Annotated in this window: 45 protein-coding genes and 1 riboswitch (2 of these 46 running past the window's edge); of the genes, 29 read left to right on the top strand and 16 right to left on the bottom strand. The window is 47.4% G+C overall.

Annotated features, from left to right (window positions below):
* Both queC and queE read left to right on the top strand, forming a co-directional pair.
* Positions 1–146, top strand: the end of a protein-coding gene (queC, locus tag KFF03_RS03870; protein WP_255859017.1) for a 7-cyano-7-deazaguanine synthase QueC. 529 nt of this gene lie to the left of the window's left edge; the window shows 146 of its 675 coding nt (coding positions 530–675); the start codon falls outside the window, past its left edge; the stop codon is at positions 144–146.
* Positions 146–859, top strand: a complete 714-nt coding sequence (gene queE / locus KFF03_RS03865) for a 7-carboxy-7-deazaguanine synthase (RefSeq protein WP_255859016.1) — start codon at positions 146–148, stop codon at positions 857–859. Before queC ends, queE begins: the two co-directional genes overlap by 1 nt.
* 261 nt (positions 860–1,120) lie before the next feature.
* Here the strand turns inward: queE and KFF03_RS03860 are convergent, their stop codons facing one another.
* The 3 genes from KFF03_RS03860 to KFF03_RS03850 are packed head-to-tail and all read right to left on the bottom strand — an operon-like array spanning position 1,121 to position 4,007.
* Positions 1,121–2,101, bottom strand: coding sequence for a zinc-binding dehydrogenase (locus tag KFF03_RS03860; protein WP_255859014.1), 981 nt, complete (start codon positions 2,099–2,101; stop codon positions 1,121–1,123).
* Positions 2,098–3,522 carry an AmpG family muropeptide MFS transporter gene (locus tag KFF03_RS03855; RefSeq protein ID WP_255859013.1) on the bottom strand — a complete coding sequence of 475 codons (1,425 nt, stop codon included), beginning with the start codon at positions 3,520–3,522 and terminating at the stop codon, positions 2,098–2,100. Before KFF03_RS03855 ends, KFF03_RS03860 begins: the two co-directional genes overlap by 4 nt.
* Complete coding sequence (locus tag KFF03_RS03850; protein WP_255859012.1) at positions 3,522–4,007, bottom strand: YajQ family cyclic di-GMP-binding protein; 486 nt, start codon at positions 4,005–4,007, stop codon at positions 3,522–3,524. Before KFF03_RS03850 ends, KFF03_RS03855 begins: the two co-directional genes overlap by 1 nt.
* Positions 4,008–4,157: 150 nt before the next feature.
* Here KFF03_RS03850 and KFF03_RS03845 point away from each other — a divergent pair, with 150 nt between their 5' ends.
* Both KFF03_RS03845 and KFF03_RS03840 read left to right on the top strand, forming a co-directional pair.
* Positions 4,158–5,210: a hypothetical protein gene (locus tag KFF03_RS03845; RefSeq protein WP_255859010.1), complete on the top strand. Its 1,053-nt coding sequence runs from the start codon at positions 4,158–4,160 to the stop codon at positions 5,208–5,210.
* Positions 5,211–5,257: 47 nt separating this feature from the next.
* The gene (locus tag KFF03_RS03840; protein ID WP_255859008.1) at positions 5,258–6,178 is read left to right on the top strand and encodes a ketopantoate reductase family protein; all 921 of its coding nucleotides are present in this window, start codon (positions 5,258–5,260) and stop codon (positions 6,176–6,178) included.
* A gap of 18 nt (positions 6,179–6,196) precedes the next feature.
* Here the strand turns inward: KFF03_RS03840 and KFF03_RS03835 are convergent, their stop codons facing one another.
* The gene (locus KFF03_RS03835; protein WP_255859006.1) at positions 6,197–7,894 is read right to left on the bottom strand and encodes a mechanosensitive ion channel family protein; all 1,698 of its coding nucleotides are present in this window, start codon (positions 7,892–7,894) and stop codon (positions 6,197–6,199) included.
* A gap of 150 nt (positions 7,895–8,044) precedes the next feature.
* Positions 8,045–8,297: riboswitch (cobalamin riboswitch) on the top strand.
* 97 nt (positions 8,298–8,394) lie between these two features.
* Here KFF03_RS03835 and KFF03_RS03830 point away from each other — a divergent pair.
* From KFF03_RS03830 to KFF03_RS03815, 4 genes are all read left to right on the top strand, one after another.
* On the top strand, positions 8,395–10,347 hold the full coding sequence (locus KFF03_RS03830) for a TonB-dependent receptor (protein ID WP_255859005.1): 1,953 nt from the start codon (positions 8,395–8,397) through the stop codon (positions 10,345–10,347).
* A gap of 10 nt (positions 10,348–10,357) precedes the next feature.
* A complete protein-coding gene (locus KFF03_RS03825) occupies positions 10,358–11,590 on the top strand; it encodes a hypothetical protein (protein ID WP_255859004.1) in 1,233 nt (410 codons plus the stop codon).
* A 15-nt stretch (positions 11,591–11,605) separates the two neighbouring features.
* Positions 11,606–12,163: a cob(I)yrinic acid a,c-diamide adenosyltransferase gene (locus KFF03_RS03820; protein WP_255859003.1), complete on the top strand. Its 558-nt coding sequence runs from the start codon at positions 11,606–11,608 to the stop codon at positions 12,161–12,163.
* A gap of 74 nt (positions 12,164–12,237) precedes the next feature.
* Positions 12,238–13,554: a cobyrinate a,c-diamide synthase gene (locus KFF03_RS03815; RefSeq protein ID WP_255859002.1), complete on the top strand. Its 1,317-nt coding sequence runs from the start codon at positions 12,238–12,240 to the stop codon at positions 13,552–13,554.
* Here KFF03_RS03815 and KFF03_RS03810 read toward each other — a convergent pair.
* Genes KFF03_RS03810 through aceE form a run of 3 tightly spaced genes read right to left on the bottom strand, consistent with a single transcriptional unit; the run spans position 13,541 to position 19,963 of the window.
* Positions 13,541–15,562, bottom strand: a complete 2,022-nt coding sequence (locus tag KFF03_RS03810) for a methyl-accepting chemotaxis protein (protein ID WP_255859001.1) — start codon at positions 15,560–15,562, stop codon at positions 13,541–13,543. The genes KFF03_RS03815 and KFF03_RS03810 overlap by 14 nt on opposite strands.
* A gap of 59 nt (positions 15,563–15,621) precedes the next feature.
* The gene (locus KFF03_RS03805; RefSeq protein ID WP_255859000.1) at positions 15,622–17,244 is read right to left on the bottom strand and encodes a dihydrolipoyllysine-residue acetyltransferase; all 1,623 of its coding nucleotides are present in this window, start codon (positions 17,242–17,244) and stop codon (positions 15,622–15,624) included.
* Positions 17,245–17,272: 28 nt separating this feature from the next.
* Complete coding sequence (gene aceE, locus KFF03_RS03800) at positions 17,273–19,963, bottom strand: pyruvate dehydrogenase (acetyl-transferring), homodimeric type (protein ID WP_255858999.1); 2,691 nt, start codon at positions 19,961–19,963, stop codon at positions 17,273–17,275.
* 145 nt (positions 19,964–20,108) lie between these two features.
* Here aceE and cobO point away from each other — a divergent pair, with 145 nt between their 5' ends.
* Positions 20,109–20,756: a cob(I)yrinic acid a,c-diamide adenosyltransferase gene (cobO, locus tag KFF03_RS03795; protein ID WP_255858998.1), complete on the top strand. Its 648-nt coding sequence runs from the start codon at positions 20,109–20,111 to the stop codon at positions 20,754–20,756.
* Here cobO and KFF03_RS03790 read toward each other — a convergent pair.
* The 3 genes from KFF03_RS03790 to KFF03_RS03780 all read right to left on the bottom strand — a co-directional run bounded on the left by KFF03_RS03790 (position 20,728) and on the right by KFF03_RS03780 (position 26,977).
* Positions 20,728–22,731, bottom strand: a complete 2,004-nt coding sequence (locus KFF03_RS03790; RefSeq protein WP_255858997.1) for a bifunctional diguanylate cyclase/phosphodiesterase — start codon at positions 22,729–22,731, stop codon at positions 20,728–20,730. The genes cobO and KFF03_RS03790 overlap by 29 nt on opposite strands.
* 220 nt (positions 22,732–22,951) lie before the next feature.
* Positions 22,952–25,213 carry a bifunctional diguanylate cyclase/phosphodiesterase gene (locus KFF03_RS03785; RefSeq protein ID WP_255858996.1) on the bottom strand — a complete coding sequence of 754 codons (2,262 nt, stop codon included), beginning with the start codon at positions 25,211–25,213 and terminating at the stop codon, positions 22,952–22,954.
* Between the two features lie 243 nt (positions 25,214–25,456).
* Positions 25,457–26,977, bottom strand: a complete 1,521-nt coding sequence (locus KFF03_RS03780) for an FMN-binding glutamate synthase family protein (RefSeq protein WP_255858994.1) — start codon at positions 26,975–26,977, stop codon at positions 25,457–25,459.
* Between the two features lie 239 nt (positions 26,978–27,216).
* Between KFF03_RS03780 and KFF03_RS03775 the strand changes: the two genes are divergently transcribed.
* The 4 genes from KFF03_RS03775 to KFF03_RS03760 all read left to right on the top strand — a co-directional run bounded on the left by KFF03_RS03775 (position 27,217) and on the right by KFF03_RS03760 (position 32,142).
* On the top strand, positions 27,217–28,761 hold the full coding sequence (locus KFF03_RS03775; protein ID WP_255858992.1) for a cryptochrome/photolyase family protein: 1,545 nt from the start codon (positions 27,217–27,219) through the stop codon (positions 28,759–28,761).
* A gap of 68 nt (positions 28,762–28,829) precedes the next feature.
* Complete coding sequence (locus KFF03_RS03770) at positions 28,830–29,033, top strand: DUF2256 domain-containing protein (RefSeq protein ID WP_255858991.1); 204 nt, start codon at positions 28,830–28,832, stop codon at positions 29,031–29,033.
* The gene (locus tag KFF03_RS03765; RefSeq protein WP_255858989.1) at positions 29,033–30,565 is read left to right on the top strand and encodes a DASH family cryptochrome; all 1,533 of its coding nucleotides are present in this window, start codon (positions 29,033–29,035) and stop codon (positions 30,563–30,565) included. The genes KFF03_RS03770 and KFF03_RS03765 overlap by 1 nt, the downstream gene beginning before the upstream one ends.
* 14 nt (positions 30,566–30,579) lie before the next feature.
* On the top strand, positions 30,580–32,142 hold the full coding sequence (locus KFF03_RS03760; protein ID WP_255858988.1) for a cryptochrome/deoxyribodipyrimidine photo-lyase family protein: 1,563 nt from the start codon (positions 30,580–30,582) through the stop codon (positions 32,140–32,142).
* A 59-nt stretch (positions 32,143–32,201) separates the two neighbouring features.
* Here the strand turns inward: KFF03_RS03760 and KFF03_RS03755 are convergent, their stop codons facing one another.
* The 4 genes from KFF03_RS03755 to KFF03_RS03740 all read right to left on the bottom strand — a co-directional run bounded on the left by KFF03_RS03755 (position 32,202) and on the right by KFF03_RS03740 (position 36,209).
* Positions 32,202–32,537 (bottom strand): DUF6482 family protein, encoded by a 336-nt coding sequence (locus KFF03_RS03755; RefSeq protein ID WP_255858986.1) that lies wholly within the window; start codon positions 32,535–32,537, stop codon positions 32,202–32,204.
* A 179-nt stretch (positions 32,538–32,716) separates the two neighbouring features.
* Complete coding sequence (locus KFF03_RS03750) at positions 32,717–33,046, bottom strand: hypothetical protein (RefSeq protein ID WP_255858984.1); 330 nt, start codon at positions 33,044–33,046, stop codon at positions 32,717–32,719.
* Between the two features lie 283 nt (positions 33,047–33,329).
* On the bottom strand, positions 33,330–34,244 hold the full coding sequence (locus KFF03_RS03745) for a TIGR01777 family oxidoreductase (protein WP_255858982.1): 915 nt from the start codon (positions 34,242–34,244) through the stop codon (positions 33,330–33,332).
* A 195-nt stretch (positions 34,245–34,439) separates the two neighbouring features.
* Complete coding sequence (locus KFF03_RS03740; RefSeq protein WP_255858981.1) at positions 34,440–36,209, bottom strand: acyl-CoA dehydrogenase C-terminal domain-containing protein; 1,770 nt, start codon at positions 36,207–36,209, stop codon at positions 34,440–34,442.
* A gap of 280 nt (positions 36,210–36,489) precedes the next feature.
* On the opposite strand from KFF03_RS03740, the gene KFF03_RS03735 reads away from it, so the two are divergent.
* From KFF03_RS03735 to KFF03_RS03660, 16 genes are all read left to right on the top strand, one after another.
* Positions 36,490–37,512, top strand: coding sequence for an NAD(P)/FAD-dependent oxidoreductase (locus KFF03_RS03735; RefSeq protein WP_255860826.1), 1,023 nt, complete (start codon positions 36,490–36,492; stop codon positions 37,510–37,512).
* The gene (locus KFF03_RS03730; RefSeq protein WP_255858980.1) at positions 37,472–37,966 is read left to right on the top strand and encodes a sirohydrochlorin chelatase; all 495 of its coding nucleotides are present in this window, start codon (positions 37,472–37,474) and stop codon (positions 37,964–37,966) included. Before KFF03_RS03735 ends, KFF03_RS03730 begins: the two co-directional genes overlap by 41 nt.
* A 218-nt stretch (positions 37,967–38,184) precedes the next feature.
* Positions 38,185–39,198 carry a DUF523 and DUF1722 domain-containing protein gene (locus tag KFF03_RS03725; protein WP_255858979.1) on the top strand — a complete coding sequence of 338 codons (1,014 nt, stop codon included), beginning with the start codon at positions 38,185–38,187 and terminating at the stop codon, positions 39,196–39,198.
* Positions 39,188–40,084 carry a MerR family transcriptional regulator gene (locus tag KFF03_RS03720; protein ID WP_255858977.1) on the top strand — a complete coding sequence of 299 codons (897 nt, stop codon included), beginning with the start codon at positions 39,188–39,190 and terminating at the stop codon, positions 40,082–40,084. Before KFF03_RS03725 ends, KFF03_RS03720 begins: the two co-directional genes overlap by 11 nt.
* Positions 40,081–41,619: a deoxyribodipyrimidine photo-lyase gene (phrB, locus tag KFF03_RS03715; RefSeq protein WP_255858976.1), complete on the top strand. Its 1,539-nt coding sequence runs from the start codon at positions 40,081–40,083 to the stop codon at positions 41,617–41,619. Before KFF03_RS03720 ends, phrB begins: the two co-directional genes overlap by 4 nt.
* Positions 41,619–42,575, top strand: coding sequence for an acyl-CoA desaturase (locus tag KFF03_RS03710; RefSeq protein WP_255858975.1), 957 nt, complete (start codon positions 41,619–41,621; stop codon positions 42,573–42,575). Before phrB ends, KFF03_RS03710 begins: the two co-directional genes overlap by 1 nt.
* Positions 42,568–43,029 (top strand): nuclear transport factor 2 family protein, encoded by a 462-nt coding sequence (locus tag KFF03_RS03705; RefSeq protein ID WP_255858973.1) that lies wholly within the window; start codon positions 42,568–42,570, stop codon positions 43,027–43,029. Before KFF03_RS03710 ends, KFF03_RS03705 begins: the two co-directional genes overlap by 8 nt.
* Positions 43,026–43,829, top strand: coding sequence for an SDR family oxidoreductase (locus KFF03_RS03700; protein ID WP_255858972.1), 804 nt, complete (start codon positions 43,026–43,028; stop codon positions 43,827–43,829). The genes KFF03_RS03705 and KFF03_RS03700 overlap by 4 nt, the downstream gene beginning before the upstream one ends.
* A 19-nt stretch (positions 43,830–43,848) precedes the next feature.
* The gene (locus KFF03_RS03695) at positions 43,849–45,222 is read left to right on the top strand and encodes an NAD(P)/FAD-dependent oxidoreductase (protein WP_255858971.1); all 1,374 of its coding nucleotides are present in this window, start codon (positions 43,849–43,851) and stop codon (positions 45,220–45,222) included.
* Entirely contained in the window at positions 45,222–46,142 is a 921-nt protein-coding gene (locus tag KFF03_RS03690; protein WP_255858970.1) for a DUF1365 domain-containing protein, read from the top strand. Before KFF03_RS03695 ends, KFF03_RS03690 begins: the two co-directional genes overlap by 1 nt.
* A complete protein-coding gene (locus tag KFF03_RS03685; protein ID WP_255858969.1) occupies positions 46,139–47,467 on the top strand; it encodes a cyclopropane-fatty-acyl-phospholipid synthase family protein in 1,329 nt (442 codons plus the stop codon). The genes KFF03_RS03690 and KFF03_RS03685 overlap by 4 nt, the downstream gene beginning before the upstream one ends.
* Before the next feature lie 37 nt (positions 47,468–47,504).
* The gene (locus KFF03_RS03680) at positions 47,505–48,050 is read left to right on the top strand and encodes a DUF2878 domain-containing protein (protein ID WP_255858967.1); all 546 of its coding nucleotides are present in this window, start codon (positions 47,505–47,507) and stop codon (positions 48,048–48,050) included.
* The gene (locus tag KFF03_RS03675; RefSeq protein ID WP_255858966.1) at positions 48,037–48,888 is read left to right on the top strand and encodes a hypothetical protein; all 852 of its coding nucleotides are present in this window, start codon (positions 48,037–48,039) and stop codon (positions 48,886–48,888) included. The genes KFF03_RS03680 and KFF03_RS03675 overlap by 14 nt, the downstream gene beginning before the upstream one ends.
* 40 nt (positions 48,889–48,928) lie before the next feature.
* Positions 48,929–51,040, top strand: coding sequence for a TonB-dependent siderophore receptor (locus KFF03_RS03670; RefSeq protein WP_255858965.1), 2,112 nt, complete (start codon positions 48,929–48,931; stop codon positions 51,038–51,040).
* A gap of 164 nt (positions 51,041–51,204) precedes the next feature.
* A complete protein-coding gene (locus KFF03_RS03665) occupies positions 51,205–52,182 on the top strand; it encodes a LysR family transcriptional regulator (protein ID WP_255858963.1) in 978 nt (325 codons plus the stop codon).
* A 21-nt stretch (positions 52,183–52,203) separates the two neighbouring features.
* Positions 52,204–53,004, top strand: coding sequence for a class I SAM-dependent methyltransferase (locus KFF03_RS03660; protein WP_255858962.1), 801 nt, complete (start codon positions 52,204–52,206; stop codon positions 53,002–53,004).
* A 13-nt stretch (positions 53,005–53,017) separates the two neighbouring features.
* On the opposite strand, the gene KFF03_RS03655 is transcribed toward KFF03_RS03660, so the two are convergent.
* Together KFF03_RS03655 and KFF03_RS03650 are read right to left on the bottom strand one after the other, a co-directional pair.
* Complete coding sequence (locus KFF03_RS03655) at positions 53,018–53,641, bottom strand: hypothetical protein (protein WP_255858961.1); 624 nt, start codon at positions 53,639–53,641, stop codon at positions 53,018–53,020.
* Positions 53,619–53,971, bottom strand: partial view of a polysaccharide biosynthesis tyrosine autokinase gene (locus KFF03_RS03650; RefSeq protein WP_255858959.1) — the end only. 1,837 nt of this gene lie beyond the right edge of the window; only the last 353 of its 2,190 coding nucleotides appear in the window; its start codon lies beyond the right edge, outside the window — the gene reads right to left on this strand; the stop codon is at positions 53,619–53,621. Before KFF03_RS03650 ends, KFF03_RS03655 begins: the two co-directional genes overlap by 23 nt.

The following is a 53,971-nucleotide window of genomic DNA, read 5'->3' as shown; positions in this document are numbered from 1 at the left end:
TAGCGATGGGCTTGGATTATGGTAAATCCTGGACCTGCTACAACGGTCGTGAAAAAGCCTGTGGTAAGTGCGGCTCCTGTGTTGAGCGTTTAGAAGCGTTCGAGAAGAATCAGGCAACGGATCCACTGACTTACGAGACGGCTTGATGAAAGCAAAACAGTATCGCGTCAAAGAGATCTTCTACACCTTACAGGGGGAAGGCGCCCAGGCTGGCCGCCCTTCCGTGTTTTGTCGCTTCAGTAAATGCAATTTATGGAATGGTCGAGAAGAGAGTCGCAAAGATTCGATCTGTGATTTCTGCGACACCGACTTTATTGGAACCGATGGGCATTTGGGGGGCAAGTACAGCGCCGAAGCACTAGCACAACAAATCGCTGACTTATGGCCCGGTGCATCTGGCAATAAAGTTGGTAAGCCTTATGTGGTTTGTACCGGCGGCGAACCGTTGTTGCAATTAGATGAAGCATTAATCGCGGAGCTGCATAAGCAAGGATTTGAAGTTGCGGTAGAAACCAACGGTACCTTGCCTGCTCCGGAAGGCATCGATTGGATTTGTTTAAGCCCTAAGGGTAAATCTGAAATAGATCTGATTCGTTGCGATGAGCTTAAACTGGTATATCCACAGCCAGATGCCATGCCAGAACGCTTCGACTATATCGAAGCAGATCATCGTTATTTACAACCCATGGCAGATTATCAGCCCGTGGTGTTGGCCAGTGATAAAAATCTGGATGCACAGTTAGCCGGTGCCAAAGAAGGTCTGTCTAACACCAATACACAAAAAGCGGTGGATTTTTGTTTAAAGCATCCGAGCTGGAAGCTGAGTTTGCAAACCCACAAAATGCTGGGAATTGAGTAAACTCTTTTGCGTTATTCAAAATAAAGAGTCCATTAACTTTCAAAACAGCAGCATGGAGCTGCGTACACATCACCGAAGCCATGGATGGCGATTGTGATGTGTGTGACTGAAAATTAATGGGCTTTTTATTTGGCCAGCATCAAATTCAACTCGATTATCTTTTTGCCACCGCACAGAAGGTACATCCATGTACCTGCTGCGCTACCGCAACATCCTGTTGCTGCTCTCAAAAGACAATAGAGTTAAATTTTATAGCTTCGATTAGAAATTCGCTTTCATCACCACTTTATTCATTAATTCACCGGCCTCGTAAGCGCGGTGAATATCAGCGACGTCCGACATCTGCTTTTCTGCCGCTTCAGGCACCTGAATTAACCCGGCATCAACTTTGTTACTCAGCTCAGCTAAAAACTCACCATGCGCTTTGCGACCATTCCCTGTTAAAAGTGGCAACAACATAAATACCGCGTGCAACGTTAGAGACTTTGCATGCGCCTGAGTCAGATCGTAGGTATTGCGGGCATTGATGGTGGCTACCTGAGCATACGGGGCAGCGACTTCCAGCGCTTTTTGCAAACTCTCCCCACCAAAGGTGTCGAGTACATTATCAAAACCCGACTGCGCAAGAGAGCCAGACAGCTCAGCGGCGTTGGCGTGTAAGTCAGCATGAACACCACTTTGCTTTAACTGCTCCACCCGCTCCGGACTGCCTGCCGTACCGAATACCTCGATGTTGGCTTCCTGTGCCAAACGAATGGCCCACTGGCCCACACCGCCGGAAGCGCCCATCACCAGCAATTTTTCATCAGCTTGTGGCGCTAAGCGCTTCAAAGCTTCAAAAGCAGTAATGGCAACAAGAGGAATCGACGCCGCCTGAGCCAGAGAAACAGCTGTTGGGGCTTTCGCTAACAGGTCGGCATCACAAATCATCTCAGCCGCCAGCGCACCACCACTCCCTTTTACGCCACCAGCACAACCATAAACTGAATCACCAACAGCCAAATGAGTAACACCTTCACCCACGGCAATCACTTCGCCACTGACATCGCAGCCCAAAACACCTGACTCATTCAGAATCGGCGCCAGACCAGCGCGAATCTTGGTATCAATCGGATTAAAACCTGCCGCACAGACACGAACTTTCACTTCGCCCGTTTGCGGTTCCGGTAATTCGATCTCTCCTTTCTCTAAAACATCCGCTGTACCGGTTTGTTTCACAATCCACGCAGGAACAGTATTCATACTTTAACCCCATCTTTATCTGACACTGACTCTCGGTCATGCCACATTAATACCAATACTAATGCAATTGCCGGAATACCCAATGCTGACGCAAGCACAAAAAATTCAGTATAACCGGCGCTATCCACCACCCAACCGGAGAAACCACTGATGAATTTACCCGGTAACGTCATGAGTGAACTGAACAACGCATATTGAGTCGCGGTGTAGCTGCGATTGGTTAAACTGGACAGATAGGCCACAAATGCGGTGCTGGCGATGCCTCCTGATAAATTATCGGCGCTGATGACTAACGCCAGCCAGCTCAGCGAAGGCGTTATCATGGCATCTCCCATGTCAGACTGAAGCGACAATAAAGCGAACAACAGATTGGTTACTGACACCAAAACGGCGCCAATAAACAGTGGCTTATAAATTCCCCATCGCACCACTAACACACCACACAAGGCTGAACCGGCGATAGTCATAAAAAAGCCAAAGAGCTTGGCGACATTCGCGATATCCGTTTTGCTGTAACCCAGATCGATGTAAAACGGATTCGCCATCACCCCCATGGTGATATCACTCAGGCGAAACACCGCAATAAAGATGAGAATTAATAACGCAAATAATCCATTACGCTGAAAAAATTCTAAAAACGGGCAAATAACAGCACCGAGAAGCCAGCGTTGCCATCCTGGGCGTTGCTGCAAATTCATCGCATGCCCCATCACCTGGTCCACCATGGCCGATTCCTCTTCGGCACGCTGCTCAGCATTTTGCCTGGCCGGAGCATTCGCCCACAGAGTCGCTAAAATCGCCATTCCCATCAAACCAGCCATCGCGGTATAAGCCATCGACCAGCTTGCCCACTCGGCAATGTATAAAGCACCGGCACCGGCTACCAACAAGGCTAAGCGATAACCAAAAATATACGCTGCCGACATCGCTCCCTGAAGCTTGTCATCAACAATCTCGATACGATAAGCATCCAGTGCGACATCCTGAGTTGCCGACGAAAAAGCCACTAATAACGCAGCAACAGCAATCCACCATAAAGAATGAGCCGGATCGAGTGCGCTCATCCACAACAAACCGGCCGCAATGCCGGCCTGCCCCACTAAAATCCAGCTGCGCCGCAGCCCCAACCAACGTGAGAGCAACGGTATTTTGAGCCGGTCAATAATCGGTGCCCAAAACACCTTGATGGAATACGTGAGGCCAACCCAGGCAAAAAAGCCAATGGCCGTTTTTTCAACGCCAACATCAGCCAACCAGGCAGTTAAGGTGGAAAACACCAATAAAAAAGGCAGCCCGGCAGAAAAGCCGAGCAAAGCAATCACCATCACCGGCTTTTTGGTGTAAACCAGTAAGGCTTCACGCCAGCTTTTGGCTTCAGGCGTTGTTTCCTGCAAAGTCGGCGTGTTTGAGGATTTACTCATCAGTCTTTAAAGTTTTTAAAGGCCAATGGCATCTTAATGCTCTCATCCGAGCGGTATAGCGCCATCACTTCCTGCAGTTCATCACGCTTTTTGCCAGTAACACGAACCATTTCTCCCTGGATCGCCGCCTGAACTTTCAGCTTGCTCTCTTTAACAATCTTCACCATCTTTTTCGCCAGTTCTTTATCAATGCCCTGACGCATGGTGGCATTCACTTTCACCTGCTTGCCTGCACCAACGCAATCGCTGTATTCCAGGCAGCTGACCTTAATTTTGCGCTTGATCATGGCGCTTTCCAGCATCGGCTTCATTTGCTCAATCTGAAACTCTTCATTCGCCGTCATGGTGACAATAAAGTCTTTTAACTCAAAACTGGCATTCACACCTTTAAAATCAAAGCGTGTGGATAATTCACGATTCGCCTGATCCACGGCATTTTGTGCTTCATGCTTATCCACTTCTGATACCACATCAAATGAAGGCATGCTGAGTTCTCCTGTGTGCTGCATTCTGTCAGTTCAAATCATTAGCCGACCTGTATACCGTGAGTATCATCGAATTGCAAAAACCGGCACCTGTGGACAACACTGGAAAATACACAAAAGTCAGCTACCTTTTGTGCTATGGAAACCAAAATGACCCTGCACGGTGCCGGAACCTATTATTTCTCGGTACACGGAGCAAAAGACCAACCCATCTTTAACTCGGTATTTGAATTTGAATACGGAGTGCAGATACTTGGCCACATCAAACAAACACGTTTGCTGGCATTCGTGCTGGATGAACATCAAATGCAGTTTGTACTGCAAAGTGAACGCGATTGGACAGAAGTGATGGACGATGTGCAGATCGCTTTTGACGATATGCACGAACGCTGTTGGCACAAACGTAAACAGGTGCTTTCTGATCAGGGCATTGTGATGCTGGTTGATGAACAAGCTTACCTGGCCGACCTCATTATTCAGCTACACCGCTGGCCAGAAACAATGCGCAAAGTAGCGGATGCCAGTTTGTATCCATGGAGCAGCGATCAGGGTTATCGGGCGTTAACGCCGCCGCACTGGTTGCATGTTGAGCCAATGCTGAACCTGCTATGCAATACCCGTCATAACCGCGCCCAACGTTATGAAACCGTGATGCAACAATCGCAACAGCAGGTTCAGGCACAACGTCAGGCGCTGGATTTACAACATGGCAGCCACCCGACCTATCAGGCATTAGCTCGTGATGGATTCATTAATCAGCACCTGAAAAGACAAGCATTGGCTCAGGCCGCGCGCAGTGACGAAGACTTGCGGCATATGTATAACGATGCCTGCCAACTGGTTGCTGAGCGGTTTAATCTCAACGTGGAACAGTTAATTGATTCCCGTAATCGCCGCCAGTTTAATCGTTTGATGCCGATTGTGGTTTGGCTGTTGCAAGAACGGGGCGCTCATCTCGATGACATCACGAAACTCGTCGGTGAAGATGAAGATCGTCTGAAGTTGTGGTTAAGGAATTTGCCCGCCGATCATTCACAAACGTTGTTGAATAAAATTGCTGCGCTATGGTCTCCGAATTCTCTGTCGGCTTTGGGAATTGGCAATGAACCCGATACAGTTCAGGAAACTGAATCTCAGCCAGCAGCTGTTGAAGCAGAGTCTGTGGATAATACCGTTATTTCTGAACCTTCCTCTCAGACGTAAAGCCCTTCTATAATTGCCGGATTCTTCATCACCGTTGTGATCCGGCAATGCCCTATTCCTCTTCACCACCACAAATACCAACAGCATCACGAACACCAGCACCGTCAACAGACGAGGCCACTCAAAGCATCGCTATTTTAGGCTTAGGTGCGATTGGTACACTCATGGCCTGGCACTGGCGTGAACACGTCCTTTATGGCATCACTCGAGATAACAGTCGTTGTCAGCGGACCCTCATTGATCAACAACAAACTGCTCACAGCCTGACTCTTCCAACCTGGCAGCATGAAGCCATTGATTGGCTGGTCATTACCACCAAAGCCTCAGCCACCCTAGAAGCTCTGCAGTCCGTCGCAAATCAATTACCCCAGGTACAGAATATCCTGTTATTACAGAACGGTATGGGCCAACAACAACAGGTATCAGACTGGCTGAGCCAGCAGCAGTGCTCTGCCAACTTATGGGCTGGTATTTCCACCGAAGGTGCGTATCGCCAAAACACGGAGCAGGTGGTTTATGCCGGCAGCGGAGACACCCATATTGGCCTGTGGCAAGCTCAACACCCTACAGCCTCCATCCCCAACGGTTTAACGGTTGTTGATGATATTCAACAGCGAATCCGCGCCAAGTTGGCTATTAATGCAGTGATTAACCCGTTAACGGCGGTTTTCCGCTGCCGTAATGGCGAACTGGTCAGTCATGATGAATATCGCCAGGCACTGAAAGAATTAGCTACCGAAGTACAGCAATGCTTTGAGACATTACAGCAACCGCTTAATTTTGATCTGACAGAGCGAAGCTTGGCAGTAGCTGAAGCGACAGCCGCCAATCAGTCATCAACGCTGCAGGATGTATTACATCAGCGTCCGACCGAGCTGGATTATATTAATGGCTATTTGATCCGGCAGGCACAGCAGCTCAATATTGAGCTGCCGCTTAATCGCCGCTTGCTTGCACAGTTGAGTTAAACCTGAGCTGCGCCAGCGTTAATTCGCGCTTGGGGCAATCGTTGGCGCAACCGGTACCAGGCGCGCGCCGTGTTTTTGCACGGTTTCCATAATGTCGAAGTTAATTTCTTCGGCAATGCCCTGATATTCCGGGAAGCTTTTGGTGGTGATATAGGCCAGCACATTAATTTCCAGACCATGCTCACCAAAACCCTTAAAGCGCACACGTAATGGGCTTTCAGCCACCATTTCATGTTTTTCTAAGGATTCCAGTATTTCCGCATTAATCGCTTTTAGCTGTGCGGGTGTCGTCGAGTAATGCAGGCGAATATCCGTTTGCAGACGAATTTTCTCGCGCTCAGAAATATTCTCCAACTCCATTTCAGCAAACCGAGCATTTGGAATATAAATCACTGAGCGATCCAGCGTACGAATACGGGTGCTGCGTAAGCCAATCTCTTCAACTGTGCCACGGCGACCGCCAAAGCTACAAACATCACCAACCTTTACCGGAGCCGCTGAGTACAAAGTAATCGTGCCAATAAAGTTCTCAATCGACTGCTTCGCCGCCAGCGCAATGGCGATACCACCAATCCCCAAGCCAGCGAGAATGGTCGACGGGTCGAATCCCAGATGTTTAAACCACATCAGGATACCGATACCAATGATCAGTACACGAATCATGTTCGACAGCGGGCGCAGCAAATGAGTGGACTGCGTATTACCATTTTCCAGCCAGCGTTTTTGCAAGCTCAGCTGCACCATGCTGGTAACCCCCAGCGCCAGCCAGACGGTTGCCAGAATCAACAAGCCTGCACTGCTGATTAACGCCAGCGCCAGTGCCGATAAGGTGGCATAAGGTACAAACACCTTCATCAGCAGCAGGGCCATCATAAAACGGACAGGGCCGGACAAAACAACCAACAGCTCTTCTGATAAGTGATAAGAAGAACGAACCACCAATTTCTTCGCCAACCAAATCAGTGGAATGACAATCGAAAACGCCACCACAAAATAACCGACGATAAGCACCCACTCCCAGATATAAATGCCAAGCACACGTACATTCGGGGTTTTCGGGATCAACCACTCAGCTAAAGGGCTGTAGCCAAAGTGCTCATATAGCTTAGGGATCTGTGCAACCGTGGCGTTGGAAACTTTCCAGACCTTGCCGATTTTTTTATCAGGCACACGCTGCAGATACAGGTTAATCTTCTCTTCGTGAAGCTGAAGTTGACCTAACAAATCACGGTAACTGCTCAGGCCATCATCCAGAATACCTGCCGGATCATTGCTCAGTTCCTGGAAGTTGATCCATAAGTGACGCTGAATAATAGAACTGAGCTTTACCGCGTATTCCGGGCCGTTGTCTGCCGACATGCCTCTTGGCAGATAACGTAAATCCAGAAATTCAGCGGCTTTATCAAAATCTTCTTCTTTCAGCGCCTCAACAAATCCGATCATAGCGCCACGTGGCGTATCCCGGTGTAATGAGTCCTGAAACTCATCCTCCTCCTGTGCCAGCACAGCATCTTCATAGCTGGCTGCAGCCTTGATCACTTCCAGTTCTTTGCTTTTGGGTTTTTCACTGGGCTTTTCGGCATCGGCTTCCGGACTATCGGCCTCACTGGTATCCGCAGATTGAACCGCAGCACCCGTTAAGGTTGCAGGCTGTGCCAGCAGTGATTGAGAAATAAACAGTAAGAAAATAAGAGGTAACAGGCGGAATTGCCCCATTGCCAATGCTCCTGAAAATATGAATCCATGGCCGCGATGCTACCATTGATAAGTTACGTATCGCTAGCAATCCGCAATAGTATGAGGGTTTTTCATCCCCGTATGTAAAGAATTCAACCTTGGTCGCCTTGACCCCCCTATAGCCAAACTATATTCTCTCGCGACTCAGGTGCTCTGATCTCTGATCAAGTTAAACGGGAAATTGGTGTTGTTCAGCGCCTGCTGAATTATTCCAATGCTGCCCCCGCAACGGTGATCGGCTTATCTGACTGACTCAAAGCCACTGTAACTCAATCGTGTTATGGGAAGGTGTCAGTTGGAGTTGTGTGTGCCATGACTAGTCGTCATGGATAACAGCAACAAGCCGTCAGCCCGGATACCGGCCTGAAAGCGCTGAATAATATCAGCAATAAACCAATAGTTGCGGTGGGCGACGATGGAAGTATTTTTGATGCAATTACTCCATCTGTTTCTCGCTGTGCACAAATTCGGATCATGAATTGAAAGCACTGCTACTTATACTGCCAATGCTGTTACCCGTAACCATGATTTCATTCACGGTTGCTGAAGAGACAACAGAGCTGCCACTGCAAATAGTTAAACCTGCTGCAGAGAGTGTACCCGTTGGTGGCTATCGTGTTTTCGATCAGTCTTATTTCTCCGGAAAATACACAACTCTGGCAGACTTCATGCAGTCTGTTAATGGTATCCAGGTTAATCAAAGTGGCGCTATTGGAGACCCAGTATTGGTCAGTGTGCAAGGTGCATCTTCGGGCCAAACAAAACTTTATATCGACGGCGTGTTGGCAAATACAGGTCAGTTTGGTAACTACGACCTTAATAGCATCCCTATTGAACAAATTAAGCAAGTCGAAGTATACACCGACCAGGCCGACCTGGAGCTCGGTAGCGCGATTGGCGGTGTTATTAACATCATCACACAGGGCCACGACAACCAGCAAAATAAAGTGTCAGCCAGTGTTGGCTCCTACGAAACCTATACAGCTAACCTATCTATAGCAGCAGGAAAAGACTCAACGGTCGAACTATCTCATGAGCAAAGCGCCAATAATTATGAGGTAGAAGTTCCATCACCAGCCGGTAATAGTCAGAACCGCAACGACAAACAGAATTTAAATAATGCTGAATACCAAAAGACAACGCTGTCTGTTATCCAGGGATTCCGTTGGGCTACATTAGTTGCACGTTACCAAGATGAGAGAAAGAATTTTCCAGACTACCAAAGAAATAGTGAGCAACAAAAAGCATCTCTCGAAACTCAGACATCGTCACTGAACCTTAAGGGTAACTTTTCAACCACGCCATTAGGCAGCTATGAAGTCAATCATAAATGGAAAATGGCTTACCGCTATGTTGATGAGACTTATATTGATGAATCCAGCATTATTGGTTTAGGCATCGATAACAATCGTTATTATACGGATAAATATCAATTAGATTGGTCATCCCGATTATCCAATCATTCTATAAAATCCGGTGTATATATCAGTCACTCGGAAGAAAACTATCGCAGCCGCTATCTTGATGACCCTGATTCCAGGCAGTGCATAACCCCTGGGGGAGATTGCGATCAATACGCCAATCAAAAAAATCTTGCTCTCAAATTGAGTGCGGGCTGGACAAGTGAAAATTACGATACATCTGCGAATATTATTACCGGGTTAGATCAGGTAAAGAATCTTAATAGAGCCCAAACAGACCAGTTTGATCGCAGTACATCCAGTGACACCTATGATAATTATTTAATCAATTTATCTCACTCAACATTATGGGGCGATTTCTCACTTTCTTACAAAGATGCCGTTCGAGTGCCAACATTATATGAATTATTTGGTGATCGTGGATTATTACTAAACAATGTGGATCTGAACCCCGAAAAAGCAAAAACAATATCAGCGGCATATAGAAATCAAACACCTTATGGAAACTTTCACTTCACCATTTTCCATAGAAACCTGAATAACGCTATCGTTCCAGTATATGATTCTCGCGGCATCGGACGTTATGAAAACACCTCAAAAGCAGAGTTAGATGGTATTGAATGGCACTGGTCGAAACAGCATGAAGTGGCCCACATTCATTTTTCAGGCAGCCACTATGATAGTCAAACATTCAGTGATAATGTCAAATCCTTCGATAATAAGAAACTATCGGGTATTTACCATAATAACTTCCTGGCCGCTATTTCCAAAAGATGGGATAAACATAACCTTAGATTAAGTTATCAGCTTGCTGATGATCTCTATATCGATCGCAGCAATTTAGTTGAGGCTGACACTAAATCATCCATTGATATTATTTATCAATTTACTTTCAACCAAGGTAGCATCGCGGCTTCTGTCCGAAACATTACCAATAACCAGTATCAGGATTTCTCCAACCGTCCGGCAAGAGGGCGCTGGATTACCCTATACGCAAATTATTCTTTTTGAGGGATAAATCATGTTTAAAAAAGTACTATTATTTACTGCTATTGCAGGCTTAGTTGGTTGTGGATCTGACGATAACGACAACGATGTCGTCGCAACAGAATCACTATATGTTACTCAGTTAGTTGCCGCAGATTATTCAAGCAGCCAATTAGCAACTGGTAAGGTTTCCGGCGATCGTACAGCAACACAAAACATTCAATCTGTTGATAAGTCTGATTACAGTATTGATACTTATGAAAATATTCTGTATCACATCGGTCGTTTTGGCATTGACGAAATCAGTCGTTTTGATGCAGAAACCAGCCTGGCTAATGCAGAGTACACATACTCGGTAAATGATAATGAACCAGATGCAGGCTCATCAAACCCTCATCATATTATCCAGAATGCCGATGATAATGCATATGTAGTTCGCTATGGCAGCACCTCAATACTACAAGTGAATCCTCAAGCCGATTCTGCAGATTCATATGTGAAAGCCCGTATTGATTTATCCGATTATACCGTTGAAGGCGCAGCCTTCCCTCGTATGCAAGATGCTGTTATTTATGACAATAAGCTATTTGTTGGTTTGCAACGTCTGGACGCCAGCTTTCAGCCGAAACAAGCGTATGTGGCAGTCATCGACTTAAGCAACAATGAAGAGATTGATACAAACCCGCAAACTGATGGCCTAAAAGGTATCCCAGTTAATGCCCCTAATATCTCTAATCTAGAAATTTACAACGATACTATTTATGTTGCCGGACGTGGGAACTATGGTAGTAGCCGCGATCCACAGCGCGTGATTAGCTCTGGCGGCCTGGTGAGCATCAACGCAAGCAGCTATCAAACAACAAATCTCATTGATGCTGATACTTTTTCTTCATTTAATGTTATTACAGATGATAATAACACCAGTAACGACACTTATTTCCACGTAACGGATGTTACAGTATCTCAGGCAGGTGTTCCTTATGTTGCGATTGGTATAGAGCAAGGCTTTACTACTCTTGAAACCAAAATCATAAAGATGAACGACTCTGTTAATACAACCATCACGGATGCTGCCGTAACTGGTAAAGAAATCAGCGATATTACTTTTGGCCCAGAAGGTTACTTATGGACTGCTATTGCTGATTCTTCGGAACCTCAAATTGTTGTAATCGACAGCGCCAGCGACTCGCAACACGGCGATTCAATTGAATTGGATATGCCTCCAACTCAAATTGAGTTTTTGATTGTGGAAAAAGTCGAAGAGTAACAAAAGGTAAACATCATGGGCAACCGACTCTCTAAAATTGCCACTAAAACCGGCGACAAAGGTGAAACAGGATTAGGCGATGGTTCTCGCATCAGCAAAAGCAGTGAGCGCATGCACGCCATTGGTGATGTGGATGAGCTGAATTCCTGGATCGGTATGCTCAGAGCTGAGCTAGATGCAGCAGATGATTTAATTCCTCTGCTGCATCAGATCCAGCATGATTTATTTGATTTAGGCGGCGAATTATCGGTACCTGGCTTTAATGCCTTACAAGAGGTATTAATCGCTGATCTGGAAGATAATTTAGAAGCGTTAAACGATACACTACCGCCACTGAAGGATTTTATTCTTCCTGGTGGCAGCAAAGCAGCAGCACTGTGTCATATGGCACGTACGGTATGTCGTCGTGCAGAACGGTCACTGGTTCAGCTCAACAGTGTTGATGACCTCAACCCGCTGGCATTGCGTTATGTGAATCGTTTATCGGATTTATTATTCGTCGCGGCGCGGGTGCTCGCTCGTCGGGAAAACGGCTCTGAAATTCTTTGGAAAAGCCGCCACCAGCGCGATTGAATCTTATATGTTAAACGGGCTTCGGCCCGTTTTTTATTTCACGCGAATTCTAATTCCCAGTGTGACGCTCTTTTATGAAACAAACCAGCTGCCCCGCTCTGCTATTAACGGCTCCAGCATCCGGACAAGGTAAAACCACACTAACGGCCGCCTTAGCACGCCATTTAACACAACGTGGAAAAAAGGTTCGGGTATTTAAAACCGGACCGGATTATCTTGATCCTCAGATTTTACAGCAAGCCAGTGGTTATCCGGTTGAACAACTGGATCTTTGGATGTGTGGTGAAGCTTATTGTCGCCAACGTTTATGGTTAGCCGCACAGGACGCAGATCTGATTTTAATTGAAGGCGTGATGGGCATGTTTGATGGTGATCCATCGAGTGCCGACCTGGCCGCTTTATTTAATATTCCGGTCGGCATCATTATGGATGTGTCGGCAATGGCACAGACGGCAGCCGCATTGGCTTGTGGTTTAGCTAACTTTCGTCAGGATATTACAGTAGCAGGGCTTATTGCGAATCACTGCGCCAGCCCACGTCACCGCGAATTAATTGAAAACGCGTTGCCAGAAAACCTACCCTTGTTATTCAGTGTTGCTAAACAACCAGAGATTGCTCTGCCGCAACGGCATCTGGGCCTGATACAGGCCAGCGAAATAACCGATGAACTAGAGCTACGCCTGAATAAAGCGGCTCAACTATTCAATAGCACCGAGATTGATCGGTTATTAGACTCTATCCCAGCAGCCTTGTTTCATCATCAGGAAATTCCTGAATTTCCTGCAAGTTTGGTAGGATTAAGTATTGCCATTGCACGTGACCCGGCATTCAGTTTTATTTATCAAGCCAATATCGATTTATTGCAGCAGCAAGGAGCAGAGGTCGTTTTCTTTTCACCACTCTCCGACCAACAAATGCCTGAAGCGGACGCATTATGGTTACCGGGAGGTTACCCTGAACTTTATGCACAAGAATTGGCTGCTAACACCTCAATGCTGACTTCGATACAGCGCTTTAAGGCCGGTAACAAGCCTATCCTGGCGGAGTGTGGTGGCTTTTTATATTGTCTGGAAAATATAAAACTACTGAGTGGCGAACAACATTCAATGACGGCTTTACTGCCAGGGCACGCTGAAATGCGCGAACGAGGCGGATGTCAGGGTATGCAGTCTGCCCCCCTTCCGGAAGGAGAAATCCGAGGCCACTCACACCATCGCTCTCAGTCAGACTGCTCTGCTAATATTATTGATTATGGGAAACGTGCAAAGCACCCGGCTCCTGGCGAAGCCATTTACCGGGAAGGATCACTAACAGCCAGCTATTTGCACTTGTTTTTTCCATCTAATCCAGAGGCTATCAGCCAACTGTTTTCTGGCATTAATGCACTTTAAACTGATCCACCCGCTGGGCCAGTGAATCGGTAATGGCTTGTGTTTTACGAACGGCCTCCACAGTGCCTTCGGCATTGTGGGAAGTTTCTTCGCCGCTTAAACGAATAGAATCCAGATTAGTCTCTAATGCAGTGGCGTTATTTTTTTGCTCACCGGCACTCACAACAATATCGTTCGTTTTGCTCTGAATATCGCCCATACTGGCTTGGATCTCGGTGAGTGTTGTACCAACCTGCTCCGAGTTCGCGACGGTTTTTTCAACCATATCGCGGTTTACTTTCATGGTATCAACCGCACTGACGATGTTTTGCTGAACATCACCAATCAGCTCTTCAATTTCCTGAGCTGAACCCTGAGTACGGCTGGCTAAGGTACGAACCTCATCGGCAACCACCGCAAAGCCACGGCCTTGTTCGCCCGCTCGCGCCGCTTCAATAGCAGCATTCAATGCTAACAAGTTGGTTTGTTCAGCAATGCCTTTAATGGTTTCAAGAATACTGGAAATACTACTGGAATTTTCGGCTAATCGATTCACCGCTTCCATCGAGTTTTCCATTTCGCCTGACAAGCGCTGAACTTCGCCCATTACATTGCTCACCACCTGACCGGCCTGGTCTGACTTCTGTTGGCCCGTCTTAGCCGCAACTTCGGCTGCTTCAGCCAATTGAGTAACCACCACCGCGCGATCGACCATAGAACTCAATACTTCGGAAACCTGATGCGTTTGTTCCAGCTGTGCCTGCACAGCCTGACGACTGCGGTTGGCAATACCTTCGACTTCATTAACATTATCGGTTACCGAAGTTGCTGATTCTTTAACTGCCGCTAACGTCGTACGGATATTTGCAACCATGCTGTTGAATGCATCGCGTAAGTGCCCCATCTCATCCTGCCCCTGAAACTTAATTTCCCGGGTCAGATCACCATTGGCAATATCTCCTGCGGTTTTTGAAAAACGCTTAATGGTGTAACGAATGGACATAAAAAAGGCGATATATAAATACGCAATGACGGACAATACCACCGCGATGACAATAACAAAGTTACGAACTTTATTTTGCTGAGTTTCAAGTCGTTGCTGTAATTTGGTTTTGATAAGTGGCATCACCTGCTGTTCAATTGCTTGCAGCTTTTTCCATTCCTCGTCAACAAAGGTCGAGAAATCCTGCCAGGTCATTGTCACTTCTAATGCCGAAATCAATTCATCATCCAGTTTAAAACGAATGGCTTCGAGAGACTGAATGGCTGTTTGTGTCGTGTCACCTAACGAGGCCACACCCGATTCATTTGCCGCGGCCAACACAACACCCATCACAGATTCCGCTGCAATCAGTTCATCGTAAGCGGAGTTCAGCACATCAAATGTATTAGATTTCAGGTATTGCTCTAAAGAACCATACACACCCAAAGAACGAGCACTACCAGCCGCATCAAATACTTTTGGCATATCCGATAATAAGACGGAGACCAATGCCTGTACCGATGGGTCAGCATCCAGTGATAAGCCACTGGTTTGGCTGTATTGGCGAATCAACGAACGTAACTTATCCAGAGCAGCCTGATAGTGTTGGCGTTGTTCTGCAAAACCATTTTGTCTGTTTTCACCATCCACACTCAGACGCTTAGCAAACTCCTGATTCCAAGAATTCAGATTATTTTGCAGCTCTTCAGTCGGAGCATTGTTAATCAGGTTTTTAATATACGCATCCATCTCCAGATGGTGCTGATTCATTCGTTGCAGTAGTTCAGGGTTGTCGAAGAAAGGCAGAGAAGCAGCATAGTCACGGTAATACTCTACCTTGTGCACCAGCTGCAACAGGTCATCAATAGCATTAATACCCGCCAGCTCAGCTTCCGTTTTTTTCACGGTTTCAAAAGCAGACAAAAAAACCTGACCGCTGAGAAAGACCAACGGCAACGTAAACAGAAAGCTGATCAGGCCAAATTTTGCAGCGTAGTTTAAACGCCCCATAAATTTAATAGCTGGCCACATAAGTGCTTTAAGCATGAACTACAAACCCCGTGCATTTTTTTATAATTGGCTGACTGCACCAACATAAGTTTCAGTTACATCAACACGTTTCTTAAATCCTGCAGGCAAGCCACTAGTCTTTGACTGAATCTGGCCGCTTCTGCGCCATCAATGACCCGATGGTCATACGATAACGACAATGGCAGCATTAATCTGGGAACAAACTCCTGACCATTCCAAACCGGTTTTGTCTCTGATTTAGACAGCCCGAGAATGGCTACTTCCGGAGGGTTCACAATGGGGGTAAACGCCGTACCACCAATGCCACCTAAACTCGACAGACTGAAACATCCGCCCTGCATATCACTTAAGGTTAGCTTACCTTCGCGCGCTGATTGCGCTTTTTCATTAAGTTGTTGTGTGATTTCTGTAACAGAAAGCCGATCCACATCGCGAATCACAGGCACCAGTAAGCCTTTGGGCGTATCAACGGCAACGCCGATATGCACATAATCTTTGATAATCAACGATTCACCATCAGCACTTAACGAGGCGCCAAATTGTGGGAATTCGCGCATCACTTTTGCAATCGCTTTCAGCACAAACGGTACAATCGAGAAGCGTATACCCTGATGCTGATACAGCTGGTTTTGCTGTTTACGATAGGTTTCCAGATCGGTGATATCGGCCTGATCAAACTGAGTAACCTGAGGGACATTCAGCCAGGCGGTAGTCATTGCCTTCGCTGTTGCCCGCTTGATGTTGTTCAGCGGCTCTGAAGTAACCGGGCCAAATTTGGCAAAATCCACTTCCGGTACAGCTGGAATACCAGCCCCACTCATACCTGAGCCAACAGCCGTCGCTGAGGAATTCAGGCGTTGCTTCACAAACAACTGAACATCGTCTTTGGTAATACGGCCACGGCGACCCGTCGCGCTGACCTGAGATAAATCAACACCAAACTCCCGCGCTAATTTGCGCACCGCTGGCCCGGCGTGAATTTCGCCACTGGAATGACTTTCTGGCTCAGCATTGTTGGCTGCCACAGGCTCGGCGGTTGCAGTCGTTGTGGTGAGTGTCTTTGTGGTTTGTACCGCGCTGTTATCCACCGGGGGCTTATCAACGACTTTAGAATCAGAAACGGATACAGAGGAGTCAGCCATTAATGTCAGCATGGCATCGCCCTGGCTGACTTTATCACCCACCGAAACGGCCAGTGACACAACCGTGCCCGCTTCGCCTGCCGGAATTTCCATGGTGGCTTTGTCGCTTTCCAATACCAGAATGGTTTGCTCAGCGTCGATCACATCACCAACCGCGACTGCCAGTTCAATAACCTCAACACCTTCGCTGCCACCCAAATCCGGAACAGCAATGGCTTGTTCACGGCTTTTAGTATGAGTAGTTTCAGTTTTAACTGCCTCAGCTTCGACCAACTCACTTGCAACAGGCTCAGTGCTAACTGCTTCAGACTGACTGCCAGCAGAGGACGCAATAGTAATAAATACATCCCCTTCGTTGACCTTATCACCCACCTGAATCGATAAAGCTTCGACCGTACCGGAGGTTTCTGCCGGAATTTCCATACTGGCTTTATCAGTTTCCAGCACCAGTAAAGTTTGTTCCGCTTCGACCATATCTCCGACACTGACGGACACTTCGATCACTTCAACATCCGCAGCACCACCTAAATCCGGAATTTTGTACTCATTTGTCATGGTTAATTTCTCCTTATGAGCACGCTGCTTATGAATACAGTGGATCAGGTTTACTGGCATCAATATGTAACTCGCTGCGCCAGGCTTCCAGCTCCGCGGCAGTTAAATCACCAGACTTCACCAATTCAAAACCAGCCGCCCAGACAACGTGTTGCCAATCCACTTCGAAGAAGCGGCGCAGATTTTCACGGGAATCACTGCGGCCAAAACCATCAGTACCCAAACAGCGGTAACTGCGCCCGGCAGGAATAAACGGACGAATCTGCTCCGCATACGATTTCATATGATCGGTGGTCGCCAGAATCGGACCAGACGAGTCTGCCAATTGTTTCGTGACATAGGCTTGTGGCGCCTGCTCACCGGCGGATAAAAACTCAGCTCGTTCACACGCTAAACCGTCGCGGCGCAATTCATTAAAGGAGGTCACGCTCCAGACATCAGCATTCACGCCTTTTTCAGCCAACCAAGCTGCTGCGGTTTCCACCTGACGTAAAATCGAACCACAGCCTAATAACTGAATATTTTTCCCGGTTCCACCACTGGCTTTCAGGCGATAAATACCACGACGAATGCCTTCTTCCACACCTTCCGGCATGGCTGGATGAGCGTAGTTTTCGTTAAGGCTGGTGATGTAGTAGAAGACTTTTTCTTTCTTCTCGTACATACGTTTTAAACCGTCCTGAATAATCACCGCCAGTTCATAAGCATAAGTCGGATCGTAGGACACGCAGTTCGGAATGGTGGAAGCCAGAATATGCGAGTGCCCATCCTGATGCTGCAAGCCTTCGCCATTTAAGGTAGTACGACCTGAGGTGGCGCCAATTAAGAAGCCCTGACACTGCATATCACCCGCTGCCCAAGCCAGATCACCGACCCGCTGGAAGCCAAACATGGAGTAATAAATATAAAACGGAATCATGGCCATGCCGTTGGTGCTGTAGGAGCTGCCTGCCGCCATCCAGGCGGAAAACGCACCGGCTTCGTTAATGCCTTCTTCGAGAATACGGCCTTTTTTATCCTCGCGGTAATACATCACCTGACCCTGATCAACCGGCTCGTACAGTTGGCCTTCTGACGAATAAATACCCAACTGGCGGAACATGCCTTCCATACCAAAGGTACGCGCTTCGTCCGGCACAATCGGCACCACCCGATCACCCATGGTTTTGTCTTTAATCAGCTGCGACATAATGCGCACAAAGGCCATGGTGGTGGAAATTTCACGCTCACCGGTACCATCGGTTTGTGCTTTAAAAAAGGATAAATCAGGAGCGGTTAATGCCGTCCACTGTTCATTACGATGCGGTAAAAAGCCGCCCAGTTTTTCCCGTTGTTTGCGCATGTACTGTAATTCCGGGCTATCAGTCGGTGGACGATAAAACGGTAAATGCTCTAAATCTTCATCCCGTACCGGAATATCGAACCGATCACGGAAGGCACGAATACTTTCGATATCGAGTTTTTTCACCTGGTGGGCCTGATTCTGGCCTTCGGCTTCAGCACCCATGCCATAACCTTTCACCGTATGTGCCAGAATCACCGTTGGCTGACCTTTGTGGTTCATGGCCGCCTGATAAGCAGCAAACACTTTATACGGATCGTGTCCGCCACGATTTAATTTATAAATGTCGTCGTCGGATAAATCTTTAATAATTTCTTTTAATTCCGGATATTTCTCAAAGAAGTGCTCACGGGTGTATTGCCCGCCTTTGGCTTTGTAGTTCTGGAACTCACCATCCACGGTTTCGTCCATGCGTTTTTGCAGCAACCCTTTACGATCTTTAGCCAGCAGAGGATCCCAGAAACGTCCCCAGACGACTTTAATCACATTCCAGCCTGCACCACGGAACTGACTTTCTAATTCCTGAATAATTTTGCCATTACCACGCACCGGGCCATCCAGCCGCTGCAGGTTGCAGTTAATCACAAAAATTAAATTTTCCAGTTTTTCCCGACCTGCAAGACCAATAGCACCCAGTGTCTCCGGCTCGTCACATTCACCATCACCCAAGAAAGCCCAAACTTTACGATCTTTACGCGGCACTAAACCACGGGCCGACAAATAGCGCATAAAGTGCGCCTGATAAATCGCCTGCAATGGCCCTAACCCCATCGATACCGTTGGAAATTGCCAATAATCCGGCATCAGTTTGGGGTGGGGATAAGAGGATAATCCTGGCCCCAGTGCTTCCTGGCGAAAACGCTCAAGATCCGATTCCTGAAAACGTCCTTCCAAATACGAACGGGCGTAAATACCCGGAGCAACATGACCCTGGTAATACAATAAATCCCCGTGCGGGCATTCTTCACGGTCGGCATTCGGGCCGCGGAAAAAATGGTTAAAGCCCACATCGTATAAGGTTGCACTGGAGGCAAAACTGGAAATATGACCACCTAGATCACCGGCCCCATCTTTATTGGCGCGTAACACCATCGCCAACGCATTCCAGCGCACCAATGAGCGAATACGGCGCTCCATAAATAAATCACCAGGCATCGGCGCTTCATTTTCTGGCGAGATGGTATTGCGATAAGGGGTATTCAAAGCGTATGGCAACGGCATGCCATCTTTTGTTGCACGCTCGGCAATGCGTTCAATCAAAAAGTGCGCGCGTTCCACACCTTCTGCGCGGATCACCGAATGAATAGCATCTTGCCATTCTTTGGTCTCAAGAGGATCAATATCGGTGTAAGGTGCGTTATCCTGATTCCCGTCCATTAGTGGCTCCTGCAATAGCGCACCTGACATGATGGCGCGACAGAGTGTTTGATGCGGTGAGTGAGAACAAATCCTGATTCCAGTATAGTCAAGGGATCAAAGAACGGGCGTGAACCAATCCGTCGCCAAAACAGAGAGACAAAACATGAGCGAATCAACACCACACACAGGCGAGCAAAACGAGCAAACACAGGAAGATCGCGCGGCAGAGCGCCATAAAGAAAAAATGGCTCGTCATAAAGCCAAGGTAGACGCTGCTATAGCCCGTGCTCAGGAAGAACGTGGCGTTGTGATTGTATTAACCGGCACCGGTAAAGGTAAAAGCAGCTCTGGCTTTGGTACCGTCATCAGAACACTGGGCCACGGCTATAAAGCAGGCATTGTTCAATTTATTAAAGGCACCTGGGACTGTGGTGAAGCAACGATTCTTAAACAGCTTGATGGCCTCGAGCATGAAGTGATGGGGTCGGGTTTTACCTGGGAAACCCAGGACAGAGAGCGTGACCAACGCGCATTCGATGCCGTTTGGCCCAAAGCCAAAGCCATGCTGCAAAACCCGGAATTGCGCACCGTGATGTTTGATGAAATCACCTATATGCTGGCTTACAAATTATTAGATTGGGATACGTTAAAAGACGCGCTGGATAATCGCCCAAAAGATCAGAACGTGATTCTGACCGGCCGTGGTGCACCGTCTGCGTTACGTGAATATGCCGACACCGTTACCGACATGAAAATGGAAAAACACGCCTTTAAAGCCGGCGTTAAGGCCCAAGCCGGGATTGAGTGGTAAACACACCGGTACCGGTTCCACAAGCTCCGTCCTTTTCGAACGACCCCAGTGGCTGCGGCCGGGCGTAATAATAGCCTTGTTGCAGCAGGATGTCGGCACCATTAAGAATCGTTGTCTGATCCAGCTGCTCAACCCCTTCGGCGATACACTGCATATTAAATTTGTGGCAAAGGTCACGAATAAATAACAAGGTGTTCTGATCCTGATGTAAACGATCAATAAACGCCTTATCAATTTTGACAAACTGTGCCGGAAGCTGGCTGATATAGGCCAACGATGAATAACCGGTTCCAAAGTCATCAATCGCCAGTTGAAAACCCTGTTCCACCAGTTCATCCAGACAACTATTATTGTCTTCGATCACCGGAACCAGAACACTTTCCGTCAGCTCCAGTACAAAGTCCTGTGGTGTACACTGATATTCGGCCAGTAATGACATGAGTTTACTGACGAAGTCCGGCTGAATTAAATGGGCTCCGGAAATATTAATGGTGATGCGCACATCATCGCTGAAGTTCTGACGAATGACCGGCAGATCCTGACAAACGCGACGAATAACCCAGGATTCTAAATTTGCTATTTTGCCACTGTCTTCCGCTACAGCAATAAACTCCAATGGAGACAAAGGCCCCATGGTCGGATGGTGCCAGCGAATCAACGCTTCCATCAGCACGGTCTGACCATTGTGACCATTAATAATCGGCTGGTAATGCAATTCAAATTGATGATTGGCAATGGCACCATCCATAAACTGCAGGATCTGCGTGCGCCGCAACATATTGGATTCCATGCCCGACTGATACAAAACGGCCCGGTTTCGTCCCTGCTTTTTCGCTTCGTACATGGCTGCATCAGCCTGCACAATTAATTCGTATATATCGGTTGAATCCTGCGGTGCCGAGGCCACTCCAACACTGCCCGACACACGGACCAGGCAGTCATTAGCAACGGTGACTTTACGTGATAAATCATACAGCAGATTATCAGCACGTAACCGTATCTCCGCTTCTTTCAATGCTTCAAGGAAAACAACCACAAATTCATCACCACCCAGGCGGGCACAGATTTTTTTGCCCTCCTGATGCATCAGCACATTCGCCAGATGCCGTAATAATTCATCCCCGGCATTATGACCATAGCTATCATTGATGGGCTTAAAACCGTCCAGATCAATATAAAACAGAGTGTAATCATCACCTTTGTGACTGCTCATATACTGCAGTAAACCACGGCGGTTTAATAAACCCGTTAATAAATCAGAACGCGCTTCATTGGCCGTTTCGATCTCGCGCAGTTTGCGTTCCTGAATATCAATCAGTGTCAGTACATAATAAGGCGCGCGTTCACTGTTGTGCTGCCCGGCACTGTGTTGAATCGAGACTTCAGCATGATGCCAACGCATACCCAGCTGGGTATTTAATTCGATATCGTGACCCAAGGACCCCATCGATTGGATATAACTGAGGCCGGTTTCCTGCGGTAAGATGCTCTGCAACTCAATAACATCCGCACCAAACTGCTCCTGAAATGGTGGGTTACTACTGATCAGCGTGCCATAACGATCAAACAGAACCGCCATCGCTGCCGATGGGATATCACCTGCATTCAGCAGCTCCGGAGAATATTGCCCTTCTAGCAACATAGCTAAGCGCTGGATGCCATCGTCCGCAGTTATCCAGACACCCGACAAGCGGATAAATACCCGTTTTTTGATGCCCTTAGGAGTAATTTCCCACCAAACATCCACTTGTTCATGCTGGGTAAAACGCTCCAGGTAACCATGTAAGGTTTGTTGAACAGCTTCGGATTGATCTTGCGAGAAGTCTCGCTGACAAAATTCTTCCAGGCTGTCAGCCTCCCAAAGACTGAGCGCAGCGTGGTTAGCCCAGACCATTTTTTGACCAACAACGTCATAGACCCAGATCGGCGATCTGAGTTGACCTGCGGTTAAAGTATTCAGGTGAGGCAACATCATGTACAGCTACTGAGAATCCAAGGGAACCTAGCCAAATATAAGGGTGAACTGAGCATATTAATAAACACAGCAGTTACACACTTTGCTGTACGAATTAAAGACGCTAATACAGAAAAAGTACAGGTTTAAACCGTTACTTTTAGGAGGTTTAACCGATATTGTCAGATTTGATTTTTATAAATTCTGAAAAAGAAGTCTCAGAATAATTCTGAGACTTCGATTATTGAAGATATTCACGCAGATCATTGGCTGACATAGGTTTAGCAAACAGATAACCCTGAAAATAATCGCAGCCAAAGTTACTTAACATACGCGCCTGATGCGCTGTCTCAACACCCTCGGCCAGCACAGACATGCCGTAATTTTTACCAATCGCGATGATATTTTTAATCATCTTCCGGGCTTTTTCATCGCGGGTAATGTCATCAACAAAACTTTTGTCGACCTTCAACTCATCAATGGGCAGCTTCTGCAGTACATTAAGTGATGAATAGCCGGTACCAAAATCGTCTAAAGAAATGTTAAACCCCTTAGTTTGCAGCTCAATGATAATACGGCCGACGTTATTCATATCTTCAATGAACAGGTTTTCAGTAATCTCCAGAATAATATCCTGAGGCTGAAACTGATACTGGCAGACCTGTGCCATCAAACCATCAATAAAGCTGCTGTGCATCAATTGACGTACGGAAATATTAATCGACACCGTAAAACTTTTGCCCGACTGCTGCCGTAACTGACTCATTTCACTTAAAGTTCGCTCAACAACAAATGCCCCCAATGTCGTCATCAGATCACTGGTCTCAGCAATCGGAATAAACCGGGCCGGTGAAATAAAGCCCATTTCAGGATGAAGCCAACGCACCAAAGCTTCCACACCAATCATTTGGCCATGGTGATCCACCTGAGGCTGATAAAACATATACAGCTCATCGGTACCAATGGCACTGCGTAATGCTTGTTCAATGCGATAGTTTTTCAGATAAGCGTTATCCACATCGTGCTGATAAAACTCAATACCGGTTTTATCCGATTTGGCTTTATACATGGCCACATCCGCCGCCCGTAATAAAGCATTGAGGTTCTGGCCATGCTGCGGATAACAAGCAACTCCAATGCTGACTTCGACGTGTAATTTCAGGCCCTGAATCCAATTGGCACCCTGTAATGTTGACGCCAGCTGCTCACATTTTTGAGTTAACTTATCTTCCCTGCACTCCGGTGTGACTACGACAAACTCATCGCTGCCCAGGCGGACGAGAAATTCATCGGTAACCAAAGCAGTTTGCATTTTATTGCCCATTTGCTTCAACACCTGATCACCATAATCATGACCGAAGCTATCATTAATCCCCTTAAAATTATTGATATCGAGAAACAGCAGCGAAAAGCCATCCGGATTGGTGTGAACCAGCTGCTGTATATGATTGATCAGGTATTGACGATTGGGTAACTGCGTTAATGCATCATGGGTGGCAAGGTATTCCAGTTGTTTAATCGTTTGTTTCTCTGAGCGAACAATCGAGCGAAACAGAGAAAAAACCATCACCTGAACAAATACAAAGATGACCACATAAATCATCATCGAGGCGATAAACTGTTTGAAAGTATCCAGCAAACAGCTGGAAGCAAAGACCCAGAGTTCATGCTTGGGTTCGTACACAGCCGCTTCTATACGGTACCCTTTTGGATGATGAACAATATAAGTGCGGGCTTCTTTCAATGCTTTTACAGCCGCCAGCGCTTGTCCGTTGCGTGTTAGCTGCAACAGGCTTGCATCTAACCGCTCAGGATTAATTGGGCTCTGGTATATCTCATCCAGATCATCATTCACGGATGATTGGTATTGAAAATAATGATCCCGATCTCGTACCAGGCTGACTTCATCCGTGTTGGAAAAGTGCAGGTCCTTCTCAAAAATACGGGCGCCACCTTCAATTTTAATCCCCGCCGTCATCACCGCGATGACGTTACCTTGTTCATTACGCAGCGCTTTCCGGATTGGAATTCCCCATGAGCCAATGGCTTTGAGAAAATAAGTTCTCCCCAACACCATGCCAGAGGCTTGCAGGGTATACAGAAAGGAGTCTCGACTGGCTTCCTGGTGCAATAGATTGGGCAGCTGCTCACGATCTTGTGCCGAATTAACCAGTACCAGCTGACCGTCAGGGCGTGCCAGACCAAAGCCAATGACTGAAGGGTTGATAACCATCAAATCGTCCAACAACTTTGGGGAGCGAACATCATTCAGATCCTGATATTCATTCAGCAGTTGCTGTCCAAGCAGATCCAGTAACATCTCATGGCTAAGAAGAATGGCTTCAATACTGGATGCCACCTGCTCAGCCCGATGAGCTTGCTGCTGTTTCTGACTTTCAACTAAATTATCCCAACGCATGTACGTTGACATCACAGCCAACAGCACGCTGATCACAACAAACAGCGCGTATAATAGCCAGGTGTTTTTCTTTAACAGTGCCATACCAACAATAACCACACGACTTCAATTGGCCGGGAGCATGACCTGCAATTAGCCCGGTCACGACAGCACCATCGATGAAATGATTGCCTAAATAATGGCGAAGGATAGAAAAGCAAAAAGGACTCTGCCAGACAGAGTTACAAGAGTGTGACTTAAATCAACGGTTGTTTACTGAATAAAGTATCAATAGTTACGTTTTGGCCCTGGTCAACAGAGCCAAAACGTGGATTAAGAAAAACAGCGTTAACGAATAAAGCGGTTATCCGAGCGGAAATCATTGCCGGCATATAAATCCGATAACAACACCGCCGCACCACTTGGCTGAACAATCCGGGCGTGATTACGGCGTAACTTACGCGGCTCTTCAACACCACATGAATGGGCAATAATGCCCACTTCCTGCACCATGGAATCGACGTATTGTGCGACCCGTTGAGCTTTATCTGCCACCACCAGGCCATTCTGCAGTTTTGGATTGTGGGTGGTAATCCCGGTTGGGCACTGGTTGTTATTACATTGCAGCGCCTGAATACACCCCAACGCAAACATAAAACCACGGGCGGATACGACAAAGTCGGCACCGGTACAAAGCGCCCAGGCCACCCGGTCCGGATTGATGAGTTTACCCGAAGCAATCACCCGCACACGCGGGCGTAAATTAAAGCCATCCAGCGTGTCGATCAGCATAGGTAACGACTGATTCAGCGGTAAGCCCATATAATCCAGCAACGGTTGTGGCGCCGCTCCGGTTCCGCCTTCAGCACCATCGAGCGTAATAAAGTCAGGGGCACTTTCAATGCCGCGCTGAATAATTTCGTGGCATAACTCGTGAATCCAGTCCATGCCGCCCAACACGGTTTTGAAACCAACCGGCTTACCCGTCACGGAGCGGATATGAGCGATCATATCCAGCAGATCATCCACCGAACGAATATCCGGATGGCCATTCGGGCTGATGGAGTCTTCACCTTCTGCGATGCCACGAATCGCCGCAATTTCAGCCGTCACTTTTGAACCAGGTAACATCCCGCCTTTGCCTGGCTTAGCGCCCTGACTGAGCTTGATTTCGAACATCCGCACTTGCTCATGAGCAGCAATTTCGCGCAGCTTATCGTCATCCAGCTGTCCATCCGGTGTCCTGACACCGTATTTAGCCGTACCAATCTGAGCCACCAGATCACAACCACTCTCCAGATGAAACGGAGAAATACCGCCCTCACCGGAATTCATCCAACAGCCTGCCTGTTTAGCACCATGGGACAGCGCCTGAATGGCAGGCTTCGACAATGCACCATAACTCATGGCAGAAATATTGATCACAGAGCGGGTGGTATACGGATGACGACAATGTTTGCCAATGGTGATATCAGCAGGCTCAGCAAAGGTCTGTTTTAAGGCCGGAAAGGGGCTATTCACAAACAGTACGGTTCCCGGAATGTCGAGACGCCGGGTCGAACCAAATGCGACAGTGGTATTCACTTTTTTTGCGGCTTTGTAGGCCCAGGCCCGCTCCGCCCGGTTAAACGGCATCTCTTCACGGTCCATGGCAAAGAAATACTGGCGGAAAAACTCGCCCAGATGCTCAAAGGTGTAACGGAAACGACCGATCACCGGGAAGTTACGCCTGACGGTATGACGAGTCTGAGTCACATCAATGATATACGCCATCACCACCCAAAGTATCCCGCCAATCACCAGCGCCGCGAGCAGCCCCAACAGGATCAACAAACCATAGGCATCCGCCAACAAAATTTTCTCGGGCATAACGCTCTCTCTCATCTTTTTTTACAGAGTACTGTGCTCAGGTTATGGATAAAAGTCACAGCTGTTATGAAAGGCAGTTTTATTGAGCTATCGCACACGCCCACAAAGAAACGTTATTTGGCCTTTCCCTTCAACACGAATCACTAAGTACACACCATTTATGACAGTAGTGTCTTCTTGTCTGGAATTTTTCAATCATTATCTATACATTACCTATACATAAAATCTACAATCAGTATATGAAACTCGGTATTATCCTGGGCGATCAGCTCACACATCAACTGGCCAGCCTGAGAGCATTAAACCCTCAGACAGATCTCTTGTTGCTCGCTGAAGTTGCCGAAGAGGCCCAGTATGTCGCCCATCATCAGCAAAAAATTGCCCTGCTATTCAGTGCAATGCGCCATTTTGCAGAGGAGTTACAGCAACAGGGCTGGCGGGTTATTTACCATCAATTTGATCGCAACAGCCCAAGACAATCGCTGCTGGACGTAATTGCCTGGTGTTGTAGCCAGCACTCTGATCCAGCAAATCCATTTGAAGCCGTCGTTGTCACTGAGTGTGGTGAGCATCGACTGCAGCACGCCATCGATGAGCAGTGGCAAGAAACACTCGGCATCAGCGTTGAGTGTTATGAAGATGATCGTTTTATCTGCTCAGCGGATGAGTTCCGTCGCTGGGCCTCTGGGCGCAAACAACTGCGCATGGAATATTTTTATCGTGAAATGCGTCGTAAAACCGGTTTGTTAATGGATCAGGACAAACCGATTGGCGATCAGTGGAATTTCGACCAGGACAACCGCAAACGATACAACGGCGAAGTGCCTTTGGTTCCCCGTGTTGTTCACCCAAGGGACGCAATTGACCAGGAAGTGCTGACTCTGGTGGCAGAAGCGTTTGCTGACCATCCGGGAACACTGGAGCATTTTCATTGGGCCACTACCCGGCAACAAGCACTGAACGAGCTGGAGCATTTTATTCAGTATCGCCTGCCCAGTTTTGGTACCTATCAGGACGCTATGAAAAGTGGCGAGCACACCCTGTTTCATAGCCTGATTTCGCCATATTTAAACTGTGGATTATTAACCGCGCTGGAAGTCTGTGAAAAAGCCGAACAAGCCTATGTTAACCAACAGGCTCCGCTGAATGCGGTTGAAGGTTTTATCCGTCAGGTTATTGGTTGGCGTGAATACGTCCGGGGAATTTATTGGTTATGGATGCCCGACTACGCCACGCTCAACCATCTGGATAATTACCGTTCATTACCGGCTTATTACTGGCACGGAAAAACCCGCATGCATTGCATGAGTCAGTGTTTTGAAAACACCTTTCAACATGCTTATGCCCACCATATTCAACGCCTGATGATTACCGGAAATTTTGCGTTATTGGCCGGTATCGAACCACAACAAATAGGCGAATGGTATCTGGCGGTGTATGCCGACGCCTATGAATGGGTCGAGCTGCCCAACACCCACGGCATGGTGATGTTTGCTGATGGTGGCCGTCTTGGCAGCAAACCTTACGCCGCCTCGGGTAACTACATCAACAAAATGTCGGATTATTGCAAACACTGCGAATACAAGGTGACAACCGCTACCGACAACAACAGCTGCCCGTTTAACAGTTTGTATTGGCACTTTATTCAACGTCACCAGCAACAGTTCGGAAACAATCCAAGAATGAGCATGGTGTATCGCAACTGGCAAAAAATGAATGATGAAAAAAAACAAGCACTGATTCAACGAGCCGATTATTTATTGGCAAACATTGATGAACTTTAACCGGCTTCAACTGCAACCCATAAATTAACTATGACCTATAAATTTAATCATGGAGTTCAAAATTAATTATGGCTCATAAAAAACTGAATTTACCTGAAAAAACCTGCCACCACTGCCAGCGCCCATTTGCCTGGCGTAAGAAATGGCAGCGTTGTTGGCAAGACGTTAAATATTGCAGCGATGCCTGTCGTGCACTCAGTAAAAAGAAAAAACACGAACACAAGGCCGCTCAAAATCTATGTGCTGCGGCACAGGTCGAAGATGAATTTTGATGAATAACGACTTTAACATTATCTGGCTGCGTAACGATTTACGCCTGCATGACAACCCGGCATTTGAGTTGGCAAACCAATCCGGATTGCCGATCAGTGTGGTTTTTATTGTCCCGGAATTCTGGCTGGATGCAGACGCCAGCACACCGTTTTCTTATCCCGAATCGTATTTGAATACATCAGGCCTGGTACGCATCAGCAAACCCAAAGCACGTTTCTTACGTGCCAGTTTAATTGATCTGCAAAGACAGCTGTATCGTCAGAATATTCAGTTGCAGATGGTTTATGGCGACCCGGTTTCACTTTTTGCACAATGGCAACAACAAGGGCTGCAACAGGTTTTCACCCAACAGGCGCAAGCTCCGGAGGAAAACTATTGGCTCAACGCAATCCGCCAACAGGGCACCGACTTAACCACCTATAACAACCAGACGTTATTCAGTGAAGCGCAGTTGCAGGATGCCGGTTTATCGTTAACCGCCGGGCAATGGCCAGACAGTTTCAGTGGCTTTCGCCGCCGTGTAGAAAAGCACCTGAATGCTGATTTAATTAAGGCAAATCCGCCGGTAGCACTCACGGTGGATGACTATGATCTTCAGGATCATGACTTACAAGGTCATGCTTTACAGAACAGAAGCAGTCAACGTTATCCATCTGTCCCTTGGCCAACGGATTTTTCCGGACAAAACGATCACCTGCCATCATCACGATTTAATTTACCGGGAGGTGAAGATAACGGCCTGGCCCGACTATCGGCGTATATCTGGCAATACGATGGCCTTAATCGTTATAAAACAACACGCAATCAACTGACAGGGCAAAATTTCAGTTCCTTTTTCAGCGCCTACCTGGCCTGGGGTTGTTTATCGGCCAAACGTGTTCTGCAGGAAATACGTTATTTTGAGCATGAATTACAAGCCAATGAACATTCCCAGTGGCTGTATTTTGAATTGTTGTGGCGTGAATATTTTCACTGGAGTATGCGCATTCACGGTCGCGAATATTTTCGTTACTCTGGCTTGGCACAGCACAATCATTTTCAACCGGCACCCATCAACCCACAGCATTGGCAGGCCTGGAATAATGCCACAACGGGGGTTCCTATGATTGACGCCGGATTAAAAGAACTGATTCACAGTGGTTATTGTTCTAATCGCATGCGCCAGAATCTGGCCAGTTATTTTATTCATGAACTGCAGCTGGACTGGCGTCTGGGTGCACAATTTTTTGAACAGCATCTGATTGATTTTGATGTCGCCATTAACTGGGGAAACTGGGCTTACTTAGCCGGGGTTGGCAATGATCCGCAACATCATCCGGATTCCGCTCAAAAAACACCTGGTGGTCAGGCACAAGGGCGCTGGTTTTCTATGAATAAACAACTGCAGCAATATGACCCACAATTGCACCATATTCACCAGTGGTTACCAGAACTCAGCGGCCAGGACTTAGCACAAGTACAGGCGCACAGCTGTGGACAACAAACTCTGGCGCATTATCCAGCACCCGTCATGCCAGTAGCTATTAGTTAAGGTTTGTTCCAGCGATGTTGCAACTGGTTTGGTTTAAGCGTGATTTACGCGCCGCAGATCATCAGGCGTTAGCACAAGCCGCCAAACAAGGGCCTGTGATTGCCTTTTATTGTTTTGAACCAGGATACTGGCAACAATCCGATACCAGCTTGCGTCAGTGGCTGTTTATTAAAGAATCATTAGAGGATTTAAATCAGCAGCTGCAACAGCAACTAGTGATTGCAGTGGGTGACGTTGCGGCGTTTTTAACGCAGATACAACAACGTTTTGGCAGCTTCTGTTTACACAGCCATGAAGAAACCGGTAATTATTGGACGTTTCAGCGTGATATAGCGGTGAAACACTGGTGTCAGCAACACCAGATTCACTGGCAGGAATACTCACAATTCGGAGTGTTTCGCCCCAACCCAAACCGCGACCATTGGGCAAAAAACTGGCAACAATTTATTCACTCAGATTTAACTGACGTGACCACTATTCAGTGGCAAAAACAGCCGTGGCAAACACACGATTTACAAGGTATGACAGGTGTAGAAGCAGTAACCGATGTCAATGACTTAGCCCAACTCTCAAACCGGGTTAACGACCAAACCCCTTGTCCGGGCAAACAACCCGGCGGACGCCAGCAGGCATTCGCCATATTAAACAGCTTTTTAAGGCAGCGCGGCGAGTTTTATCGTTCGTCCATCAGCTCACCAATCACGGCACAAAATGCCTGCTCGCGACTGAGCCCCTATCTGGCTTACGGCTGTATCAGCATGAAAGAAACGTATCAGATTCTGATGGCAGCCCGGCAGTATTTTCGCCAGCATCCGGATAAAAAAACACATTGGAATAACAGCCTGAAAGCGTTTGAAAGCCGTTTATGGTGGCACTGTCATTTTATTCAGAAGCTGGAAGACGAGCCAGAGATGGAATGGCAAAACCTACACCCGGCTTACAATCAGATACGGCAGAATTATCATCCGCAGTGGTTGTCAGCCTGGCAGCAGGGAAAAACTGGCTGGCCACTGGTGGATGCCTGCATGCGTTATTTGCAGCACCACGGCTGGATCAATTTCCGCATGCGCGCCATGTTAGTGTCGATTGCCAGCTATACACTGTGGCTCCCCTGGCAGACAACCGCCCCTGTACTGGCGCGTTTATTTGTCGATTATGAGCCCGGCATTCATTACCCACAGGTACAAATGCAGTCTGGCACAACCGGCATCAATATTCCCCGTATGTATAACCCAACCCTGCAGGCGCAGAAACAAGACCCACACGGGCATTTTATTCGCCAATGGATTCCGGAATTAAAATATGTGCCCAATAGCTGGATTCACCAGCCCTGGTTAATGCCTGACGCATTAAAAACTCAATATCAGTCACAAGACTATGCAATCCCTCCGGTTGATTTTTCACAAGCCAGCCGACAAGCCAAACAAGCGATTAAAACCGTACGCCAAAGCGACTTTTATTCACACGCTGAGAAAATTGGTAAAAAACACGGGTCGCGAAAACGAACGCCGACCAGAAAAGTATCGCGAACGACTAACAAAAAAGCCACGGATACACAGCAGCTTTCTCTTTTTTAATTGTTTTTAACTTAGAAGTGGCCACCAGCAATCAGCCATCAGCCATCAGCCATCAGCCATCAGTGTACAACGGGTAAGGTAGAACTTTCAGCGGCCAGCTGGTTATTGCCATAAGCCACTTCAATGGCATTGCTGCATTCACGTACCGGTTGCCCGACCATTTCGTCGTAAGCGCTTTGGTGTTTGATCACAAAAGACTGTGCAGGAAACTTTTCAAACATCGCCTGAAACGACAATACGTTATAACTGCGTAACAGTTTTCCCTTATCATCGGTGACATAATGTTCTTCTCCGTCGATCATGACCGAGGCCTGATACAGGCAAAGATCCAGAGAATGAATGATGACTTTTTCGATCGTTTTTACTTTTTTAAGATCACGAATACGGATGGTCATAAAAGCCTCCTTTTAAGAGTTTTTATTTTAACCTAATCGAGATTTTTTGAGTAAAAAAAGCGACCATAATGGCCGCTTTTTGGGGTGCTGCTTCAGGTTACTGAAGTGAAAGCAGATACAGCGTAGGGTGCTGCTATTGGATCATTCGCTCATCCTGACAAATGATCATCCATACGGTGTCACGCCGTTGGTGTAATGTTTTTCACATTTTTTGCGGTGAAGTAGGCAAAACCTCCTTCAGAGTCTCCCACCTCAATACGGTTTGGCGACAATGGTGAACTTTTAATCGCTGCGATATAAATACCATGGCTTGCAACCAGATTTTTATCCACGTCGCTGAATTGTGGTTGTGAAAAAGCAAAGGTTTTGCGCTCACATCCGCGTTCTAATGTCAGAATCAGTTGTGCATCCGTCAACTCGTTAGCCCGTGAAAAGTTCACATAGGTAACGCGATATCCCTGATCAAATTCATAAAGGTTCTGCTCTAAGGTCTGGCGACTGATGCTCATAATGTAAAACTAACCTGCTATCTGCTGTGACAAAGTGAGGTAATCACTTGGATATCTATAGGTTTAGCTGCTTACTGATTTCATCGCAATGTGCGCTAACACAAAACTACAGTCTTTTTTGTAACCGTCAAAAGTGGCGGTTATTTGTCGGAAAAAGTGTATGAAAACAAGGATTTGTCAGGCCAGACAGGTGTCAAATTATTGTGCATTACAGAACTACACAGGGCATTACACAACTACAAACCCTGTATATCTGTACAAATGTTAATCAGGCCAAAAGACCTTACCACTCATGATGAATTCGTTTCAGAGATTGCTCAATACTGACAAATTTATACTGAAAGCCGCTCTTTAACAGCTGCTGTGGTTGCACTCGCTGCCCTTCTAACAACAATTCAGACATCTCGCCAAATAACATTTTGGCTACCCATTCGTGCATAGGAAACAGAGCGGGTCGTTTCAGTTCAGCTGCCAATACCCGGGTAAATTCACGGTTAGTCACCGCCTTAGGCGCCGTCATATTAACCGCACCCTGCAGGCCCGATTCACAGATATGCTGTATTGCCCGCGCGTAGTCCTCAAGATCAATCCACGACAAGACCTGCTCCCCAGAACCAATAACACCACCAAGGCCAAACGAGAAAGGAAGCCACAAACGTTTCAGCATGCCGCCGCCAGGACCCAACACAATGCCTGTACGTAACCAAACACAACGCTGGCTCAGTGTCGAAAACTCCTGAGCAATAGTCTCCCAGTCACGACATAAGTGAGCGGCAAAACCCTCACCATGATCGTTATTTTCCGTCAGGCTACTGCCCTGCTGGGCGTCATGAGTGAAACTGCCGTAATAGCCAACCGCAGAACCGGATAACACCAGTTCAAACGATTGTTGCGAACGCTTGGCCCACTGTAATAGATCGCGGGTCAGATCAACCCGTGACTGACGCAACATATCTTTGCGTGCATCACTCCAGCGCTTATCAGCAATGCCTTCCCCGGCAAGATTCACCAGCCAGTCAAATGATTCATTTAACTGGGCGAGACTGTCGACGGCACGGACATGACCGTTAAAACGCTCAATCACGCGTGAAGGACGACGGGTAAACACCACAACCTGATGACCCGCTTTCAGCCAATCGTCGATCAAACGACTGCCAATAAAACCACTGCCACCGGTGATTAATATGCGTTTACTCATGCGCTTCTCCTGCAATCTTTTAAACGGGAATGGAAACGGTCGTATAAAGAACGCGACACATTTTTTCAGAGTAGCAATCAGGACGATTGCTGTGCGCAAAGATCACAGGGATGTGGCTTTTTGCGCACCGTTGAAAAAGTGTGTCGCGTTCGGCAACTCGTGTAGAGCTGCGTATCAATCAGAACTGTGCTTTTATCAGAACTGTTCTAATGTCATCGCCATCAGGCTGTCTTTACCGGCTTCGATTTCGGTCAGCAGGCTGCTGGTTTGTGGCAGAATTTTCGCCATATAAAACTCAGCACTGTGCAGTTTTGCCTGATAGAAATCGGTTTCGGTACTGCCAGCATCCAGCTGCTGACGCGCCACCAGAGCCATTTTGCTCCAGAAATAGGCTAACGCCGTTAAAGCCATCAAACGCAAGTATGGCGTCGCCGCAGAACCAGCCTGTTCACGGTCGACCATGCCGTTTTGCATTAGCCACATGGTGGCTTTCTGCAGCTTAGCCATCGACGCTTTCAGCTCACCTACATGCGGCGCATCTTCGTTTTCTTTGGCGTAGCTTTCTAACATAGCAAAGAAACGCTTCAGTGGACGGCCACCTGCCATACCCAGTTTACGACCCACCAGATCCAACGCCTGAATACCATTGGTACCTTCATAGATACGGGTGATACGGGCATCACGCACATATTGCTCAACCGGCCAGTCCTGAGTGAAACCATTACCACCCATCAACTGCAGGCCATCATTGGCACAGAAGAAGCCTTCATCAGTCAGGAACGCTTTCACCACAGGGGTTAATAACTGAACCATATCATCGGCGTGTTCACGTGCTTCTGGTGTTTCACCGTGGTTGGAAATATCCAGCTGCATCGCCGTGAAATAAGCCAGAGCACGGCCGCCTTCAATGGTGGCTTTCTGACGTAACAGCATGCGACGCACATCCGGATGCACAATGATGCAATCAGCCGCCTGATCCGGTTCTTGTGGACCCGACAAAGAACGGCTTTGACGACGATCTTTAGCAAACCCCAGCGAGGTCTGATAAGCCGCTTCTGCCACGCCTAAACCCTGTAAACCAACCATCAGGCGAGCGCTGTTCATCATGACGAACATGGCCTGTAAGCCTTTGTGTGGTTCACCGATGAGCCAGCCTTTAGCTTCTTCAAAGTTCATCACACAGGTAGCCGAACCTTTAATACCCATTTTGTGTTCCAGACCACCACAGAAAGCCGGGTTACGACTTCCGTCATCCAGGAACTTCGGCACCAGGAACAGCGAAATACCTTTTGAGCCACCCGGTGCATCCGGCAGTTTTGCCAGCACCAGATGAACAATGTTATCCGCCAGGTCATGCTCACCGCCGGTGATCCAGATCTTAGTACCGGAAATAGCGTAAGAACCGTCAGCCTGAGGCTCAGCCTTGGTACGGATCAGACCCAGGTCGGTACCACAGTGAGGCTCGGTCAGACACATAGTGCCAGTCCACTCACCGCTGATCAGCTGAGGCAGAAACTTGTTTTTCAGCTCATCCGAACCGTAACTGGTGAGTGCATTAATAGCGCCATGAGTCAGGCCCGGATACATACCTAATGACAGGTTAGCCGAACACACCATCTCTTCTGCCAGTGTGTTCAGTGTGTGAGGCAGACCCTGACCACCGTATTCCACCGGTGAGGACAACGCTGTCCAGCCGTTTTCAGCAAACTGCTTGTACGCCTCTTTAAAACCCGTTGGTGTCGTCACACTTTTGGTTTCAGGGTCGTATTGGCAGCCTTCACGGTCACCCGAGGTATTCAGAGGGGCCATGACATTTTCAGCCAGCTTAGCACCCTCCGTCAGCATGGCATCCATGATCTCGCGAGTCGCATCTTCAAAACCCGGCAGAGACGGCAGAATCTCGTCCCCTTTCAAAACTTCATACAATACGAATTGCATATCGCGCAGTGGCGCCTGATACGTCATTTTTCTATCCTCGTGGTCAATTTTCTATCTTCGTGATCAATGTCACTAAGCAATCATGTGTCGTTGACGTTACGCTATGCTCTAACACCCATAGCTATACATAAGTTATACATATTTTATTTAATTAGGCAAATACTGATACAATCATTCCATCGATAATCACGACGATCTGACCATGGCCCACAAACAAACGACATGGCAAAATAACACTCGTCAATTGAATTAGTTGTACAACTAATCGTAAGAAGTTGATTAATTTGAAGTTGATTAATACAGAGTCATAGGAGTTTTCATGGCGCACATTGCAATTATTGGCGCAGGCATGGCAGGGCTGAGTGCTTTGCAGTCTCTGAAACAGTCTGGCCACCAGGTCACTGTTTTTGAGAAAAGTCGCGGTTCTGGCGGCCGCCTGGCCACCAAAAAGGTGGGTAATGCCAGCTGGGATATGGGGGCACAGTTCATGCGCAGCCATCATTCTGAGTTCAGCAAAGTGTTGCGTCAGTGGGAGCTTGACGGATGGGTGAAACACTGGAATTTTCAACCACATGTCATCGATGCCGATGGCATTCGTCGTTCCGCCGATGACGTTGAACGTTTTGTTGGCGTGAGCCGTATGACGGCATTGAGCCGCAAATTACTGGAAGCTGCCGATGAGTTTGTTGCCTCAACCCGGATTGTTGACTGCCAATATCACCAGGGTAAGTGGTCACTTACTGCGGATGACAATCGTACCTTTGACGGTTTTGATGGTCTGGTAATCAATACTCCACCGCAACAGGCGAAACCTCTGTTACAAAACCCGGCACCAGAACTGGCACAACGTTGCGATGTCGACATGATGCCCGCCTGGACACTGTTGTTGGCATTTGATCAACCACTGACGTCGCCTAACCGCGAAGAAGACATCAAAGCGGCCTTTGTGCACCATCCGATTATCGATTTTATTGCTCAGAATTCGGACAAACCAGAGCGCGACAAACCGGCTGACGGTTCGCCACAAACTTGGACGATACACGCAAACCATCACTGGACACGTGAGCATGCCGAAAGTCCTCGCGAGTGGGTACAACAACAAATGCTGGATGCGTTTTTTGAAGTAATGCGCCAGCCAGTAAAAGTCACCAGTGAAATCTGGCTGCACCGCTGGTTATACGCCATTGTTGATCAACCATTACATTGTGGCGCGCTGCAATCGGCAAACCTGCCACTGACCGTATGTGGCGACTGGTTGGAACAAGGTGCAATCGAAGGTGCCTGGCTAAGTGGCCAGAAAGCGTCTCAATTACTTCAACAACGCCTGTAACTACAACGCCTGTAACTACAACGCCTGTAACTACAACGTCTGTAACTACGATCGCAAGGGGATTTCTATGGCGAACAAGGCCTCCGTTCTATTGGCCCATGGCAGCAGTGATGCCAACTGGCTGGCACCGTTTCAGACGTTGCTGGAACACATTCGCAGCGAGCTGCATGACAGTGAGCGAGTTGAGCTGGCTTACATGGAGCTGGCCGAGCCCAGTATGGAGCAGTCCATTACTGAGCTGGTTAAACAGGGTTATCAACACGTGGATATCCTGCCACTGTTTTTTGCCGCTGGTCGTCACCTGCGTAAAGACGTACCGAATATGCTGGAAGCGCTGCAGCAACAGCTACAGCAGCAAGGCCATCAGGTTGAGCTAACCCTTCACCCACCAATTGGTCTTGAGCCAGAAATGGCCAGCGCTATCAGCCAGGTGGTTGTCCGCAAATTGTCCTGACCCTTTCTCGCACGACGCCTGGCTGCCATCAGCCAGGCTATTCAAAGCCATCAGACAAATCCTCCAAAGCAATCTCACCAACAACAAAGTCCTCATTATCCTTACGGGTAGTAAGCCTATACAAAAATATAATTACTTATACAAAAAGTGTTTGACTTGTAGAACTTCTGAGTGCAAATTAAATCTTGTACAAAGTTATACCAGAGGTTGTACAAGAAATGACGGCATTATCATCTTCACACGCCAGCGAATTATCCCAACCAAAAATCCAGATTGGCATCAGTGCCTGCCTGATGGGCCATGAAGTTCGTTTTGATGGCGGCCACAAACGTTCACGTTTCTGTACCGACGTGTTGTCAGATTATTTTGACTACGTACCTCTGTGTCCGGAAGTAGCGATTGGCATGGGCACCCCTCGCCAGCCGATTCGTCTGGTCAGCGACGATAACAAAGGGGTTGTTGACGACAGCACTGAAGTTTTTGCCCGCGGTACACGCGATGAAACACTGGATGTGAGTGATGACCTCCGTCAGTACGGCCGAATGCAGGGGCAACAGCAACAAAATCTGTGCGGCTATATTTTCATGCAAAAGAGTCCGAGCTGTGGTCTGTTTGGGGTCAAACGTTATCTCAGCAATGGGATGCCAGAGGGTTCTACCCGCGGCTTGTACGCCGATGAGTTCTGCAAACAACAGCCGTTATTACCCGTTGAAGAAGCAGGTCGTCTGAACGATCCGGGGCTGCGTGAAAATTTTCTGGTGCGGGTATTCACTTACAGCGACTGGCAACAGTTTTCTGCTCAGCCGTACAGCGCCAAAGATCTGATCGAATTTCATGCCCGCTACAAATACCTGGTGATGGCTCACAGCCAATCGCATTACAAATCGCTGGGCCGTTTGTTAGCCGATTTATCCGGCAAAGATATTCGCCAGATCGGCCAGGAATATTTCAGTGAGCTGATGCAGGCATTGGCAAAACCGGCTTCCCGTAAAATGCACACCAATACCCTGATGCATCTGCAGGGTTATCTGAAAAACCGTTTATCAACGGATGACAAGCAGGAATTAACCGATGTGATTCATCAGTATCACAAAGCCATTGTGCCGTTAATCGTGCCGTTAACCCTGCTTAAGCATCATTTAAAAAACCATCAGGAAGTGAATCAGTACGCCTGGCAGCAAGTTTATTTAAACCCTTACCCCTACGAGCTGGGGCTGCGTAATGACATCTGATATCGATAATACAGCGATGGATAAGGTCGACGATTTTTCTGGCCATTATCCTATTCGTGAATTTGCCCGACTGACCGGCGTTAACCCCGTGACTCTGCGTGCCTGGGAACGACGTTATGGCATTATTCAGCCACAACGAACCGACAAAGGTCATCGCTTTTATCGGGAAGTTGATATTCAGCGAATTAAAAACATCCTTTATTGGCTCGATCAGGGTTACCCGATTCGTCAGGTAAAACTGTTATTGCAAAACGACCAGCCCCCCAGTGAACAAGATGATGGCTGGCAAAGTATTCGTGAGCAGCACATTGCCTATCTTTCAAAAGGGCAACTACAACCGCTGGATCATTTTATTACCGAAGGGTTAGCCAACTACCCGATGGCCGTTTATTACGAACGTTGCCTGCAGCCTGTTATGGCTTTTCTGCAATCAGAGCCTCTGCTGTATCAGTTGTACTGCCAGCAATTAAAACGCAAATTAATTTGTCTTAGTCATCATCAACAAAAGCACAACACCGGGCCGGTGCTATTGCTGGTTAGTAACCATTACCAACATGAAATTGCCATGTACGCCATGGCTTATGCCTTGGGGGCTGCGGCTTTTCGGGTAGAGGTATATTGCCAGGCGATTTCGCCGACTGAACTGAGCGATTTAATTGAGTTGCTGGGTTGTAGCCAGTTATGGGCGGACCTGTCGCCATCCGTATCCGGTAAAGCGGAACAATGGCTGCAGCAATTAAATTACCTGCACCAGCAGCTACCTGTTTTTTCCAGTATCAGTCGTGATGAGGCCGGTGACAACAGTGAAATTCTGCATTTACCTGAGCGTTTCTCCGACCAGCTGGCTTTTTTTATTCAGCATCAAACCACAGGAGAAAACGCATGACACGGTTAGTCTGGTTCCGCAAAGACCTTCGTACACGTGATAACCCAGCACTGTTTTGCGCCTGCCAGGCAAGCGCTGATGAAAAACTGGTCGCGGTGTTTTGCCTCACCGAACAACAATGGCAACAACACGGTATGGGGAAACGTCAGATACAGCTGCTGAAAAATGCCGTGTATGAGCTACAGCAAGAGTTGCGTAGCCTGAATATCCCATTGCTGATTATTGATTCACAAACGTTCGACAACAGCGTCGCACAGTTACAAATTTTGTGCCGCGAGATGCAGGTCGACCAGGTATTTTTTAACCACGAATACGAAGTGAATGAACAACAAAGAGATGCGGAATTTTCACATCAGTGCCAGCAACTTGGAATTACCATCCATAGCTATCATGACCAGTGTCTGATTCCTCCTGGCCAGGTACTCACCGCCAGCGACACCATGTTTAAAGTGTATTCGCCCTTTAAACGTGCCTGGCAAAAACAAGCGGCAACGTACCAGCAACCACCCATGGCACAACCGGCAGCCCGAGAGCGTCACAACATGATGTGGCCAGCTTCTGAGCTAACAGTTCCTGAAATAATAGTGCCTGAGCTGACCCTGACGTTGGTAACCCTCGAGCCAAGCGAAGACCCACTCTGGCAGGTAACGCAGGAGCATGCCCATCAGCAATTAAACGATTTTCTTGAACAGCGAGTTCAGGATTATCACGAATTACGGGATATTCCATCACAGCCTGCCACCAGCCAATTATCCATGGCACTGGCACTGGGGCTGTTATCTCCCCGGCAATGTTTTTATGCCTGCTGGCAAAACAATGGCGGTGAACTAACAGGCGCTAAACCCGGCCTCGACAGCTGGGTCAATGAGTTAATCTGGCGTGAATTTTATCGCCATCTGATTGTTGCCTATCCGGATTTGTGTAAACACAAAGCCTTTAAACCAGAAACCGAGCAAGTGCCCTGGCGCTATGATCAACAGGATTTTCAGGCATGGTGTGATGGCAATACCGGCTATCCCATTGTTGATGCCGCCATGCGCCAGCTAAAGCACACCGGTTGGATGCACAATCGTCTGCGCATGATCAGCGCCATGTTTTTAACCAAACATTTATTAATCGATTGGCGCTGGGGAGAAGCCTGGTTTGCTGAAAATCTGGTGGACTTTGATCTGGCTTCAAATAACGGCGGTTGGCAATGGAGTGCATCAACCGGCGCAGATGGTGCGCCTTATTTCCGTATTTTTAATCCAACCAGCCAATCGCAGAAGTTTGATCCGCAAGGTGACTTTATTGTGCGTTACGTGCCTGAACTGTTGCCGCTGGAACCAAAACAACGCCATGCACCCGATAGCGCCAAGCGTCGTTTTTGCCGCTATCCGCAAGCCATTGTGGAGCATAAATCTGGCCGTGAACGTGCACTGGCGGCCTTTAAGGGTGAGCCAACTCCTGACACACAGGCATCTGAATTAAACACCACTCAAACCGATTTATTTTCAACATCTGCCGCTGACACAGTCAGCAATGAGAGTATCTGATGGGAACCGGAACATCTGTCTGGAAAAATATTGCGCGCTGGGTTGATTCTGATATCGGCCAGGACGAAGCCATGACCAGTACCCAGTTTAACTGGGTGCGGGTTATTCCTTTTATTGCATTGCACTTGGTTGCGATCAGTGCACTGTTTATGGATATCAGCACCACCGCGATTGTGGTGTGTTTTGCTTTGTATTGGTTACGCCAGTTCGCCATCACGGCTTTTTATCATCGTTATTTTTCGCATCGCTCCTATAAAACCAATCGCTTCTGGCAATTTATTTTTGCCTTATTAGGTAACATGGCCGCCCAGCGTGGGCCGCTGTGGTGGGCGGCACATCATCGTGCACACCACCAACATTCTGATACCGATAAAGACCTTCACTCGCCCGTGCTGCGCGGCTTTTGGTGGAGCCATGTTGGCTGGTTTACCTGTGATGCCAGCTTCCGCACCCAATATCAGCGGATTAAAGATTTTGCTAAATTTCCGGAACTGCGCTGGCTTGATCGTTACGACATTTTTGGCCCGGTATTATTAGTCGCCTTACTGTATTTAACCGGCGAGTTACTGGCACACCATCAACCAGCGCTGAATACCAACGGCATGCAATTGGTGATGTGGGGATTTTTTGTCTCAACCGTGTTGTTATTTCATTCAACCGTGGCAATCAACTCACTGGGACATATCTGGGGCAATAAACGCTTTAAAACCAAAGATGAAAGCCGTAACAACGCTTTACTTGCCGTGCTGACGCTGGGTGAAGGCTGGCACAATAATCATCATCGGTTTGCGGTATCGGCACGTCAGGGGTTTTATTGGTGGCAAATTGATATCACCTATTACGTCCTGAAAATGATGAGCTGGGTGGGCATTGTTCATAGCCTGAATCCTGTGCCTTCGCGCATTCTGGAAGAAGGTAAAACACCTTACTTCAAACAGGAGGCCAATCATGAATAAGGCTTCAATACATGCCTTTCAGGAGTTATATCACAAGCTCAACCGCGGACAGGTTAGTCATGACATCCTGGCATCGGTTTACGATGAAAAAATCCAGTTCCGGGATCCGTTTCATCAGGTTAATGGCCTGGAATCACTAACGCATTATTTTATCAATATGTACGAAAATGTTGAGCATATTGAATTTGAATTTGGCCACAGCTGGCTGGATTCAGTGGATGCCAACAATCACACAAACACCAAAACCAGTGCCTTTATTCGTTGGCAAATGCGCTACCAACATCCACGCATTAATTCAGGAAAGACAGTGCAGGTCGATGGTGGCAGCGAATTAATCTGGCATAACGACAAAATTATTCAGCATCAGGACTTTTTTGATGGTGGCCAGATGTTATACGAGCATCTTCCGCTGATGGGCTGGGCGATCCGTAAATTAAAGGAGCGCATGCAATGAGTTCTTTTAAACAACAGGCGACAAAACCGGATTTATCACAACAGGTTATCTGGTTAACCGGTGCATCTTCCGGTATTGGTGAAGCACTGGTTAAACCATTAGCCGAGCAATGCAAAGCCCTGATCATCTCAGCTCGCAATCAGGAAAAACTGCAACAGGTTGCCCGTTTGAGTGGCTGTAACAATATTGTTTGTGCTCCGGCAGATATCACCGACCGGGACCAATTGCATAAAGTTGCCAACGTGATTGAACAGCAGTTTGGTGGTTTGCATACCCTGATCGCCAACGCAGGAACCTGTGAATATGTGGATGTTCAGCAGTTTGATGCCGAGTTATTCGAGCGGGTTATTCATACCAATTTAATTGGTTTGGCTAACTGTGTTGAAGCCGCTTTACCCTTACTGCGCAAAAGTCAGTCTGATTTAAATCAGCGCAGTTATATTGTTGGGATGAGCTCCAGTGTTGCGTATTTACCACTGACCCGAGCACAGGCTTATGGTGCCAGCAAAGCAGCGACCAATCATTTTCTTGAAGCCATGAAGATCGACCTGGCTCCGGAACAGATGGATGTTTCGGTCATTTGCCCTGGTTTCGTTAAAACCCCGCTTACCGATCAGAATGATTTTGATATGCCTATGCGTATCAGCGCAGAACAAGCCGCCGATGAGATCATCAAAGGCATTAAAAAACGTGATTGGGAAATTCATTTCCCACGCCGCTTCACACGCATTCTGAAATTGATTGCAGCCTTGCCTGCGTCATTACGGATGCGCCTGACCCAATCAATGAGCCGACAATAAACCATGACAGGTAAGTATTATGAATGACGTACACCCAAGAAAAAAAATCGCCATTATCGGTTCAGGTATTTCTGGCCTGACCTGTGCCTACCTGTTGAATCATCGTCACGATATTCACCTGTTTGAGGCCAATGACTATCTGGGTGGCCATACTCAAACAACCGATGTTCCTGTTGCGGGTAAAACCTACCCGGTTAATACCGGATTTATTGTTTTCAATGACTGGACTTACCCCAATTTTATTGAGCTGATGGATCAGCTAGGGGTTGCCAGTGAAGATTCGGATATGAGCTTCAGCGTTAAAAGCCCGGCTAAAGACATGGAATACAACGGCCATGATTTTAATTCATTATTTGCCAAGCGACGGAATCTGCTTAACCCCAGGTTCTGGTTGATGTTGCGCGATATTTTGCGATTCAACAAAGAAACCCGTGCTGAGCTGGCCAGTGATGAAATCAGCCGCAATGAGACACTCGGCAGTTACCTGACCCGAAAAGGCTACGGCGATTATTTTCGTCGTTATTACATCATCCCTATGGGCGCCGCAGTTTGGTCAGCCAGTGAAGATATGATGATGTCATTCCCGCTGTATTTCTTTGTTCGTTTTTTTAACAACCACGGCATGTTAAGTGTTGATGACCGCCCGCAATGGCGGGTGATCAGTGGTGGTTCCCGCTCGTACGTTGAAGCCATTCAGGCGCAGTTGCCAGAACATCAGGTTCATCTGAATACACCGGTCACGACGGTTTCACGCCAAAAAGGTGGAGTGGTAATCACGACAGGAAGCGATAGTAGCCAGCCACAGCAAACACAACAACAGCAACAAAAATTCGACGAGGTAATTTTTGCCTGTCACAGCGATCAGGCGCTGACTATGTTGCAAGACACCACAGACGATGAGCACAAAATACTGAGTGCAATTCCTTACCAAATGAACGAAGTGGTGCTTCACACCGATGAATCAATCCTGCCGAAGCGTCAAGCGGCCTGGGCGGCGTGGAACTACCACCTCGATGAAACAGACAGCGCCAAACAACGGGATACAGTTGCCGTCACTTATTATATGAACCGCCTGCAGAACTTTGATGACAGCCCGGAACATTTTTGCGTCACGCTGAACAAAACCGAAGATATTGATCCGGCTAAAATCATCCGTACCTTCCATTACGCTCACCCGGTGTTCACCATGGAAGGCATGCAGGCCCAACAAAACCATGCATTAATTAATAATAAACACCACACACACTTTTGTGGCGCATATTGGTTAAATGGTTTCCATGAAGATGGCGTTAACAGTGCATTACGAGTCTGTGAGTCGTTTGGTATTAACCTGAAAAATCACCGCTCAGTCGATGCTATTGATAGCGACACCGGCCGGAATCAGGTGGCCTGATGAACAGCCGGATCTATAAAGGCTGGGTTCGCCATCGTCGCTATACCAAAGTGAATAACGCATTCACGTATCAGGTCTTTATGGTATTGCTGGACCTGGATGAAATTGACGATATTTTTTCGCGCTCACCTTTTTGGTCAACACGCCGATGGGCACCAGCACAATTTTGTCGTCGTGATTATTTTTCAGAGGCTGGTTCTGGTTCTAAGGCTGAGTCTGGGTCATCCTCCTCGCCGGCTTCGGATTTAAAGCAGGCGGTGACTGAGCGATTTTTTAAAGATACCGGGTTACGCGCCAGTAAAATCAAAATGTTAACCAACCTACGCTACTTTGGTTATCTAATTAATCCAGTCACGTTTTATTACTGTTTTGATGAAGTCGATAATTGGCTGGGCACACTGGCAGAAATTACCAATACGCCCTGGGATGAACGCTTTCAATATACTTTACTGGCGACGTCTCAGGCTTATTCAGATAGCGCTATTGCTGCTGAGAAAATAATCGGTGAAGAATCAGAACAACCCAAGTTTTGTTATCGCTTTGAAAAGAGTTTCCATGTATCTCCGTTTAATCCGATGGATATGCAATATCGCTGGGTGATGCAATTACCCGGTGATGAGCTGTTGATTCATATGGATAACCTGGCTCATAAAAACCAGCAATACGAGCGTGAATTTGATGCCACCATGAAACTCACAGCCGAACCCTTCAGCCGCTCAGCCATGAACAAGGTGTTGTACCAATACCCGCTGATGACGTTAAAAGTATTCGCTGGCATTTATTGGAATGCCCTGAAGCTGTGGATAAAACGCTCACCTTTTTATGATCATCCGGAAAATAATCCGGTTGAGACTTTTCAACAAAAAAACAATCCTGCAACCGACCACTCTGCTCTTAATAACAAGGAGTCTGTGTTATGAAACCATTAGCCTTAAAGCCGTCATCTTTAAAGTCATCGTCAATAGACAATAAAAAAATGCATTGGCTGGACCGCCTGTGTCGCCAGGGATTATTTAACACACTGGAAAAACTCCATACCGGCAGTTTGACGATTGTTGAAGGTGATCAGAGTTTTCATTTTGGCCAGCCCGAACAAACAGACTCAACAAATTTTGCTTCAGCCCAAAGCCATCATGCCAGCATCACCATTCATGACTATGAGGCGTATCGCAATATCGCTTTATACGGCAGTGTTGGCGCTGGTGAAGCTTATATGACTCATGACTGGAGCAGTCCGGATTTACCCATGGTTATTCGGGTACTGGCATTAAACAAAGACGTGGTGGATCAGATTGATGGTGGTTGGGCCAATGTGGGTAAACTGGCGTTACAGTTTTTCCACCAGCTGAACAAAAATACTGAAAAAGGTTCCAAGCGCAATATCGCTGCCCATTACGATTTGGGTAACGATATGTTTGAGTTATTCCTTGACCCTACTATGATGTACTCCAGTGGTATTTTTCCAACGGCCGATGCCACCATGGAACAGGCCTCGGTGTATAAACTGGACCGTATCTGTCAGAAGCTCGACCTGAAAGAAGAAGATCATTTGGTGGAAATTGGCACCGGTTGGGGTTCTATGGCCATTCATGCCGCCAAACATTACGGCTGTAAAGTAACCACCACCACCATCTCCGAAGAACAGTTCGCCTGGGCTCAGGAAAAAGTTCGGGCAGAAGGTCTGGAAGATAAAATTACTCTGTTAAAGCAAGACTACCGTTTGCTGGCAGACGAACGAGAGGGGCAATTCGACAAACTGGTTTCGATTGAAATGATTGAAGCCGTGGGTTACCAATTTCTGAACACCTACATTGAAGCCTGTAGTCGCTTATTAAAGGCCGATGGCGTTGCATTAATTCAGGCCATTACCATTGACGACCAACGATACGAACAAGCCAAAACCGAAGTCGATTTTATTAAGCGTTATATTTTCCCCGGCAGCTTTATTCCTTGTGTAACCGCCATTCAGGGAGCGGTGACTCAGGCATCAGATATGAAAATGACCCATATGGAAGACATCACCCCGCACTATGCCCTGACACTGGCAAAATGGCGTGAGCGCTTTCTGGACAATCAGGAGGCGATTAAAGCGCTGGGTTATGACGATACCTTTATTCGCTTATGGGATTTCTACTTTGCTTATTGTGAAGGTGGCTTTGCCGAACGTGTCATTGGAGATGTACAGCTGATGTTCGCTAAGCCATTAAATCGCCGGGACACAGTTCTGGGACAGCTCAAACAATAAAGGCTATTGAATATCGTTGACGAGTAGGAGCCGATGTATGCCATCCATTCAACAAGTAATGCACAACAACAGCTGGTTGAAAACCGTTATTAATATCGTGCTGTTTCAGCTCTGCTGGCTGGCCTGTGTGGTTGGAGGCAACCAGTGGGCATTAGCCGCACTGCTGCTTCTGGTGGTGGTTCATGCAGGCTGGATTGTTGAGCAAAATCAGTTACTGGATGAAATGCGTCTGGTTTTGCCCTTGATCAGCCTGGGCATTTTATTCGATACGGTACTTATGCAGATTGAATGGATTGTTTTCCCTCAGCCATCTGGGGTCACGATTCCTTTCTGGTTAATGGCGCTATGGCTGGCCTTTGCATCAACCGTGCGACATTCCATGGTCGGATTGCTGAAAAGACCTATGGTTGCTGTGTTATTTGGAGCATTAGGGGCACCCTGGAGTTATTACCTGGGTCATCAACTGGGGGCCGTCTCCGTGACGATGAATGCCTTGATTGCAATCAGCTTATTCTGGAGCCTGCTGTTGTTGGCGGTGTGCGTGCAATTACAAAAAACGGAGGCTGCTGATGGCTCTATTTAATCGGCTAATGGCGCTTATTAATCATTTGTTTATAGCGTTACTTTTTACCGGCAGTTCTGTTATTGCATTTGCTGCACAGAACTTGTCAGAGCCCCTGAAATCGTCAGAAATCAGTTATGTTGGTGAAGCGTATTTACTCGGCAGTTCAAACAGCTCGAATACCCTGCTCTACCGGGAAGAACATCGTTTATTATTACAAGCAGGGAAGCCGGTAAAACGTCAGGTTAATTATTATTCGGCCGAGGGAGAGTTAATCGCCAGCAAAGAAAACTGGTATCTTAGCTCGCCTACACAGCCAGATTTTATTCTGACAGATTTTCGCACGGATTATAGGGAAGAGGCAAAAAGTACGGAAACGAGCAACACTAACACCCTCACTTTAATCCTGACGGAAAACCAGGAAACTGAACAAACTCAGTTAACCGAATTTGATTATGAACTGGTGATTGATGCAGGCTTTGATGATTTTATTCGCCAGCATTGGGATGCCTTACTGGCTGGAAAAACCATTCCTTTCAGCTTTGCCTCTGTCGCGCGACAAACCAGTGTTAATTTTGAAGTTGAAGCGCAAAACCCAGAACAATCGGATGCAACCAATCTCAAACTGGAGATGACATTGCGTTCGTCCTTATTATCCTGGTTGATGTCTCCGATTAAACTGGAATACGATCGCAACACTCAGCGCCTGATGCGTTATCGTGGTTTGAGTAATATTCAGGATAAGAATGGCGATGGTCAGGAGGTGGATATTCGCTATCATTATTATGAGCCGTCTTCACCTTCAACAGCGATTAATTCTGTCCATTCATCAGCTGTTCAGCCAGGTGAGGCAAACTGATGGCATTATTGACCATGACTGGCTGCCATAGGGAAGTGTTATGAAATTGTTTCGTACCCATCGTTTTATCAAATATTCAGGGATGTATTTATTAGCAGGTTCGTTATCCGTAGCCAGTTATGCGGAAACCGCTCCTCCCGAAGACAGCAGCCAGGGCACTGTCAACCCGGAAACCGTCAATCTGGAAACCGTCAGTATTCAGGGTGAAGAAGATACGCTGGATACCATCAGTGCCGACAAACTACTTAAAGTGCCAGGTGCAGGCAATGACCCACTCAGAGCCATTGAAAGCTTACCCGGCGTGGTATTTGGCAATGGTAACCGCTCCGAACCGGCAGTACGTGGTTCATCCCCTGCCGATAATGCCTATATCGTCGACTTTTTACCGGTGGGTTATATCTTCCACCTCGATAGCAGCAGTATTTTGAATGATAACGTGGTCGAAGGTTTTAAACTGGAAGCGGCAGCGTTTGGCAGTGAATACAACAATGCCACCGGCGCTGTGATTGATGCCGACTCCCGCTTACCCTATCAGGACCGCGATCAGCTGGTTTTAGATCTCAGCTTATTAAAAGCCGGCATTTTTGTTGAAAATCAGATCACCGATGATCAGGCCTTTTATTTTTCTGCCCGCCAGAGTTTGTTCCAGTATTACATCGAAAACTTTCTTGATGAAGAAGACTTTGAATTCACCACGGTACCGGAATTTTACGATTATCAGGGTAAATACAGCTGGCGGATTAATGATACCGAAACCCTGAGCGTGCAGATTATTGGCGCACGCGATAAAGGGGGATTGTTATTCGCTGACGATTCCGACGAAGTATTGCAAGATCCGGGTCTTGAAGGTGGCCTGCAATTTGAGGCCTTCTTTAATAGTCAGGGGGTTGTCTGGGATAAATTGTATGACTCCGGCCTGAGCCACAAGATTGGCTTGTCGCAACTGGAAGAGAAGTTTGCCTTTGGTATCGGTTTTGATAACCGTATTGATGTGAAGGTCAACTCATACAATCTGCGTTCACAATTCAGTTATCCGATTCATATTGATCACGAACTGCAATGGGGGCTGGAATACGACGAGGCGCATATCGGCTATAAAGGCCGCTTTGATGCGCCACCTTGTGATGAATTTGAGCCAGATTGCCGCATTATCGATGGCACTGAAACCATCAGTGGCTCGGGTAAACCGGTTGTTAAAACCTGGTATGCCAACCTGACGGATGTCTGGTCGGTCACTCCCAACTGGACACTCAGCTCCGGTATTTTGTTATCCACCGACGATTATACCGAGCAAGACTTTATCGAACCCAAACTGAACAGCCGCTGGGAATTCACGAATAACTGGGCGTTCACTTCCGGCTATGGCCAATACCATATCCTGCCAGATAATTTTGGTTCTTACACACCAGAGTTTGGTAATCCGGAGTTAAAACAGCCAACCGCCGATCATTATGAACTGGGGCTCGAAAATACGCTGTCAGACGATTTTTTTCTCGGCGAACTGTTCTGGAAAGTTGAACTGTATTACAAAACCCTGGAAGACATCATTATTGGCCGCCCCCCCAAAGACCCGCGCTACAGTGAACTCAGTGACGAGCAATACAATAACCTGCCGCGTTACACCAACGATGCCAATGGTAAGGCATGGGGAGCGGAATTTTTTGTGAATAAAAATCTGAGCGACCAATGGTATGGCTGGTTATCTGCTGCGTATTCCCGGACAGAGCGCAAAGATCAACTCACCGGTGACAGCTTTCGTTACAACTACGACCAGCCCGTCATCATCAATGCGGTCGCTAACTATCAATATAACCGGGATTGGCAAATCGGCTTTAAATGGCGCTATCAAAGTGGCCAGCTGATCACTCCACTGGAAGGTGCTGTGCAGGATGAAGATAACCCGGCGTTATACAATCCTATCTATGGCGACCTGAACTCAGAACGCTTACCGGCTTATCACAAGTTGGATGTGCGTGCTGACCGTACGTTTGTCTTCAAACGCTGGGAAATGGATTTTTACGCCGAAATTCTGAACCTTTATGGCAGAAGCAATGTCGTAGATTACGAGTATGAGGGAGCAGACTACAGTAATCGCGAAGATGTGACCGATCTGCCCACCATTGTTTCGTTTGGAATCAAAGCAAAGCTCTGAGATGTCTCATTATTCCATAACAGGCATATATGATAGTGACAAACGACATTTTTATGGATCAATAACAAAGTAAAAACACCAATTGTTCCAAAAACTTTATTTTTACGAATTAATCCCCATACTGTAAATATTATGTTTTTGAAGCAAGAACCGGAGACACCATCATGCTGATCGGCAAACGCGAAGAGTTCGACCTGAACGAAATGGCCATTTTTGTTCATGTGGTTGAAGCAGGCAGTTTCACAGGTGCGGCTAAAAACCTGGGATTGCCCAAATCGACCGTCAGCCGAAAAATTACTCAGCTGGAGGAACGCCTCGGTATCCGCTTGATTCAACGTACAACGCGCAGCCTGCGCCTGACCGATACCGGCAATGCTTATTACAACCACTGTGCGCGAATTCTCAGTGAAATCGAAGAAGCCAATATCGCAGTCACCCAAATGCAGAGCACACCCACCGGTACTTTGCGTATCACTGCACCGGTGCTGTTTGGTTCAACGGTACTCAGCAGTCTGGTAGCCGACTACATGGAGCAACACCCACAGGTTTCAATCGACATGGTGTTATCCGACCAAAAGCTCGACCTTGTACAGGAAGGCATTGATATCGCCTTTCGTATCGGCCAGTTAGAAGACTCATCGTTAATTGGCCGTCATTTAGGCGATGTTCACGCCATGTTGTGTGCCAGCCCGGAATATCTGAAGCGCCATGGCACACCGAATCATCCACAGGACTTAAGCGAACATACCTTATTGTCCACCCCAGAGTGGACCAGCTGGAGCCTTGTGGGCCCGGATGAAAAAGAAACCACGGTTCAGGTAAAACCACGCTTACAGGTGAATGACTTCGCCAGCCTCTACACCTTGGCCTTATCCGGTGTTGGCATTGCCCCACTGCCAATGTTAATTGCCGCCTCAGGCATTCGCTCAACCAACCTGGTACCAGTATTGTGCGATTGGCCGTTTGAAAACAGTCCGATTCACGCTCTGTATCCAAGCAACCGTCACCTATCCGCGAAGGTGCGCAGTTTTGTTGATTTTGTGATTGAGAGTGTTCGCCCTAACCCACCATGGGAGGTGGAGTTAGGTGAAGCCGGACGCTGCCTTACTCAATCAGAGCTGGAAAATATCTCTCTGCAATAACACGACTCAAGGAGTACCGGCATGAAACTGACACTTCTGCTCTCTGCCGCATTGGTTTTATCTGGCAACAGCCTGGCTCAGCAGGCACCAACGGCTTTGGACATCGGTGACCAAAGCCACCGCAGCGAGCAACAGCGAAATCGGGATCAGTTTCGTCACCCAGCAGAAACCCTGGCCTTCTTTGACATCAAACCAAGCGATACGGTCGTAGAGATCTGGCCCGGTGGCGGCTGGTACAGCGAAATTCTGGCGCCACTATTAAAAGATAATGGTCAGCTGATTGCGGCTCATTGGCCAACAGATTCCAAGGTCGGTTTTTTCCGCCGTTTGCGCGGCGAATTCGAAAGCAAATTCCTGACAAAACCAGAGCGTTACGGCAATATCCAGATCACTCAGCTGGAACCGCCAAAACACCTGAAAATGGCTGACGATGGCAGTGCCGATAAAGTACTGACCTTTCGTAATGTGCATAACTGGATGCGTAACCAACAGGAGCAAGCCGTTTTTAATGCAGCCTTTAAGGCATTAAAATCCGGCGGTATTCTGGGTGTGGTAGAACACAGAGCGCCTGATTCATTTTCTTACGAAAAAATGGTTCAGTCCGGTTATGTCAGTGAAACGTATGTAAAAGAACTGGCCGAAAAAGCCGGGTTTGAATTTATTGCGGGTTCCGAAGTGAACGCGAACAGTAAAGATACTAAAAACCACCCGAAAGGCGTTTGGACGCTACCACCATCGTTACGACTGGGTGATGTTGATAAAGAGAAATTTCTTGCGATTGGCGAAAGCGATCGTATGACGCTGAAGTTTCGTAAGCCCTAACGGCCTAAACGTATTAGCGACAGTAGCGACGTATTTTCGTAAACGGCAAATAGGCGCATAACAGCGCCTTTTTATTTACCTTTTCTGCCGCTTCAAGGACAAATAGCAACTCGCTGTGATTTAGCAGTTTTAAGCGCTTTAACATCCAATCTTTTTGCCCCTGCGTTAACTTTTCCCAGGAAAAGACTGCTAGCTCCAACAACGATTTATCCAGACCTCGTTCATTAGGAGTCAGGCTGATAACCCATGTAATGCGTGACTGGATTTGCGCAGCAGGCTGATCGAGTATGACCTCGATATCAAGCGCGCCAAGCTGGTAGTACGGCCATAACGGCCGCAAAGCTGAGGCTTTCTGCCAATGATTGAGTGATGAGCGCAGCAATTGCTGACGTTGTTCAGACTCATAATAAAATGCTTGTTGACGCTGATAATAAGCAAGGCTGGCAGATACATCCGGGTTATTGATTGCCAGCTGGTCAGCAGCGATAAGCCAGATATTATCATCGGCGGTCACGGGTCTTTGATCGCCCAGTGACCTTAAAGAAGCCACAACAAATACATAACACGACACCAATGCCAGGCTAACCAAAGCGAGATTGATCAGCCGATTGGCATTACGCTTCAGAGGTATAACCATACTGGCTGTAGTAACCACCCTGATAATCGCCGTAGCGCGCTTCTTTTTCAACATCCACCTGATTCAACACCACACCTAATACATTGGCATTGGCCTGCTGCAGGCGCTCTACTCCACCTTTGACGTATTTATCCTTGGTAGAGTCTGCTTTGATCACATACACAGTGCCATCCACCAGTGTCGACAAGTACAAAGCGTCACTGACAATTTGCATCGGTGCGGAGTCAATAATAATGCGTTGGTAACGCCGCTTTAAGCGATCTAACAATTCAGCAAAGGCTGGAGAAGACAGCAGTTCCAGAGGGTTAGGCGGTAATACTCCGGCAGGCA

The organism is Bacterioplanoides sp. SCSIO 12839, assembly GCF_024397975.1.
GTDB lineage: Bacteria > Pseudomonadota > Gammaproteobacteria > Pseudomonadales > Oceanobacteraceae > Bacterioplanoides.
Note: the sequence above shows the minus strand (reverse complement) of the source record. Positions and strands in the feature narration are given on the sequence as shown.

Coding starts and splice junctions, on each gene's coding strand:
- queE (WP_255859016.1), top strand. CDS start 146: ATGAAAGCAAAACAGTATCGCGTCAAAGAGATCTTCTACACCTTACAG.
- KFF03_RS03860 (WP_255859014.1), bottom strand. CDS start 2,101: ATGAATACTGTTCCTGCGTGGATTGTGAAACAAACCGGTACAGCGGAT.
- KFF03_RS03855 (WP_255859013.1), bottom strand. CDS start 3,522: ATGAGTAAATCCTCAAACACGCCGACTTTGCAGGAAACAACGCCTGAA.
- KFF03_RS03850 (WP_255859012.1), bottom strand. CDS start 4,007: ATGCCTTCATTTGATGTGGTATCAGAAGTGGATAAGCATGAAGCACAA.
- KFF03_RS03845 (WP_255859010.1), top strand. CDS start 4,158: ATGACCCTGCACGGTGCCGGAACCTATTATTTCTCGGTACACGGAGCA.
- KFF03_RS03840 (WP_255859008.1), top strand. CDS start 5,258: ATGCCCTATTCCTCTTCACCACCACAAATACCAACAGCATCACGAACA.
- KFF03_RS03835 (WP_255859006.1), bottom strand. CDS start 7,894: ATGGGGCAATTCCGCCTGTTACCTCTTATTTTCTTACTGTTTATTTCT.
- KFF03_RS03825 (WP_255859004.1), top strand. CDS start 10,358: ATGTTTAAAAAAGTACTATTATTTACTGCTATTGCAGGCTTAGTTGGT.
- KFF03_RS03820 (WP_255859003.1), top strand. CDS start 11,606: ATGGGCAACCGACTCTCTAAAATTGCCACTAAAACCGGCGACAAAGGT.
- KFF03_RS03815 (WP_255859002.1), top strand. CDS start 12,238: ATGAAACAAACCAGCTGCCCCGCTCTGCTATTAACGGCTCCAGCATCC.
- KFF03_RS03810 (WP_255859001.1), bottom strand. CDS start 15,562: ATGCTTAAAGCACTTATGTGGCCAGCTATTAAATTTATGGGGCGTTTA.
- KFF03_RS03805 (WP_255859000.1), bottom strand. CDS start 17,244: ATGACAAATGAGTACAAAATTCCGGATTTAGGTGGTGCTGCGGATGTT.
- aceE (WP_255858999.1), bottom strand. CDS start 19,963: ATGGACGGGAATCAGGATAACGCACCTTACACCGATATTGATCCTCTT.
- cobO (WP_255858998.1), top strand. CDS start 20,109: ATGAGCGAATCAACACCACACACAGGCGAGCAAAACGAGCAAACACAG.
- KFF03_RS03790 (WP_255858997.1), bottom strand. CDS start 22,731: ATGATGTTGCCTCACCTGAATACTTTAACCGCAGGTCAACTCAGATCG.
- KFF03_RS03785 (WP_255858996.1), bottom strand. CDS start 25,213: ATGGCACTGTTAAAGAAAAACACCTGGCTATTATACGCGCTGTTTGTT.
- KFF03_RS03780 (WP_255858994.1), bottom strand. CDS start 26,977: ATGCCCGAGAAAATTTTGTTGGCGGATGCCTATGGTTTGTTGATCCTG.
- KFF03_RS03775 (WP_255858992.1), top strand. CDS start 27,217: ATGAAACTCGGTATTATCCTGGGCGATCAGCTCACACATCAACTGGCC.
- KFF03_RS03770 (WP_255858991.1), top strand. CDS start 28,830: ATGGCTCATAAAAAACTGAATTTACCTGAAAAAACCTGCCACCACTGC.
- KFF03_RS03765 (WP_255858989.1), top strand. CDS start 29,033: ATGAATAACGACTTTAACATTATCTGGCTGCGTAACGATTTACGCCTG.
- KFF03_RS03760 (WP_255858988.1), top strand. CDS start 30,580: ATGTTGCAACTGGTTTGGTTTAAGCGTGATTTACGCGCCGCAGATCAT.
- KFF03_RS03755 (WP_255858986.1), bottom strand. CDS start 32,537: ATGACCATCCGTATTCGTGATCTTAAAAAAGTAAAAACGATCGAAAAA.
- KFF03_RS03750 (WP_255858984.1), bottom strand. CDS start 33,046: ATGAGCATCAGTCGCCAGACCTTAGAGCAGAACCTTTATGAATTTGAT.
- KFF03_RS03745 (WP_255858982.1), bottom strand. CDS start 34,244: ATGAGTAAACGCATATTAATCACCGGTGGCAGTGGTTTTATTGGCAGT.
- KFF03_RS03740 (WP_255858981.1), bottom strand. CDS start 36,209: ATGACGTATCAGGCGCCACTGCGCGATATGCAATTCGTATTGTATGAA.
- KFF03_RS03725 (WP_255858979.1), top strand. CDS start 38,185: ATGACGGCATTATCATCTTCACACGCCAGCGAATTATCCCAACCAAAA.
- KFF03_RS03720 (WP_255858977.1), top strand. CDS start 39,188: ATGACATCTGATATCGATAATACAGCGATGGATAAGGTCGACGATTTT.
- phrB (WP_255858976.1), top strand. CDS start 40,081: ATGACACGGTTAGTCTGGTTCCGCAAAGACCTTCGTACACGTGATAAC.
- KFF03_RS03710 (WP_255858975.1), top strand. CDS start 41,619: ATGGGAACCGGAACATCTGTCTGGAAAAATATTGCGCGCTGGGTTGAT.
- KFF03_RS03705 (WP_255858973.1), top strand. CDS start 42,568: ATGAATAAGGCTTCAATACATGCCTTTCAGGAGTTATATCACAAGCTC.
- KFF03_RS03700 (WP_255858972.1), top strand. CDS start 43,026: ATGAGTTCTTTTAAACAACAGGCGACAAAACCGGATTTATCACAACAG.
- KFF03_RS03695 (WP_255858971.1), top strand. CDS start 43,849: ATGAATGACGTACACCCAAGAAAAAAAATCGCCATTATCGGTTCAGGT.
- KFF03_RS03690 (WP_255858970.1), top strand. CDS start 45,222: ATGAACAGCCGGATCTATAAAGGCTGGGTTCGCCATCGTCGCTATACC.
- KFF03_RS03685 (WP_255858969.1), top strand. CDS start 46,139: ATGAAACCATTAGCCTTAAAGCCGTCATCTTTAAAGTCATCGTCAATA.
- KFF03_RS03680 (WP_255858967.1), top strand. CDS start 47,505: ATGCCATCCATTCAACAAGTAATGCACAACAACAGCTGGTTGAAAACC.
- KFF03_RS03675 (WP_255858966.1), top strand. CDS start 48,037: ATGGCTCTATTTAATCGGCTAATGGCGCTTATTAATCATTTGTTTATA.
- KFF03_RS03670 (WP_255858965.1), top strand. CDS start 48,929: ATGAAATTGTTTCGTACCCATCGTTTTATCAAATATTCAGGGATGTAT.
- KFF03_RS03665 (WP_255858963.1), top strand. CDS start 51,205: ATGCTGATCGGCAAACGCGAAGAGTTCGACCTGAACGAAATGGCCATT.
- KFF03_RS03660 (WP_255858962.1), top strand. CDS start 52,204: ATGAAACTGACACTTCTGCTCTCTGCCGCATTGGTTTTATCTGGCAAC.
- KFF03_RS03655 (WP_255858961.1), bottom strand. CDS start 53,641: ATGGTTATACCTCTGAAGCGTAATGCCAATCGGCTGATCAATCTCGCT.